This is a genomic window from Nonomuraea sp. PA05, assembly GCF_008086045.1.
GTDB lineage: Bacteria > Actinomycetota > Actinomycetes > Streptosporangiales > Streptosporangiaceae > Nonomuraea > Nonomuraea monospora.
In genome coordinates, this window is sequence record NZ_VSEY01000039.1 from 57,672 (window position 1) to 114,384 (window position 56,713).

At 71.9% G+C, this 56,713-nt stretch carries 52 protein-coding genes and 1 pseudogene (2 of these 53 only partly in view); 22 read left to right on the forward strand and 31 right to left on the reverse strand.

Annotated features, from left to right (window positions below):
• The 3 genes in view from FXF51_RS45055 to FXF51_RS45065 are tightly spaced (at most 12 nt apart) and all read left to right on the forward strand, a layout consistent with a single transcriptional unit that may run on beyond the window.
• Positions 1-999, forward strand: the 3' portion of a protein-coding gene (locus tag FXF51_RS45055) for an ABC transporter permease subunit (protein ID WP_148440943.1). Its footprint begins 807 nt before the window's first position; 999 of the gene's 1,806 nt are visible here — the last part of the coding sequence; its start codon lies off the left edge, out of view; the stop codon is at positions 997-999.
• Positions 996-1,697, forward strand: a complete 702-nt coding sequence (locus tag FXF51_RS45060) for an ABC transporter ATP-binding protein (RefSeq protein ID WP_148440944.1) — start codon at positions 996-998, stop codon at positions 1,695-1,697. Before FXF51_RS45055 ends, FXF51_RS45060 begins: the two co-directional genes overlap by 4 nt.
• A 12-nt stretch (positions 1,698-1,709) precedes the next feature.
• Positions 1,710-3,776 carry a PQQ-binding-like beta-propeller repeat protein gene (locus FXF51_RS45065; protein ID WP_148440945.1) on the forward strand — a complete coding sequence of 689 codons (2,067 nt, stop codon included), beginning with the start codon at positions 1,710-1,712 and terminating at the stop codon, positions 3,774-3,776.
• Here the strand turns inward: FXF51_RS45065 and FXF51_RS45070 are convergent.
• The 4 genes from FXF51_RS45070 to FXF51_RS45085 all read right to left on the reverse strand — a co-directional run bounded on the left by FXF51_RS45070 (position 3,766) and on the right by FXF51_RS45085 (position 8,528).
• Entirely contained in the window at positions 3,766-4,539 is a 774-nt protein-coding gene (locus FXF51_RS45070) for an N-acyl homoserine lactonase family protein (RefSeq protein WP_148440946.1), read from the reverse strand. The two genes, FXF51_RS45065 and FXF51_RS45070, sit on opposite strands and share 11 nt — an antisense overlap.
• Positions 4,536-5,858, reverse strand: coding sequence for an MFS transporter (locus FXF51_RS45075; protein WP_316247669.1), 1,323 nt, complete (start codon positions 5,856-5,858; stop codon positions 4,536-4,538). Before FXF51_RS45075 ends, FXF51_RS45070 begins: the two co-directional genes overlap by 4 nt.
• Before the next feature lie 76 nt (positions 5,859-5,934).
• Positions 5,935-7,671 carry a bifunctional sugar phosphate isomerase/epimerase/4-hydroxyphenylpyruvate dioxygenase family protein gene (locus tag FXF51_RS45080; protein WP_148440948.1) on the reverse strand — a complete coding sequence of 579 codons (1,737 nt, stop codon included), beginning with the start codon at positions 7,669-7,671 and terminating at the stop codon, positions 5,935-5,937.
• Between the two features lie 11 nt (positions 7,672-7,682).
• On the reverse strand, positions 7,683-8,528 hold the full coding sequence (locus FXF51_RS45085) for a shikimate dehydrogenase (protein WP_148440949.1): 846 nt from the start codon (positions 8,526-8,528) through the stop codon (positions 7,683-7,685).
• A 144-nt stretch (positions 8,529-8,672) separates the two neighbouring features.
• On the opposite strand from FXF51_RS45085, the gene FXF51_RS45090 reads away from it, so the two are divergent.
• Together FXF51_RS45090 and FXF51_RS45095 are read left to right on the forward strand one after the other, a co-directional pair.
• The gene (locus FXF51_RS45090) at positions 8,673-10,613 is read left to right on the forward strand and encodes an FAD-dependent oxidoreductase (protein WP_222871752.1); all 1,941 of its coding nucleotides are present in this window, start codon (positions 8,673-8,675) and stop codon (positions 10,611-10,613) included.
• A gap of 77 nt (positions 10,614-10,690) precedes the next feature.
• A complete protein-coding gene (locus tag FXF51_RS45095) occupies positions 10,691-12,145 on the forward strand; it encodes an alpha/beta hydrolase domain-containing protein (RefSeq protein WP_262380259.1) in 1,455 nt (484 codons plus the stop codon).
• 3 nt (positions 12,146-12,148) lie between these two features.
• On the opposite strand, the gene FXF51_RS45100 is transcribed toward FXF51_RS45095, so the two are convergent.
• The 6 genes from FXF51_RS45100 to FXF51_RS45125 form a co-directional block, all read right to left on the reverse strand.
• On the reverse strand, positions 12,149-12,523 hold the full coding sequence (locus FXF51_RS45100; protein ID WP_148440950.1) for a hypothetical protein: 375 nt from the start codon (positions 12,521-12,523) through the stop codon (positions 12,149-12,151).
• Positions 12,520-12,891 carry an SgcJ/EcaC family oxidoreductase gene (locus FXF51_RS45105; protein WP_148440951.1) on the reverse strand — a complete coding sequence of 124 codons (372 nt, stop codon included), beginning with the start codon at positions 12,889-12,891 and terminating at the stop codon, positions 12,520-12,522. Before FXF51_RS45105 ends, FXF51_RS45100 begins: the two co-directional genes overlap by 4 nt.
• 120 nt (positions 12,892-13,011) lie before the next feature.
• On the reverse strand, positions 13,012-13,614 hold the full coding sequence (locus FXF51_RS45110) for a PadR family transcriptional regulator (protein ID WP_148440952.1): 603 nt from the start codon (positions 13,612-13,614) through the stop codon (positions 13,012-13,014).
• 223 nt (positions 13,615-13,837) lie between these two features.
• Complete coding sequence (locus FXF51_RS45115) at positions 13,838-14,653, reverse strand: NYN domain-containing protein (RefSeq protein ID WP_148440953.1); 816 nt, start codon at positions 14,651-14,653, stop codon at positions 13,838-13,840.
• 212 nt (positions 14,654-14,865) lie between these two features.
• The gene (locus FXF51_RS45120) at positions 14,866-15,726 is read right to left on the reverse strand and encodes an NAD(P)H-binding protein (protein ID WP_148440954.1); all 861 of its coding nucleotides are present in this window, start codon (positions 15,724-15,726) and stop codon (positions 14,866-14,868) included.
• Positions 15,727-15,753: 27 nt separating this feature from the next.
• Entirely contained in the window at positions 15,754-16,629 is an 876-nt protein-coding gene (locus FXF51_RS45125; protein ID WP_148440955.1) for an NmrA family NAD(P)-binding protein, read from the reverse strand.
• Between the two features lie 264 nt (positions 16,630-16,893).
• On the opposite strand from FXF51_RS45125, the gene FXF51_RS45130 reads away from it, so the two are divergent.
• The 6 genes from FXF51_RS45130 to cobF all read left to right on the forward strand — a co-directional run bounded on the left by FXF51_RS45130 (position 16,894) and on the right by cobF (position 19,961).
• Complete coding sequence (locus FXF51_RS45130; RefSeq protein WP_148440956.1) at positions 16,894-17,667, forward strand: RNA polymerase sigma factor SigF; 774 nt, start codon at positions 16,894-16,896, stop codon at positions 17,665-17,667.
• A gap of 265 nt (positions 17,668-17,932) precedes the next feature.
• Complete coding sequence (locus FXF51_RS63130) at positions 17,933-18,067, forward strand: hypothetical protein (RefSeq protein WP_262380260.1); 135 nt, start codon at positions 17,933-17,935, stop codon at positions 18,065-18,067.
• On the forward strand, positions 18,064-18,267 hold the full coding sequence (locus FXF51_RS45135) for a hypothetical protein (protein WP_148440957.1): 204 nt from the start codon (positions 18,064-18,066) through the stop codon (positions 18,265-18,267). The genes FXF51_RS63130 and FXF51_RS45135 overlap by 4 nt, the downstream gene beginning before the upstream one ends.
• A complete protein-coding gene (locus tag FXF51_RS45140) occupies positions 18,264-18,725 on the forward strand; it encodes a hypothetical protein (RefSeq protein WP_148440958.1) in 462 nt (153 codons plus the stop codon). The genes FXF51_RS45135 and FXF51_RS45140 overlap by 4 nt, the downstream gene beginning before the upstream one ends.
• On the forward strand, positions 18,725-19,144 hold the full coding sequence (locus FXF51_RS45145) for a hypothetical protein (RefSeq protein ID WP_148440959.1): 420 nt from the start codon (positions 18,725-18,727) through the stop codon (positions 19,142-19,144). Before FXF51_RS45140 ends, FXF51_RS45145 begins: the two co-directional genes overlap by 1 nt.
• Before the next feature lie 37 nt (positions 19,145-19,181).
• Entirely contained in the window at positions 19,182-19,961 is a 780-nt protein-coding gene (gene cobF, locus FXF51_RS45150; protein WP_148440960.1) for a precorrin-6A synthase (deacetylating), read from the forward strand.
• Here the strand turns inward: cobF and FXF51_RS45155 are convergent.
• Positions 19,894-20,844, reverse strand: coding sequence for a serine hydrolase domain-containing protein (locus FXF51_RS45155; protein WP_187414933.1), 951 nt, complete (start codon positions 20,842-20,844; stop codon positions 19,894-19,896). The genes cobF and FXF51_RS45155 overlap by 68 nt on opposite strands.
• Positions 20,845-20,846: 2 nt before the next feature.
• Positions 20,847-21,341 carry a GbsR/MarR family transcriptional regulator gene (locus tag FXF51_RS45160; protein WP_222871754.1) on the reverse strand — a complete coding sequence of 165 codons (495 nt, stop codon included), beginning with the start codon at positions 21,339-21,341 and terminating at the stop codon, positions 20,847-20,849.
• 63 nt (positions 21,342-21,404) lie between these two features.
• Between FXF51_RS45160 and FXF51_RS45165 the strand changes: the two genes are divergently transcribed.
• Positions 21,405-22,247, forward strand: coding sequence for a class I SAM-dependent methyltransferase (locus FXF51_RS45165; RefSeq protein WP_148440963.1), 843 nt, complete (start codon positions 21,405-21,407; stop codon positions 22,245-22,247).
• On the opposite strand, the gene FXF51_RS45170 is transcribed toward FXF51_RS45165, so the two are convergent.
• The gene (locus FXF51_RS45170; protein ID WP_222871755.1) at positions 22,218-24,203 is read right to left on the reverse strand and encodes a tetratricopeptide repeat protein; all 1,986 of its coding nucleotides are present in this window, start codon (positions 24,201-24,203) and stop codon (positions 22,218-22,220) included. The genes FXF51_RS45165 and FXF51_RS45170 overlap by 30 nt on opposite strands.
• Before the next feature lie 117 nt (positions 24,204-24,320).
• Here FXF51_RS45170 and FXF51_RS45175 point away from each other — a divergent pair, with 117 nt between their 5' ends.
• Positions 24,321-25,196 (forward strand): hypothetical protein, encoded by an 876-nt coding sequence (locus FXF51_RS45175; RefSeq protein ID WP_148440964.1) that lies wholly within the window; start codon positions 24,321-24,323, stop codon positions 25,194-25,196.
• Positions 25,197-25,200: 4 nt separating this feature from the next.
• On the opposite strand, the gene FXF51_RS45180 is transcribed toward FXF51_RS45175, so the two are convergent.
• From FXF51_RS45180 to FXF51_RS45195, 4 genes are all read right to left on the reverse strand, one after another.
• Positions 25,201-26,946, reverse strand: coding sequence for an N-acyl-D-amino-acid deacylase family protein (locus FXF51_RS45180; protein ID WP_148440965.1), 1,746 nt, complete (start codon positions 26,944-26,946; stop codon positions 25,201-25,203).
• Positions 26,947-27,080: 134 nt separating this feature from the next.
• Positions 27,081-29,033, reverse strand: a complete 1,953-nt coding sequence (locus tag FXF51_RS45185; protein WP_316247670.1) for an ABC transporter ATP-binding protein — start codon at positions 29,031-29,033, stop codon at positions 27,081-27,083.
• Positions 29,030-30,766, reverse strand: a complete 1,737-nt coding sequence (locus tag FXF51_RS45190; RefSeq protein WP_187414934.1) for an ABC transporter ATP-binding protein — start codon at positions 30,764-30,766, stop codon at positions 29,030-29,032. Before FXF51_RS45190 ends, FXF51_RS45185 begins: the two co-directional genes overlap by 4 nt.
• Entirely contained in the window at positions 30,766-31,389 is a 624-nt protein-coding gene (locus FXF51_RS45195) for a TetR/AcrR family transcriptional regulator (protein WP_148440966.1), read from the reverse strand. Before FXF51_RS45195 ends, FXF51_RS45190 begins: the two co-directional genes overlap by 1 nt.
• 98 nt (positions 31,390-31,487) lie before the next feature.
• On the opposite strand from FXF51_RS45195, the gene FXF51_RS45200 reads away from it, so the two are divergent.
• Positions 31,488-34,115: a methyltransferase gene (locus FXF51_RS45200; protein WP_148440967.1), complete on the forward strand. Its 2,628-nt coding sequence runs from the start codon at positions 31,488-31,490 to the stop codon at positions 34,113-34,115.
• Position 34,116: 1 nt separating this feature from the next.
• On the opposite strand, the gene FXF51_RS45205 is transcribed toward FXF51_RS45200, so the two are convergent.
• Positions 34,117-34,323 carry an MbtH family protein gene (locus tag FXF51_RS45205; protein WP_148440968.1) on the reverse strand — a complete coding sequence of 69 codons (207 nt, stop codon included), beginning with the start codon at positions 34,321-34,323 and terminating at the stop codon, positions 34,117-34,119.
• A 133-nt stretch (positions 34,324-34,456) separates the two neighbouring features.
• Between FXF51_RS45205 and FXF51_RS45210 the strand changes: the two genes are divergently transcribed.
• Both FXF51_RS45210 and FXF51_RS45215 read left to right on the forward strand, forming a co-directional pair.
• Positions 34,457-35,182 carry a helix-turn-helix transcriptional regulator gene (locus FXF51_RS45210; protein ID WP_262380262.1) on the forward strand — a complete coding sequence of 242 codons (726 nt, stop codon included), beginning with the start codon at positions 34,457-34,459 and terminating at the stop codon, positions 35,180-35,182.
• Between the two features lie 79 nt (positions 35,183-35,261).
• Positions 35,262-35,909 (forward strand): hypothetical protein, encoded by a 648-nt coding sequence (locus tag FXF51_RS45215; protein WP_148440969.1) that lies wholly within the window; start codon positions 35,262-35,264, stop codon positions 35,907-35,909.
• A 7-nt stretch (positions 35,910-35,916) separates the two neighbouring features.
• On the opposite strand, the gene FXF51_RS45220 is transcribed toward FXF51_RS45215, so the two are convergent.
• The 10 genes and pseudogenes from FXF51_RS45220 to FXF51_RS45260 form a co-directional block, all read right to left on the reverse strand.
• The gene (locus FXF51_RS45220; RefSeq protein ID WP_148440970.1) at positions 35,917-36,318 is read right to left on the reverse strand and encodes a nuclear transport factor 2 family protein; all 402 of its coding nucleotides are present in this window, start codon (positions 36,316-36,318) and stop codon (positions 35,917-35,919) included.
• A gap of 49 nt (positions 36,319-36,367) precedes the next feature.
• A complete protein-coding gene (locus FXF51_RS45225; protein WP_148440971.1) occupies positions 36,368-36,814 on the reverse strand; it encodes an acyl-CoA thioesterase in 447 nt (148 codons plus the stop codon).
• A 2-nt stretch (positions 36,815-36,816) separates the two neighbouring features.
• Positions 36,817-37,449: a TetR/AcrR family transcriptional regulator gene (locus FXF51_RS45230; protein WP_148440972.1), complete on the reverse strand. Its 633-nt coding sequence runs from the start codon at positions 37,447-37,449 to the stop codon at positions 36,817-36,819.
• 40 nt (positions 37,450-37,489) lie between these two features.
• Complete coding sequence (locus FXF51_RS45235; protein ID WP_148440973.1) at positions 37,490-39,877, reverse strand: DUF4132 domain-containing protein; 2,388 nt, start codon at positions 39,875-39,877, stop codon at positions 37,490-37,492.
• 258 nt (positions 39,878-40,135) lie between these two features.
• A pseudogene (locus tag FXF51_RS62190) lies at positions 40,136-42,151 on the reverse strand (hypothetical protein); the annotation flags it as partial.
• 26 nt (positions 42,152-42,177) lie between these two features.
• Positions 42,178-42,555 carry a hypothetical protein gene (locus FXF51_RS61315; protein WP_187414935.1) on the reverse strand — a complete coding sequence of 126 codons (378 nt, stop codon included), beginning with the start codon at positions 42,553-42,555 and terminating at the stop codon, positions 42,178-42,180.
• Between the two features lie 24 nt (positions 42,556-42,579).
• Entirely contained in the window at positions 42,580-43,167 is a 588-nt protein-coding gene (locus FXF51_RS45245) for a peptide deformylase (RefSeq protein WP_148440974.1), read from the reverse strand.
• A 211-nt stretch (positions 43,168-43,378) separates the two neighbouring features.
• Entirely contained in the window at positions 43,379-43,834 is a 456-nt protein-coding gene (locus FXF51_RS45250) for a nuclear transport factor 2 family protein (RefSeq protein WP_148440975.1), read from the reverse strand.
• A gap of 81 nt (positions 43,835-43,915) precedes the next feature.
• A complete protein-coding gene (locus tag FXF51_RS45255) occupies positions 43,916-45,262 on the reverse strand; it encodes a DUF3500 domain-containing protein (protein ID WP_148440976.1) in 1,347 nt (448 codons plus the stop codon).
• A 167-nt stretch (positions 45,263-45,429) separates the two neighbouring features.
• Positions 45,430-45,783, reverse strand: a complete 354-nt coding sequence (locus tag FXF51_RS45260; protein WP_148440977.1) for a histone-like nucleoid-structuring protein Lsr2 — start codon at positions 45,781-45,783, stop codon at positions 45,430-45,432.
• A gap of 313 nt (positions 45,784-46,096) precedes the next feature.
• Here FXF51_RS45260 and FXF51_RS45265 point away from each other — a divergent pair, with 313 nt between their 5' ends.
• Positions 46,097-47,389, forward strand: a complete 1,293-nt coding sequence (locus FXF51_RS45265) for a vanadium-dependent haloperoxidase (RefSeq protein ID WP_148440978.1) — start codon at positions 46,097-46,099, stop codon at positions 47,387-47,389.
• A gap of 10 nt (positions 47,390-47,399) precedes the next feature.
• Here the strand turns inward: FXF51_RS45265 and FXF51_RS45270 are convergent, their stop codons facing one another.
• Together FXF51_RS45270 and FXF51_RS45275 are read right to left on the reverse strand one after the other, a co-directional pair.
• Positions 47,400-47,954, reverse strand: a complete 555-nt coding sequence (locus FXF51_RS45270; RefSeq protein ID WP_148440979.1) for an isochorismatase family protein — start codon at positions 47,952-47,954, stop codon at positions 47,400-47,402.
• A 95-nt stretch (positions 47,955-48,049) separates the two neighbouring features.
• On the reverse strand, positions 48,050-49,333 hold the full coding sequence (locus tag FXF51_RS45275; RefSeq protein ID WP_148440980.1) for a DUF6461 domain-containing protein: 1,284 nt from the start codon (positions 49,331-49,333) through the stop codon (positions 48,050-48,052).
• Positions 49,334-49,579: 246 nt separating this feature from the next.
• Between FXF51_RS45275 and FXF51_RS45280 the strand changes: the two genes are divergently transcribed.
• The gene (locus FXF51_RS45280) at positions 49,580-49,966 is read left to right on the forward strand and encodes an STAS domain-containing protein (protein WP_148440981.1); all 387 of its coding nucleotides are present in this window, start codon (positions 49,580-49,582) and stop codon (positions 49,964-49,966) included.
• 143 nt (positions 49,967-50,109) lie between these two features.
• On the forward strand, positions 50,110-50,658 hold the full coding sequence (locus FXF51_RS45285) for a hypothetical protein (RefSeq protein WP_148440982.1): 549 nt from the start codon (positions 50,110-50,112) through the stop codon (positions 50,656-50,658).
• A 127-nt stretch (positions 50,659-50,785) separates the two neighbouring features.
• Here the strand turns inward: FXF51_RS45285 and FXF51_RS45290 are convergent, their stop codons facing one another.
• Entirely contained in the window at positions 50,786-51,091 is a 306-nt protein-coding gene (locus FXF51_RS45290) for a hypothetical protein (RefSeq protein ID WP_148440983.1), read from the reverse strand.
• 114 nt (positions 51,092-51,205) lie between these two features.
• Between FXF51_RS45290 and FXF51_RS45295 the strand changes: the two genes are divergently transcribed.
• The 3 genes in view from FXF51_RS45295 to FXF51_RS45305 are tightly spaced (each overlapping or abutting the next) and all read left to right on the forward strand, a layout consistent with a single transcriptional unit that may run on beyond the window.
• Positions 51,206-51,583 carry a YbaB/EbfC family nucleoid-associated protein gene (locus FXF51_RS45295; protein WP_148440984.1) on the forward strand — a complete coding sequence of 126 codons (378 nt, stop codon included), beginning with the start codon at positions 51,206-51,208 and terminating at the stop codon, positions 51,581-51,583.
• On the forward strand, positions 51,584-56,323 hold the full coding sequence (locus FXF51_RS45300; protein WP_148440985.1) for a hypothetical protein: 4,740 nt from the start codon (positions 51,584-51,586) through the stop codon (positions 56,321-56,323). It begins immediately after the preceding gene.
• Positions 56,320-56,713, forward strand: partial view of a hypothetical protein gene (locus FXF51_RS45305; RefSeq protein ID WP_148440986.1) — the 5' portion only. 107 nt of this gene lie beyond the right edge of the window; the window shows 394 of its 501 coding nt (coding positions 1-394); it begins with the start codon at positions 56,320-56,322; its stop codon lies off the right edge, out of view. Before FXF51_RS45300 ends, FXF51_RS45305 begins: the two co-directional genes overlap by 4 nt.

Sequence of the window (56,713 nt, forward strand, 5' to 3'; positions counted from 1 at the left end):
CTGGACGCCTCCGGCTACGCGCAGCTCGGCTACGGCCTGGTGGTCGTGCTGGTCGTGGTGTTCGCGCCGAAGGGGCTGGCGGGCCTGCCCGGGCAGATCCGCGCCCTGCTGCGCAGGCGGACCGGCGGCTCGCGGGCCCAGCTCGGCGCGTTCCTGCCGTACGAGCCCGCGCCGGCCGCCTCAGGGGAGGTGGCGCTGGACGTCAGGGAGGTGACCAAGCGGTTCAAGGGCCTGGTGGCGCTGGACAAGGTGTCGCTCACCGTGCCCACGGGCCAGATCCGCGGCGTCGTCGGGCCGAACGGCTCCGGCAAGACGACCCTGTTCAACGTGGTCAGCGGCTTCTACGACCCCACCGAGGGGTCGGTGGAGCTGGCCGGGCGCGGGGCGACGGGGCTGGCGCCGTACCGGCTGTCGCTGCGCGGGGTGGCCCGCACGTTCCAGAACCTGCGCCTGTTCGAGGACCTCAGCGTGCGCGAGAACCTGCTGCTGGGGCTGGACCGCACCCGCACCACCTGGATCTGGCGGTACGCGGTCCTGCCGTGGAAGGTGCTGGGCTACGAGCGCACGCTGCACCGGCGGACGGCGGAGCTCATCGAGCGTTTCGGGCTGAGCGAGGTCGCCGACGCCGAGCCGCGCTCGCTGCCGTACGGCATCCAGCGGCGCATCGAGCTGGCCCGCGCGATGGCCATGTCGCCGAGCCTGCTGCTGCTCGACGAGCCCGCCGCCGGGCTGAACGGCGAGGAGGTGCGCCAGCTCGCCGACATCGTCCGCTCCATCAGGGACTCCGGCGTCACCGTGATCATCATCGAGCACAACATGGGGCTGGTCATGTCGCTGTGCGACCAGGTCACGGTGCTGTCCAGCGGCAGGGTGATCGCCGACGGCCCGCCGGCCGAGGTCGCCGTGCACCCGGACGTCGTCGCCGCCTACCTCGGCGACTCGATGGCCGCGCCGACCGAGGAGACCGCAGAAGCCGCCGTCGAGGAGGCCACCAGATGAGCACACTCAGCGTGGAAGGATTGTCGGTCCACTACGGCGGCGTGCGCGCCGCCCACGACGTGTCCTTCACCGTCGAGCCGGGCCAGTCGCTCGGCATCATCGGCGCGAACGGGGCGGGCAAGACCTCCACCCTCAAGGCCGTCATGGGCCTGGCCCCCCGCCAGGCCACCGCCATCCGGTTCGGCGAGCACGACCTGCTGCGCGCTCCCGCGCACACCCTGGTGCGGCACGGCATCGGCTACGTCCCCGAGGGCAGGCACGTCTTCCCGGGGCTCACCGTGGAGAAGAACCTGCTGCTCGGCGCGTACACCAGCAGCTGGAAGCGCACCCCGATCGACGAGGTGTACGAGCTGTTCCCGGTGCTGGGCGAGATGCGCGGCCGGCTGGCCGGCGCGCTGTCCGGCGGGCAGCAGCAGATGCTGGCGGTCGGGCGGGCGATGATGTGCCGGCCCAAGGTGATGTTGCTGGACGAGCCGTCGATGGGGCTGTCGCCCAAGCTCGTCGGCGACATCGCCGCCGCGCTGAAGAAGCTCAACGCCGACGGCCTGGCCATATTGCTCGTCGAGCAGAACGCCAAGCTCACCTTCGACGTCACCACCACCTGCCTGGTCATGGAGAACGGCGAGATCGCCGCCAGCGGCACCTCGGCGGAGCTGAGCGACGACCCTCAGGTCCGGCGCATCTATCTGGGTTTGTGAGAGAGGAAGGTCATGGTCCGTCGCAGAGAGTTACTCGCGGGCGCCGTCGCGGCCGTCGCGCTCGCCGGAGCGGGACAGAGCCCCGCCGTCGCCGCCACCGGGCGCGCCGACCGGAACTTCCCGAAGGTCGGCGGGAACCTGGCGAACCAGAACTACACCGCGCTGCGCGCCGTGCACCGCGGCAACGTGCGGCGGCTGCGGGCGGCGTGGACGAACCACATCGAGGGCGGGCTGATGGCGGGCAACAGCCAGAGCACCGCCGTGGCCGTGGACGGCGTCCTGTTCATCGAGTCGGCCCTGGGCAACGTCGTCGCCGTAGACGGCCGTACCGGCGCGACGATCTGGAAGTACGCGCAGACGCGCGGCGCGGTCACCCGCCGCGGCGTGGCGGTCGGCGCGGGCAAGGTCTTCACCTGCGCCAACGACAACTGGCTGATCGCCCTCGACCAGCGCACCGGCCAGGTCGTCTGGGAGCGGCAGCACAACGGGTACGGCAACCTGGAGAAGGTCGCCGTCACCTACCACGACGGCATGCTCTACTGCGGCACCAACGACGGGCCGCGCGGCGCGGCGCTCGCCTTCGACGCGGCGACGGGCGACCTGGTGTGGCACTTCTGGGGCACGGCCGCCCCCGGCGAGGTCGGCGGCGGCACCTGGGAGGGCGACTCCTGGCAGGTCGGCGGCGCGACGCCGTGGATGCACTGCGCGATCGACGCGGAGCTGGGGCTGGTCTACTGGACGTTCGGCAACGCCAGGGGCAGCAAGTCGTCGCAGGACGGCTCCGAGCGCGGCGGCCAGAACCTGTTCGCCAACTCGATCGTCGCCATGGACCTGAAGACGGGCGCCTACCGGTGGCACTTCCAGTCCATCCACCACGACATCTGGGACATGGACAACGTCATGGCCCCGGTGCTGGTGGACGCCCGCATCCGCGGCCGGACCCGCAAGCTGGTCGTGTACGGCAGCAAGACCGGCATGTACTACATCCTCGACCGGGCCGACGGCTCGGCCCCGCTGGGCATCGACGAGCTGCCCGTCCCGCAGGAGCCGCGGCAGAAGACGTGGCCGACGCAGCCGTTCCCGCGCCAGGGCGGCTGGACCGAGCATCGGCCCGTGTGGCAGCCGCTCGGCACCGAGGTGCCCGGCCTGCCGCACCGGGCGGTGCCCAACTACCGGATCGGGTCGCTGTACACGCCGCACTGGGACGAGCCGATCCTCACCATCCCCGGCCACGGCGGCGGCGCCGACTGGAACCACCAGTCCTACAGCCACAGCACCCGCCTGGTCTACACCGGGTTCGGCTACGTGGCGGCGGCCCACTCGCTGACCGAGTCGTCGAACGGGCTGCGCCCGCCCGGCGAGTACATGACGGGCGGCGTGGTGGCCGTGGACCCCTCGACCAACCGGGTGCGCTGGAAGCGGAACCTGCCGTACTCGCTGGCGCACGGCAACGGCATCCTCACCACCGCGTCCGACCTGCTGTTCATCGGCCAGCCCGACGGCAACCTGCTCTGCCTGGACGCCCGTGACGGGCGCGAGCTGTGGCGCTGGCAGACGGGGGCCGCGGTCAGCAGCAGCCCCATCTCCTACGAGATCGACGGCGAGCAGTACCTCGCGGTCTACGCCGGCGGCACCGGCATCCCGTACGGGAACTCGGCGCCGCGCGGCGACCACCTGTGGGCGTTCAAGCTCGGCGGCTCCGTGCCGCCCGCCGCCACGCCGCCCCCGCCCGTGGTGCGCCGCCCGGTGTCGGGCCAGCCGGTGGACGGCGCCGTCGTGAACAACACGGTGGTGCTGGCCCGCGTCTACGAGGGCGGGCAGGTCGGCGCGGTGGAGTCCACGGCGGTCAACGCCATGGCCCCCACCCACCTGCGGGTGCCGGTGGGCACCACGGTCACCTTCGTCAACCCCGCGGACAACGTCAACGTCCACGGGGCCACCCAGTTCTTCGAGGGACTGTTCGACGTCAGGCTGAAGCCGGGCGAGTCGTTCCAGTACACCTTCACCGAGCCGGGCGAGTACTTCTTCAACGACTCCTACAGCCCGCGGCCCACCGGCAAGATCGAGGTCACGGGCTGATCACCGCGACGTCGGGGGTGTGCGGCGGGAACCGTTCGAGCACCAGCGGGTCATGGCCGGCGACCACCAGCCCGGGGTCGTCGGCCAGCTCCCTGATGCGGTCGAAGGCGCCGTACATGCCGGGCATGCTGTGCAGGATCGGGAACGGGCGGTCGCTCTCGATGTTCTCGTAGAAGTGGCTGGCGTCGGAGGCCAGCACGACGTGGCCACGGGCCGTCTCCACCCGTACCACCTGCATGCCCGCCGTGTGCCCGCCCACCAGGTGCACGCTCAGGCCAGGCACGACGAACGCGTCCCCGTCCACCACCAGCGCCCGGCCGTCCTTGCGGGCCTCGCGCAGGTGGGCGAGGTCGTCGTCGTCGAGCAGCCAGCGCTCGCGGGCGATCCGCTCGGCCCACGGGCCGCTCCAGTAGTCCAGCTCGGCCTGCTGGACGACGTAGCGGGCGCGCGGGAAGTCGCGGGCGGTGCCGGTGTGGTCGTAGTGCAGGTGGGTGAGCACCACGTGGCCGACCGACTCGGCGTCGATGCCCAGCTCGGCCAGGGCCTCGACGGGTGAACAACGGTAGTCGAGGCCCTCGACGCGGGCCGCCCGCCCGGGGGCGATGCCGGTGTCGATCACCACCGTGTGCTCGTCGGAGACGGCCGCCCAGACGTAGTAGGACGTCGGGTGCGAGCTGTCGCCGCCGCTCTCGTAGCCGTGGAAGTGCTCGCCACGCCGGGCGTCGCGCTGGGCGTAGCGGACGGCGTACACGCGGTAGGTCATGCCTTGACCCGCTCGGGGAGCTTGAGTCCGAGCTGCTCGGTCGGCACCTGGTAGGTCTCCCTGCCGGTGGCGACGGCGGCCACGTTGATCAGGCAGACGACCGCGGTGATGACCGAGACGCCGAGCCAGCTCTCGGGCCCCGTGCCGGCGATCGCGGTGGCCACCGTGGGCGCGAACCCGGCGATGGCGAAGCCGATCTGGGTGCCGATCGCCATGCCGGACAGGCGGACCCTGGTGGTGAACATCTCGCCGTAGAAGGACGGCCAGACGGCGCTGGTGGCGCTGTGCACGACGCCGAACATGAGGATGCCGGCCAGGAAGATCAGCACGTAGTTGCTCACGGAGATCGACCACAGGTAGGCGAACATCAGCACCGCGCAGCCGAGCGAGCCGCCGATGAAGACCGGCTTGCGGCCGATCCGGTCCGACAGCCTGCCCCATAGCGGGATCGTGATGACCGCGGCGACGTTGGCCAGCACGCCGACCCAGAGCATCGGGCTGCGTTCCAGGCCCATCGTGTTGACCGCGTACGACAGGGCGTGCACGGTGAAGATCGTGCTGACCGAGGCGATGACCGCGGCGACGACCACGCGCAGCACGTCGCGCCACTGCTCGCGGAAGAGCACCGCGATCGGCATCTTGGCCACGGTGTTGGTGGCGACCTCCTGCTCGAAGGCGGGCGTCTCCTCCAGCGTGCGGCGGATGACGACGCCGACGACGGCCACGATGACGCTCAGCCAGAACGGCACCCGCCAGCCCCAGCTCAGCAACTGCTCCTCGGGGAGCGCGGCGATCGGCAGGAAGATCGCGGTGGCGATGATCTGGCCGGCCTGGGTGCCGTTGAGGGTGAAGCTGGTGTAGTACGCGCGCCGCCCCTCGGGGGCGTGCTCCAGCGTCATCGAGTTGGCGCCCGCCTGCTCGCCCGAGACGGAGAAGCCCTGCAGCAGGCGCAGCACCACGAGCAGGATGGGCGCGAGCACGCCGACCTGGTCGTAGGTGGGCAGGCAGCCGACCAGGAAGGTGGAGCCGCCCATCAGCAGCAGCGTGGTGACCAGCACCCGCTTGCGGCCGAACTTGTCACCGATGTGCCCGAGCACGAACGCGCCCACGGGCCTGGCCAGATAGCCGACCCCGAAGGTGGCCAGCGCGAGCAACGTCCCCGTGGCGGGCGAGGAGGACGGGAAGAAAATCTTGTTGAAGACCAGCGCGGCGGCCGTGCCGTAGATGAAGAAGTCGTAATACTCCAAGGCGCTGCCGATCCATGCAGCAACGGCCGCTTTGCGAGGTTTGCCCTGCACCGTCACAATTTTGCTCCTCACGGTGACGTCGGGGGGTAGTGCGGTGACAGGAAAACTAACTCACCGGTTCGTACATTACAAGGGTGTTGCCGCAGGATTAAGCACCCGCGTGCTGCACGGCGAGCCGGATGGGGGCGTTGCCGGCCCCGTAACCCTGGTACCCGCCGATCCGCTGCACGAGCTCGAAGAACACCCGGCCGGCGGTCACCGTGTACAGGTGCAGGAACTCGCCGCCCCGGCCGTCGCGGTCGTAGAGCACGCCGAGACGGCGCAGCTCGGGATCGACCTCGTAGCGGGCCTCCAGGTCGTCGTAGTAGTTGTCCGGGATGGGCAACAGCAGGTCCGGGTGCTCCGCCCGCAGCCTGCGGGCCGTCGCCACCACGTCGTCGCAGGCCAGCGCGATGTGCTGCCACGGGTGGTGGCCGGCGCCGACCTGCGCGATGTTCACCACCATGCGGACCGCGCCGTCGGGGCTCGACATGGCCTTGCTGCGCAGCAGGCCGTACGGGTCGGGCAGCTCCAGGCTCTCCTGCGGGCGCAGGCCGAGCACGCCGCGGTAGAACAGGGCGGCCTCGTCGAAGTAGTGCAGCGGCTGGGTGAGTGCCACGTGGTCGATACGGGTGATGCCGCCCTCGACGAGCGCTCCCTCGCCGAAGTCGGCGAGCCAGGCGTTGTCGCAGAAGAAGATCTCGGTGCCGTCGGGGGCGGCGATCGCGTCCAGCGGGGCGTCCTCGGGGGCGCGCTCGCGGGGCAGCACCGGGGACAGCAGGGAGCCCGCGTGCTTGACGGCGCCGCCGGGGTCGGGGCTGTCCAGGCCGATCGCCACCAGCGCCGGGCCGTCATGGGACTCCTGATCGCGGGAGTTGAGCAGGAGCCGCGCCTCGCCCTGCGACCACAGCTCGACCGGCTTGCTCGCGTGCGCCCCCGTACGGGCGAAGCCGAGCGCGCTCAGCAGCCCGCCGAGGGTGCCGTCGTCGGCCAGCTCGGCGAAGGCGAACCCGGCGGGCACGGCCGGATGCGCAACCCCGTCCAGGCTCTGCTCCAGCGCGATCAGCGACCGCATCCCGTCCAGCGCGGTGCGCTCCGCCGACGCCTGCCGGAAGACGTCGTTGAACACCTCCAGCGACAGCGGCCCCGCGTACCCGGCCCGCAGCACGCTCGCGGTCAGCCCCGTGAGGTCGAAGTTGCCCTGCCCGGGGAAGCAGCGGTAGTGGCGGCTCCACTGCAGCACGTCCATGGCCAGCAGCGGCGCGTCGGCGAGCTGCAGGAAGAAGATCTTCTCCCCCGGGATGGCCTCGATGCCGATCGGGTCGGAGCCGCGCGACAGGATGTGGAAGCTGTCCAGGCAGGTGCCCAGGTTCGGATGGTCGGCCATCCGGACGACGCGCCAGGCGTGCAGGTACTCGTTGACGTGCCGCCCCCAGGCCAGCGCCTCGTAGGCGATGCGGACGCCGTGCTCGGCGGCCCGCTCGGCCAGCAGCCTGAGCTGCTCGGCGGCCAGCTCGTCGTCGCCGATCGCGTCCGGCGAGACGTTCGAGCAGACCAGCAGCAGGTCGGCGCCGAGCCGCTCCATCACCCTGAACTTGCGCTCGGCCCGCCGCAGGTTGCCCGCCAGCACGTCGGCCGGCACCGACTCGAAGTCGCGGAAGGGCTGGTAGAGGTCGATGCCGAGGCCCAGGTCCGCGGCTCTGGAGCGGACCTCCTCGGGGGAGAGCGGGCAGGCCAGCAGGTCGTTCTCGAAGATCTCCACACCGTCGAACCCGGCGGCGGCGATGGCCTCCAGCTTCTCGGGGAGAGTGCCGCTCACCGACACGGTGGCGATGGACTTGCGCACGGTTCCTCCTGCTAAACGGCGATGAGATCGGTCAGGTGGGCGAACATCCGCTCGGCGTCCGGCTCGCGGCCGGTGAACAGCCGGAAGGCGTGCACGGCCTGGAAGACGACCATGCCGCCGCCGTCCAGGGTCCGGCAGCCGATCGCGCGCGCCTGCTTGAGCAGCTCGGTCTCCAGCGGCCGGTAGACGATGTCGGCCACCCACAGGCCCGGATGCAGCAGCTCGGCTGGCAGCGGCAGGCCCGGATGGTGGGCCATGCCGGTCGGGGTGGCGTGCACCAGCCCCTCGGCCCCGGCCAGCAGCTCCGGCAGCTCGCCGGTGCTCGCGGGGCGGGCCCGGCCCGCGCCGAAGCGGGCGGCCAGCTCGCCGGCGAGCGCGGTGGCCCGCGCCGGGTCCGCGTCCACCAGAGTGATCCGGTCGGCGCCCATGGTGAGCAGCGCGTGCGCCACCGCTGCGCCCGCGCCGCCGGCGCCGAGCTGCACGATCCTGCGGGTGGGCACGTCCGGCAGGCCGCGGGCGAACGACTCGGCGAAGCCCGTCCAGTCGGTGTTGTGGCCGACGGCCCGCTCGCCGTCGAACACCACGGTGTTGACCGCGCCGAGCATGCGGGCGTCCGGGGACAGCTCGTCCAGGTGCGGGATGACGGCCTGCTTGCAGGGATGGGTGATGTTGAGCCCGTCGTAGCCGAACCTGCGGGCGGTGCGGACCAGCTCGCCCACCTCGCCGCCGACCCGGTCGGTGTCCAGCAGCCGGTAGACGTAGTGCAAGCCGTGGTGCACGGCCTCCTGCTCGTGCAGTGGCGGGCTCCAGGAGGGGCCGATGCCCGAGCCGATCAACCCGACCAGGAATGAGTCCATCACTTCTTCCTCTCAAGCAGGGTGCTGCGGTTTTCTTAATGTACGTACTAGTGAGTTAGCTGACTAGACGTGGCTCTTGACTTGGTGGGGACGGGGTTGGAGCCTAGTGGACTATCTAGTCCGTACTCTCAGGACGGAGCCCGCGTGCCTCCCCCTCCCGGACCGGCCGCAGGCCGCCCCCTCGCCTTGGGTCCCGTACGCCTGCGCAACCGCTTCGTCGCGGCCCCCATGGAGCGCAACTACTGCGAGCCCGACGGCACCGCCACCGGCCGGTACGCCGCCTACCTCGCCCGCCGGGCGCACGGCGGCGCCGCGCTGGTGTTCGCCGAGGCCGCCTACGTGCGCGCCGACGGCAAGGGGCGGGCACGGCAACTCGGCGCGGACACCGACGCGCGCGTCCCCGGCCTGGCCCGGCTGGCCGAGGCGGTGCACGCCGGTGGCGCGCTGTTCGGGGTCGAGCTCAACCACGGCGGGCGCACCGCGCAGAGCGCCGTCAGCGGGTTCCGGCCCGTCGCGCCCTCCCCCGTACCCTGCCTGCCCGCGGGCGGCGAGTTGCCCAGGCAGGCCTCGACCGGCGAGGTGTACGAGCTGGCCGAGGCGTACGCGGAGGGCGCACGCCGCTGCCGGGAGGCGGGCGTGGACGTGATCATGATTCACGGGGCGCACGGCTACCTCGTCCACCAGTTCCTCTCCCCCGCCTTCAACCTGCGCGAAGACGAGTTCGCCGACCCCCTCCGCTTCCTCGGCCTGGTCGTCGAGGCCGTGCGCGAACAGGCCGGGCGCGAGGTGGCCGTCGGGCTGCGGGTGTCCGCGCACGAGGGGTTCGAGGGCGGGCTGACGGCGGAGCGCACGTTCGAGCTGATCTCGCGAACCCGGCTCGACCTGCTGGACTTCCTGGACGTCTCGGCCGGCTCCTACGAGGCCGGGCAGTGGATCATCCAGCCCGCCGAGTTCGAGCGCGGCCTGCTCGCCCCGTACGCCGGGCGCTACCGCGCGCTGGGGCTGCCGGTGGGCGTCGCCGGGCGGATCAGCACCCCGGACAGCGCCGAGGCGATCGTGGCAGGAGGCAGCGCCGACTTCGTGTCCCTGGCCCGCACCCTGCACGCCGACCCCGACTTCCCGCGCCACGCCCTCGCCGGACGGCCCCACCGGCCGTGCATCGCCTGCAACCACTGCATCGACCGGCTCGGCACCGGCGAGCCCATCCCGTGCACGGTCAACGCCCGCGTCGGCCGCGAGCACCTGCCCACGGCGCAGGCGTCCGCGACCGGGCTCTCCGTGCTGGTGGTCGGCGCAGGCCCGGCCGGGCTGGAGGTGGCGCGGCTGCTGGCCGAGCAGGGGCAGCACGTCCAGGTGCTGGAGCGCGAGGAGCACGTCGGCGGCCGGGTGGCGCTCGCCGGGCGGCTGCGCGCCTACCCCGAGCACCACCGCCTCGTGCGGTGGTGCGCCGGCGAGCTGGAGCGGCTCGGCGTGAGCGTGCGCACCGGCGTCGAGGTGACCCGCGAGGAGCTGGCCCGGCACCGGGCGGACGTCGTCGTGCTGGCCACCGGTGGCGCGGGGCGGGTGCCCTCCGGCGTTCCCGGCGTCGGGCTGCCGCACGTCATCGACGTGCGTGACTGGCTCGCGCTCGGCCGGGACGTGCCCCGCGCCTGCGTCGTGTGGGGGGCCGATCGGGAAGGTGTCGCCGTCGCCGACCACCTGGCCTCCGGCGGGGCGGAGGTGCTGCTCATCGGCTCGCAGGCGAGTCTCGCGCCGGAGGTCGGGCGGCGGGCCAAGATCCTCATGGTGCCGCGGCTGACCGGGAACCCGAAGGTGCGGGTGCTGCTGGAGTCCACGGTCCTGGCCGTCGAGCCCGATCGGCTGCTCGTCCGGTCCTCCGATGAGACGCAGTGGGTGCCCGTGTCGGGGCCGTTGCTGGTTTCGCAGGGGGTCGTTCCGCGTACCGGGCTGCTCACGGAGTGCGCGGCGCCGCTCGGGGTGCACGTGATCGGGGACGCGGCCGGGGGCGGCTCGTTGCACCGGTGCTTCGTGGACGCGGAGGAGGTGGCCGGGGTCATCGGCTCCGGGCGGGTTCAGCACTGGTGATTTCCCTGATGCCGGGGGTGGGGGCGGGGCGGAGACTGTCGTCGTCGCGCTCCGGACCCGCGAGGAGGAAGCTCACCATGTTCTTACGCTCCCGGATGGTGTGGTGCTTACTGGCACCCGCCGTCGCCCTCTCAGCACCCGCGCCCGCCGTCGCCCTGCCCGCGCCCGCTGCTCCCGTCGCGCTGTCGGCGCCCGCTGCTCCCGTCGCGCTGTCGGCGCTCGGGCCGGCCGTCGCCGAGGTTCCGGCCGGGGCGGGGAACGGCCGTCCGGTCGGGGCCACCGTGGCCGACCTCGCCGCCCGCGGTTACCAGGAGCGGGAGTTCCTGATGACCGGGCGCGCCGAAACGTACCAGAAGGTCGGCGTCTGGACCGGCGGCGGCCAGTGGGGCGCCCGCGCCACCGGGACCACACAGAGCTACACCACCCGCCTCCTGGTGGAACGCCCCGCCGACCCCGCCAGGTTCAACGGCACCGTCGTCGTGGAGTGGCTGAACGTCAGCTTCGGCGTGGACATCGGCGTCGAGTGGTCCCAGTCCTACGAGCACTTCACCCGCGCCGGGTACGCCTACGTCGGCGTCACCACCCAGAAGGTCGGCGCCGACAAGCTCAGGAGCCTCGACCCCGCCCGCTACGGCCAGGTGTCGCTGGCGTCGGACGCGCTGTCGTACTCGATCTTCGCCCAGGCGGCGGAGGCGGTGCGGGCGAACGCGCCGGCGCTCCTCGGCACGGGCGCGCCCGCCAAGGTGCTGGCGGCGGGGCACTCCCAGTCGGCGGGGCGGCTGGCCACGTTCGCCAACGCGATCCAGCCGATCGTGCCCACCTACGACGGCATCCTGATCCACGGCCGGGGCGCCGGGGCCGCGCCCATCGGCGACGGGCTGATCTCGCTGCCCCTCACGGCGCGGATCCGTACCGACACCGCCGTGCCCGTCCTCCAGATCGAGTCCGAGACCGACATCCGGACGTTCTCCGACGCCCGGCAGGCCGACAGCGCGCGGGTGCGCACGTGGGAGGTGGCCGGCACGTCGCACGCGGACGCGTACGGGCTGGCGCAGTACAACGCGCAGAACGCGCGCGACCGCGCGATCAACGACGGCCGGCCGATCTCCTGCGACCGGCCCGTCAACGCCATGACCTGGCGGTACGCCTCCAACGCCGCCTACCACCACCTCGACCGGTGGAGCCGCGGCCTGGGCGCGCCGCCCGCCGGGCCACAGATCAGCCTGCTGCTGGGCAGCGTCCGCCGCGACGGGGACGGCAACGCGCTGGGCGGGGTGCGGCTGCCCGACCTGGACGCGCCGCTGGCCGCGTACGCGCCGACGAACTCCGGGGGCGAGGTGGCGGGGGCGTGCCTGCTGCTGGGCGCCACCACGGGGCTGAGCAGCGCGCGGATCCGCCAGCTCTACCCGGCGCAGCAGGACTACGTGGCCGCCTTCACCCGGGCCGCCGACCGGGCGCTCGCGGCGGGACACCTGCTGCCCGCCGACCACGCCGAGGCGGTCGCGCGGGCCCGCGCCACCCCGCTCCCCTGACGCTCAGACCGGACGGGCCGGGGCTTGCGCGCGGCGCCCCACGTTCGCGAGCAGCTCACCGAACGCCTGCCGCGTCGTCTCGGCGAACCCGGCGAACATCCGGTTGGCCAGGGGCACCGCCCACCTCATCCACTCCGCCACGTTGAACACCCGATGCACGACAAGCGCCCCCTGGGGATGCGGCTCGACGCTCCACTCCCCCCGGTACCACCACCCGCCCTGCACGGAGATGGTGTGACCGGCCACCTCGACGGTGGGGGCGTCCTCGACGGCGGAGCGCCGGTCGCCGGGCAGCAGCTCGGCGGCCAGCGCCGCCCACACCCGGCCGGCGGGCGCCTCGACGATGCCCGCCACCTCGGTGATCAGCTTCTTGTTCATCGTGCCGCCACCCGGGTGTTCTGGAAGGAGGCGAAGCGCCAGCCCTCGGGCGTCCGGACGGCGGTGAAGGTGACGACGGAGGGACGGTGCCGCCCGTCCACCGCGGTGCCCCCACCGGCGATCACCAGCGCGGCCCCGTCGGCGAGCGGCTTGACCGTGGCGTCGCCGACCCCGGACATGGTGGAGCCCTTGAGCGGCCCGTCGAAGAGCCACCGGTGCGAGGACTCGATGGCCTCCCGGCCGCGCAGGTGGGTGCCGTCGAAGGTGACGTAGTCGGCGTCGTCGGTGAAGACGGCCGCGTAGGCGGCGGCGTCGCCCCTGTTCCAGGCCTCGACGAGGCCGTCCAGCAGCTTGGTGAGATCGGACATGACGCAACTCCTCGTGGTCGCGGCGCCTATCCTGAGGTTGCGACTCCAGGCAGGGCAGGCGCCTTGTTCCGGATGTCCGGCCGCCGGGGTGTTGGCGCACCCCGGCGGCCGATCTTTCTGTCACGACTCGCCGAGCACCTGTCCCAGGAGCTCCCGCCTGACGGTGCTCGGCCAGTCGAGCTCGCCCGACTCCAGCCGGGCGATGAGCTCGCGCAGCCAGGTCAGCTCCGCCTCGCTGACCGCACGTTCGTAGTCGACCTCGATCATCAGGACGTCGGGCAGGCCGCTGTCGCGCATGGCCTTGAGATGACCGCTCATCGCGGCCAGCGCCCCTTCGATCGTCGCGGCCCTGGTGCGCAGGGCGCGCAGCGCGTCGGGGACCGGCAGGACGCCGATCAGGGAGACGGCGGCGGTGAACGTGCGGCGCTCGGCCCCCGGGCTCTCCAGCAGCGCCCGGAGCCTGGTCGCCAGCTCGCGGCGGCCCTCGTCGGTGATCTCGTAGACCGTGCGCTCCGGCCGGCGGCCCTCCCTGCTGGTCTCGACCGGCACGATCAGCTCCTCGCCGGCGAGCCGCTCGACCGCGTGGTAGAGGCTTCTGGGCAGCCCCGTCACGTAGTCCTTGTGCGCGTCGACGATGAAGCGGTGCAGCTCGTACGGGTGGCTGGCGCGGACCGACAGCATGGCCAGCACGGTCAGGCCGACCAGGTCGGGGCGTCGCGCCATGTTTCTCCCTTCCATATTGCAATTTGCACTATACGCTACCCGGCGCCGAACGCGAGGTCCGCGTCGCTGAAGATCGGGTGCGGCGGGTTCACGTCCGTCTCGCCGCCTCCGCCGTCGCAGCGGCGGTCGGGGGCGGTGAGATCGCGCCGGCGCCCGGCATGCGGCTCACCGGCGTCCGCCTCACGGGCGCGCCGGTCGCGACGCCGGGAGGACGGTGAAAGTTTCAGCTCTGGCCGCGACCGGCCCCGTCCGGCGGGAACGGCTGTCTCGGCTTGGGCCCCGGGTCGCGGTGGCGCTTGTCACGGATGTAGATGACGGCCGGCTTCCCGTCGCCGAGCGGCCGCCGATCCAGGTCGAACAGCGTCGTGGCGGCGACGAGATCGCTCAGCTTGGCGTGCCCGTAGCTGCGCGAGTCGAAGTCCGGGCTCTGCTTGATGAGGATGTGCCCCACGGACGCCAGCCCCGCCCAGCCGTCGTCGTCGGAGGACGCCTCGACGGCGTTGCGGAGCAGGTTCACCAGTGTGGTGTCCGCCCTGAGCCGCGCGGCCGGACGCGGCGGCGGCGAGACGGCGTCCGTGAGCGGGGCGCCTGTCGGGGCGTAGGTCAGGTTCTCGATGTAGATGAACTTGTCGCAGGCCGCGACGAACGGCTTGGGCGTCTTGCGCTCGCCGAAGCCGTACACCGTCAGGCCCGACTCCCGGATGCGCTGCGCCAGTCTGGTGAAGTCGCTGTCGCTGGAGACGATGCAGAACCCGTCGAAGCGCCCGGAGTACAGCAGGTCCATCGCGTCGATGACGAGGGCCGCGTCGGTGGCGTTCTTGCCGGTGGTGTAGGCGAACTGCTGGATCGGCTGGATGGACTGGGCGAGCAGGTGTTCCTTCCAGCCCTTCAGGCCCGCTCCCGTCCAGTCGCCGTAGGCGCGTTTGACGTGGGCGGTGCCGTACTTCGCGACCTCGGCCAGCAGGCCTGTGACGGCTCCTGGCTGAGCGTTGTCGGCGTCGATGAGCACCGCTAGCTTGGTGGCGATCTCCTCGGCCATGCCGTTTCTCCGGATCGGAAGCTGGGTGGGGGGTCCAGGCCAGGCCCATGACGAACATCGCGGCCTTCACCACCGTCAGCGCCGTCGCGGGACCTGCTCCCGCCCGTCATCATGCCCGTCGATCAAGATCCAGAAGCTGGACGCCCGGACCAGGACGCAGTCGGTGGAGATCGCCGAACGGAAGAGCCGGCTGGTCCGGGTGATCCAGGAGGTCAGCCGTTGCTGAAGGCGGCGGCGTGGTCGGCCACCCACTCGGCGTAGGTGCGCGCGGGCCGCCCGAGCGCCTTGTCCACCTCGTCCGTCACCACCTGCCGCCCCTGGCGGAGGTAGTGCGCGTACCTGGCCATCAGGGCGCGCGCCCACGGCTCAGGCAGCCCGTTGGCCACCAGGTGGGCGGCGACGGCCTCGGCCGGGACCTCCTCGAAACGCAGCGGCCTGCCGAGCTCCGCCGCGATCACGGCCACCATCTCCTCGTGCGACAGGGAGCGCGGCCCGGTCAGCTCCAGCTTGCGGCCGTCCAACTCGTCGGTGAGCAGCGCGCGGGCGGCGACGTCGGCCAGGTCGCGCTCGTCGAGCACCGGCTCACGGAAGGCGGCGTAGGCGTAGCGGACGACGTCGCCGGCGCGGAGCTGGCCGCCCCACGCCTGGGCGGAGTTGCCGGCGAAGCTGCTCGCCCGCAGGCTGGTCCAGGTCAGGCCGCTGGCCATGGCGTCCTGTTCGGCCTCCTTGTTCCTGTCGCCGCGCCAGCGGGAGGGCTGCAGCTCATCCGGGTCGTCGACGTTGATCGCCGACAGCGCCACCACCTTGCGCGCGCCCCGTTCCGCGGCCACCGCCAGCAGCCGCCGCGCGGAGTCGCCGAACGCGCGCGGGTGCAGGAAGACGGTCTCCGCGCCGTCGAAGCACCCGGCCGTGGTCTCGGGCTTGGAGGGGTCGCCGTGGACGAGCTCCACCTCCCCGGGCAGCCCGGCCTGTTCCGGCGAGCGGGTCACGGCGCGTACGCGGGCGCCGGCGGCCACGAGCCGCTCGACGACGAGCCGTCCGAAGGCGCCGGTGGCGCCGGTCATGACGATCATGGGTCTCTCGCTTTCCGGTGGCAGGTGTCAGGGCAGGAAGTGGTGGGCGTGCTCGGCGGCCCACTCGGCGAACGTGCGCGGCGGCCGGCCGGTGATCCGCTCGACCTCGCCGGTCAGCGTCGTGGCGAGCTCGTTCGGCGTGCCGTACATCCGCAGCAGCATCTCCACCAGGTCGGCGTCGCCGACGCCGTCCACCTCGGAGAACGCGCGGAACAGCGACAGCTGCGGCCTGCGGCCCTCCGTGACCCACTCGCGGCGCACCTGGTCGGGGGTGAGCTCCTCGAAACGCAGGTCGCGGCCGGTCGCCTCGCCGATGATCGCGACCATCCCGCGGGCCGTGAGCACCTGGGGGCCGGTGAGGAGATAGGACCGGCCGCCGTGGCCGCCGTCCTCGGTCAGCACCGTCGCGGCGACGGCGCCGATGTCGTACTCGTCGATGGGCGGGCTCTTGCGGTCGCCGTGCGGCTCGCGCACCCGGCCGGTGGTGCGCAGCGGCTCGCCCCAGTCGGTGCGGAAGTTGGCCATGAACTGCAGCGGCTGCAGGAACGTCCACTCCATCCCACTGGCCCGGACGGCCGGTTCCAGCGTGCCCTCCTGCCAGCCGCCCAGCACCGTGACCTTGCGGACGCCGGCGCGCTCCGCCAGCTTCACCAGGTGCGGCCCGTTGGCCAGCGGCCGGTAGTCGCCGCCGAAGTTGATCAGGTGGGCGGCGGTGACGCCGTCGAAGGCCGCTTCCAGCCCGGCGGCGTCGGTGAGGTCGCCGCCGGCCACCTCGACGCCCGCCGGCAGGCCGGCGCGGGCGGGGTCGCGGGTGAGTGCGCGCACCTGCTGCCCTCGGTCGAGCAGGTTCCGGACGACCTGCCGCCCGACGGTGCCGGTCGCCCCGGTGACGAGAACGGTCATGTTGTGCCTCCCTTGGTCATGCCTCCTGAGAGGAACGGCCGGAGGGGGAACGTGACGCGGCGCCGCCGGATGTGGCGGAGGTCTCACCCGGGCAGTTGTAATCCTTTCGTGACCCACAAGAGGTGATAGATCGCAATTTACGGGCATTTTGGATCTCGAAGTCCAGCAGAGGGCTTCGTCTCACGCGAATCACCGGAGCGTGCCTCTGCCTGGGCTCTTTGTGTCTTGGGCAGGGTCGCTGGCACATTTTCTTGGAGCAGCAACATGCCTGTCCTGAACATCGCATTCGAGCAGCTCACCGCCGAAGAGCTGCTGGCCGAGCTGGCCGACCCGCAGGTCTCGGAGATGCATGCCGTCCGCATTCGCGAGCGTCTGGTGGAGATGCACGAAGGACTGGTCAACGAGGTCACCCGCCGTTACCGGTTCCGAGGCGAGCCCATGGAGGATCTGCGCCAGGCCGCGTACGTCGGGCTGATGAAGGCCGTCAACGGCTTCGACCCCGAGCTCGGGCACGAGTTCAGGGGCTACGCCATGATCACCATGATGGGCGAGGTCAAGCGGCACTTCCGCGACCGCACCTGGGCCATCCGGGTGCCGCGCGTCTACCAGGAACGCCGCATCGAGCTCAACAAGGCCACCGCCGAGCTCACCCAGAAGCTGGGCCACTCCCCCACCGTGGCCGAACTGGCCGAGAAGATGGGCATCTCCGAGGAGGACGTCCTGCTCGCCCTGGAGGCCTCCACCGCGTACAGCACGCTGTCGCTGGACGCCCCCGTCAGCAGCGGTGACGACGACGCCGCCGAGCTGAGCGACTTCGTGGCCGACCAGGACGCCTCGCTCGACACGCTGGTCGACCGGCACGCGGTCAAGCCCCTCATCGACGCCCTCCCGGCGCGGGAGAAGAACATCCTGCTGATGCGGTTCTACGGCAACATGACGCAGTCGGAGATCGCCCAGGAGTTCGGCATCTCGCAGATGCACGTCTCCCGCATCCTGCGCTCGGTCCTCACCAAGCTGCGCACGGCCCTGTCGGAGTGACCGATCGCGAGAGTGCGGCCGACGGGCGATACCGTCGGCCGCACCGTCCGGCACCACGGAAGTCACATATCGTGTCGGGTAAGAGACGCTCCCATCATTGACCGATCATCGCGTGTGGATCACATTCCGAATGATCGTCCTTATCTCTGCTTCAGGTGGCTGACCGTCTCTTTCCCGGGGTCTGCGTCAGCGTGCAGCAATGCGCAGACGTCGTGTACGGGCACGGTTATCGGCCCTTGTGATCGGTCTTGTGGCCATGGTGTCAATGTCCGCTCTGGGAGTTCCGGATCAGCTGATCGAGCCGGCGGCGGCCGCGTCCGATCCCGAGCAGTCGGTGGACGCTCGGCCGGTGCAGGAGAAGAAGGCCGCCAAGGGGGCGGAGGAATCCGCCCCGAGGTGACACGGAAACGGCCGGTCTGGCCCGCGCCGGGCAAGGCCGAGGTGTCCATGCCCGAGGCGGGCGGTCTGGCGGAGGCCGGGGCGTTGCCGGTGCGGCTGGCCAGGATCCAAGGAGCCGGACCCGACAAGGTGGCAGTGGAGACGCTGGCACCGGAGACCGCTCGTGTGACGCCTATGGCGGCCAGTTCGTCAGCCGGTTGAAGGTGGTGCGGCTGCCCGCCTGCGCGCTGCGGGAGCCGCGTCCGCGCTCGTGCGTCGTGCGGCCGACGGTGGTGCCATCGGTCAACGACATCAAGGCCGGGACGCTGACCGCCGAGGTGCAGGCCGCTCCCGCGGGCGCCGCCCAGGCAGAGGTGCGAGTACCGGCGGCAGGCGGGGACCGCAAGCCGGACCTGGCCAAGGCGGCGCAGGCGGCGCTGGCGGCGCAACTGGCGGCCGGCTCGGTGTTTCTGCTGGCCAGCGAGCTGCTGAACGACGGATTCACCCAAGGGCTGACCAAGAACAAGAAGGGCTACCTGTTCCGGAACGCTGCCGGCGAAGAGGTGCGCATCATGCGCCGCAACGGGGCATGGGACATCAGGATCCGCAACTATCTGGCTGAGAACGGCGACGTCGCGCCGCCCAACTCGGCCCATCAGATCACGGCAAAATCCTATTGATGATCACAGAGGCCGAGGAGATTGAGCTCGCCCTGACCGGCCACAGGCACTTCGAGGAGTGCCTGTTGGTCGATGTCAGATGGCGGCACTACGGCACCACCATTGACTTCTTCTTCAATTACATCTGGGAGGACGACCGGATCCGGCCGCAGATCCTGGATCGGCCCCAGCTGGTGACGGTGCGGGCCTACCTGGTGCAGGAGCTCAAACTGGCCAACGCGATCACCGAGACCATGGCCCGCGAACCGGAATCCCTCAACTGGGGGTTCTCGGAGGTGGCGATGGTCAGGCTCGTCGCGGACAGCCCGCTCCTGGCGCCCTATCGCCATCACGGCACGACGTACCACCATCTCGCCATCCTGTGGGAGGGAGACAGGAGGATCGACATGGTCTTCCGCGGCCTCGACATCAGCACCTGATCCGAGGGGAATGTCCGTCTCTGGCACACTTTGGCGGGTGAAGCGGCTACTCCTCATCGGCATCGGCGCCGGCGACCCCGACCATCTCACCCTGCAGGCGGTCAAGGCGATCGCCGCCGCGGACGTGTTCTTCATCGTGGACAAGGGCGAGGTCAAGCACGACCTCGTCCAGCTCCGGCTGGACATGATCGCCGAGCACGGGCGGCAGCCGTACCGGATCGCCGAGGCGCGCGACCCGGAGCGGGACCGCGACGCCGCCGCCTACACCGCCGCCGTGGACGACTGGCGCTCGCGGCGCGGGCGCGCCGTCGAGACGCTGATCCGCGATGAGCTGGGCGACGGCGAGACGGGCGCGTTCCTGGTGTGGGGCGACCCGGGCGTGTACGACAGCACGCTGGCCATCGTCGAGGAGATCCTCGAGCGCGGGGACGTGACCTTCGACTACGCGGTCGTCCCCGGCATCAGCAGCGTGTCCGCGCTCACGGCCGCCTGCCGCACCAGCCTGACCCAGGTCGGGCGGCCGGTGCACCTGACGACGGGGCGGCGGCTGGCCGAGGGCGGCCCGACGGCCGACGACGTGGTGGTGATGCTGGACGCGCACTGCTCGTTCGCCGGGCTGGACGACTACGCCATCCACTGGGGCGCCTACGTGGGCACGGCCGACGAGATCCTCGTGTCGGGGCCGGTGGCCGAGGTGGGCGAGCGCATCCGGCGGGTGCGGGCCGAGGCGCGGGCACGCAAGGGGTGGATCATGGACACGTACCTGCTGCGGCGGCTGCCCCCTCGTCCAGAAGAAGCTCGTCCAGAAGAAGCCTGATCAGCTCGACGCGCCGCTCGGTGTCGTCGGCGGTGGCGAGCAGCACGATGCTCCAGCCCGAATCAGGCAAGCGGGCGTGCAGGGCGCGCAGGCCCGGCCAGCCGCCGCCGTGCCGGTGCACGCGGTGGCCGGCATGCGAGCGGAGGCCGACGCCCCACGCGTAGTCGGTACGGGTGCCGTCAGCCAGGCGGCCGGGGGTGTGCAGGAGCTCCGAGACGCCGAGTTCGTCGGCGTTCAGCGCCTGGCCCCAGCGCAACAGGTCGGCGGCGGTGCTCCACACGCCACCGTCGCCGAGCGACAGCGGCGCCGGGTGCCGGGGGCTCAGCGGCGTCGCGCCGGGCGGGGTGGCGGCGGGGCCGGGCCAGAAGCGGGTGCCGGGCATGGACAGCGGGGTGAACAGCCTGTCCTGGGCCAGCTCGGGCAGCGGCCGGCCCGCCGCCCGTTCGGCCGCCGCGGCGAGGCAGACGTAGCCGGCGTTGGAGTAGGCGTAGGCGGTGCCGGGGACGCCGGGCAGGGCGGCGAAGCCGGCGAGGGAGCGGAGGACGCCCCGGCTGGTGCGGTCGCCGGTCAGCGCGGCGTCGACGAGGGAGTCGGCGGGCAGGGCGGCGAGGTGGTGCAGCAGGTGCCGCAGGCTGACGCCGCCGGCCCACGCGGGGAACTCGGGAAGATGCTCGCGGAGCGGGCCGTCCACGTCGAGGACGCCGTCCCGGGCGAGCAGCGCGATCAGCGCGGCGGTCATCTGCTTGGAGAGCGAGGCCGCGTAGACGGGCGTCGCGGGCGTGAGCCCCTGCGCGTGGAAGATCGGCGGCTCGCGGTCGTGCTGGAGGCCGACGACGAGCGGCTCGTCACCGCCGTAACCGGCCTGCCGCACCAGCCGTTCCACGGTCAGCCCCTGCCCTGGGACGCGCGCAGCGCCGCGAGCCGGGCCTGCCATTTGTCCACCAGAACTGGGATCTCCTCTCGCATGAGCTGCAGGAACTCCCACGTCTCGGCCAGCCGCGCCGCCGCCGGGCTGCCCTCGCCGACCGCCTCCATGCCCTCACTCAGGGTGCGCTCCCACTGCGTGAACAGCGCGTCCTGCTGGAGGATGGCCTGCGACCACTGGTCCTCGGTGACCCGGTAGTGGTCGCGGCGCGCGCCGGGTTCGCGTTCGCGCGTGACCAGCGCCACCTGCGTCAGATACCGTACGGCGCCCGACACCGCAGCCGGGCTCACCTGCAAGAACTCCGCCAGCTCAGCGGCGGTGCCCCGGCCCTCCTCGGCGACCAGGAGGGCGGCGTAGATCCGGGCGGGCATCCGCGGGATGCCGGTGGCTACCAGGTCGAGGGCGAGACGCTCCACGAAGCGGCGCACCGCCTCCTCGTCGATCTTCCTCTGCACCCAGCACATCCTACGGTATTCAGAACTTTCACGAACTTGTGAAAAGTGTGTACCCTCTTGGGCATGGAACGCGAGAAGGTCGCACTCACCACCGTTCAGGGGACGATGCTCGCCACCCTGTACGCCCGAGCCCTCGACAGCCGCACCCCCCACCCCATCCTCGGCGACCACACCGCCGACGAGGTGGTCAGACGCGTCGACCACGACTGGTCCAAGACCGGCACCCGGGTGCCCTGGGACGCGGCCACCCTCGCCCTGCGGGGGCGGGAGCTGGACCGGTGGACCACCGAGTTCCTGCACGCCCATCCCGGCGAGGTCACCGTCCTGCACCTCGCCTGCGGCCTGGACACCCGCGTGCACCGGCTCGCGCCACCCCCGTCGGTGCGGTGGGTCGACGTCGACTACCCCGACGTCATCGACCTGCGGCGACGGCTGCTGCCGGAGCCCGGCGGCGACTACCGGATGGCCGGGGCGTCGGTGACCGACGAGGGATGGCTGGAGGAGGTGCCCGCCGACCGGCCCGTCGTGGTCGTGGCCGAAGGGCTGACGATGTACCTGCACGAGGAGGAGGGGCGGCGGCTGATCCAGCGGATCTGCGGGCACTTCCCGAGCGGGGAGCTGCTGTTCGACTGCTTCAGCAAGCGGCTGGTGCGGATGGCGCGCAGGATGAGCTGGATGGGGATGGGGATCGTGCCCCGGGCCGTGCTGGAGAGCTGGCACTGGGGGATCGACGATCCGCGGGAGCTGGCGGGGTGGTGCGACGGGCTGGAGTTCACGGACGAGCTGTACGTGATGGACGTGCCCGACCTGGACAGGCTGCCCGCGGCGGCGCGGATCGGGATCCGGGTGGGGAAGCGGCTGCCGGGCGGGCGGGACTCAGGACGGCTGCTGCGATTCCGGTTCTGACCCGTCCTCTCCCATGACGAAGGCGAGGTTCTCCCGTACGAGGCGAGTCGTCGGATGATGAGGGCCGAGCACCCGATCACACGCCCTGACGGTCTCCGCATACATGGCGATGGCCCGGTCCACCGCTCCCATCGCGTTATAGGCGTAGGCCAGGTTGTTACGCGATTGCAGGGTATCGGGGTGATCCGTCCCCAGCACCCGTACCCGGTCGGCCAGCGTCGCCTCGTACAGCGGGATGGCCCTGCTCAGGTTTCCCGCCGACTCGTAGGCTCCGGCGAGGCCGTTGCGCGCGTACAACGTCCAGGGGTGATCGGAGCCCAGCACCCGCTCGCAGACGGCCAGCGTCGGCTCCAGCAACGAGATCGACCGGCGGTGGTCCCCCACCGAATCGTAGGCGGCGGAGAGGTTGAGGCGTGAGTTCAAGGTGCTGGGGTGCTCCGGACCCAGCACCCGCTCGCGGTCGGCCAGCGTCGCCTCGTACAGCGAGATCGACCGGGAAAGATCCCCCGTCGCGTGATGAACGGCGGCAAGGCTGTTACGGGCGATCAGGGTGGCGGAATGGTCCGCGCCGCGCAGCCGCTCGTAGGCCAGGAGTGCGCGTTCGCAGTAACCGAGAGCGCGGCCCGTCGCCCCCTGGCCGTTCAGGAAGAGACCCGCGTCGTTGAGCAGCCGGGCAGTGATCACGGTGTCGGTCTCAGGAGGCGCCCAGTCGAACAGAGCGGTGATGTGCGGCATCAGCACTCGCCACTGGGGCCACTCGGCAGGGTCTCCCGCGCTTTCGGGAGTGGCGGCGGCGAGCAGGGCAGCCGCCCAGCCGCGGGCGTCGTCGATGTCCTCGGCCGGACGGTGCGGGTCTTCGGGATCGGCGGTGCGTGCGACGGCCTGGACGAGGCGATGCACCGTGATGCTCGTCTCATCCAAGGCGATCATGTTGAAGGCGGCCAGCTCGCCCATGGCGTGGTCCGCATCGGGCCCCCAGCGGCCGAACAGGTTCCGGGGGATGGGGTCGGTACCGTACCAGGCCAGAACGCGTAACAGATGCCCGGCCAGCGGGGTGTCGGCCAGACGGTCCAGGGTGAGCCGCCAGATGCGGGCGACGGTGCGCTCGGCCTGCGACCCCCGGGCGGCGCGGCCGTACATAACCGCGGGCTGCTCGCGAAGCTGCCGCAGGTAGGCGCGAGGGGTCAACCGGGTCTGGTGCAGGTATCCGCCCGCCTGCTCGACTGCCAGTGGCAGGCATCCCAGCTCCCGCGCCAGCTCCAGCGCACCGTCCGGCTCCACTGGCCCCGCGAGCCGGGTGAGCAGGTCCACGGCGTCCTCTTCGCTCAGCACCCCAAGCGAGATCACCTCCGCGTCCAGCCGGTGCCAGCCGTACCCGAGCCGGCTGGTCACCAGCACTCGCCCTCGCAACGTCCGCCGTAGCAACGGCTCGACGTCGGCCGGGTCGGTGACGTCGTCCAGCACCACGAGCCACCCCTCGTGCGCGGCCAGCCACGCGCTCGCCCGCTCGGCCAACGCTTCCAGCGGCAACGTCGCGGCCAGCTCCGGTTGCAGCCCGGCAGCCAGCGTGGCCAGCCCCGCCCGTACCGCGGCGGAGCTGTCGGCGGTGATCCACCACACCGGATTGCACGTCCCGGACAAGGCCTGGGCCCGGGCATACCGGGCGGCCAGGGTGGACTTGCCGATGCCGCCCAGCCCGTGCACCGCCGCCACGACCACACCGCCAGAGACCCGCAGCGCCGTGTCCAGCTCGGCCAGCTCCTGCTCGCGCCCCACGAACACCTGCTCGTGCCAGGGCACGCACACCGTCGCGGGCGGCGCCGCCACCTCGGTGATCGGCCTCAGCGTCTCGGCGGGCAGCACCGTCTGGCTGATGACCTGGTCACCGCCCGCCTGGAACAGGCTCGCCTGCCCGGAGGCGGTGCCCTTCATCCGGAGCCGCTCTTCGGCTGACATGCCTCCAGAGTGCTACAGACCCGGTGCCGCCGAGCCTGTCAGTGACAAACGTGTTACACACCTCCTGTTCGCTAAGGTGAGGCGTTCGAATCCGATCTTGACCCCCCGGGAAGTGAAGTGCCCCGCCATCACCGATTAGGCGTCCCCGCCCTGCTCGTCACCGCCCTCTACGTCGCCGCCCTCCTGATCACCGCCGCGCTCGCCCTGACCACCGGCGACCTCGCCCCCCTGTGGCGGCTGACGGTGTTCGCGCAGGTGGAGGAGGTCGTCGAGGCGACGCCGCAGAACGTGGCCACCATGCTGCTGATCGGCGCGCCCTGGGCCTGCGCGCTGTGGGTCTGCCTGCGCGGCCCGCGCGCGGGCACGCCGCCCGAACCGACCGCGCAGGCACAGCGGCTGCGCGTGGCGCTGTACGCCGCCGCGGCGGCCTGGCTGCTCTACCCGATCGCGCCCGGCTGGCCCTGGTGGGCGGTGGCGCTGGACTCGCTGCTGATGCTCGCGGTCGTGCTGCTGTTTCCTCCGGTGCTGGGCGACGGCCTGGAGTACGCGGGCGTGGCGCGCGTCGCCGGGGTGCTCGCGTACGGAGGCGGCGTCGTCGTCGCGTTGACCGACGAGCTCGGCGTGGACCTCGGCCTGTTCTCCCTGCTCTGCGCGCTGGGCCAGCTCGTGTGGATGGTGCTGGTGCTGCGGGCGCAGCGGTGGGACGGCCGCTGGCCGTTCGTCACGTACCTGTACGGGATCACGTCCCTGGTGCTGCCGATGCTCGTGCTGGCGGTGGGCTGGATGCTGGTGGACGCCGGCAGCCTCTACTACAGCCTCGCGGCGGCGGCCGGGGTGCTGATGGCGACCTGGCTGGCCCGGTCGGCGCATGACCTCGCCGACCCGCGCAACCGGCCGGTCACGCCCGTACCGCTGCCCACGGAGCCCGCCGCGTCCGCTGGGCCCGCGCAGCCTGATGAGCCCGCAGGGCCCGCGGAGCCGGCGACCCCGTGAGGGGTCACGCGCATCTGTGGTCGGCGCCCAGGAACGTGCCGGTGCGCCGCGCGCTCCCGTAACCGGCGGCGAACGCGCCGTCCTCGAAGACCGGCTCGCCCGCCACGCACACCGCCCTGACGGCGGCGTCGCTGCGGTTCACCATCCGCCGCACGCCGCCGAAGTCCGGCATGGGCGCCTCGTGGTAGCCGGACAGCCGGTCGTCGAGCCCCGCCGGATCCACCACGACCAGGTCCGCCCGGTCGCCGGTGCGCAGCGTGCCCGCCCGCAGCCCGAACCAGTCGGCCAGCTCGCCGGTCAGCCGGCGCACCGCCTCCTCCACCGTCATGAACGGCCGGCCCGCCGCCTGCGCGGACACGACGCGTTGCAGCAGCCGCAGCGGCACGTTGTAGTGCGCCATGTTGCGCAGGTGCGCCCCCGTCTCGGCGAACCCCGGGTGCACCGCCGGATGGCGGGCCAGCCGGTCCAGGACGTGCGGCCGGTGGTTGGCGATCGTGGTGCGCCAGCGCAGCCGCGACCCGTGCGCCACCACGAGGTCGAGGAACGTCTCGGCCGGGTGCCGCCCGCGCTCGCCCGCCACCTCGCCGAACGACCGGCCCACCACCGCCTCGTCGGGGCAGGAGACGATGGCGGCGTCGTACAGGTGCCGGAAACGGCTGTCGTAGTCGCGGCGGAACCACCGCCGGTAGGCGCGCCGCGACAGCAGCCGCGCCCGCTCCGCCTCCTGCCGCAGGTGCAGCGCGGCGGCGGTGGCGCCGAAGTCCTCGAAGATGGCCAGGTCGATGCCGTCGGCGTACAGCTCGTACGGCACCGGCAGGTGCTGCCAGCGCACCTCCGCCCCCAGCAGCCGGTTGGCCGGCGCGGTCGCGCGCGTCAGCACGGCGGGCAGCACGGTCGGCAGCACCGGCGCGGCCCTCGGGTCGAGCGCCGCCAGCAGCGACGTCTTCAGCCGGGGCCGCACCCCCAGCCCCGCGCTGGCCAGCAGGAACAGCAGGCTGCTCCACGGCCTGGCGGTGTCGGGGGCGCTCTGCAGGACCCGGCCGCGCGCCCGCAGCACCCGATGCAGCGCGCGGTACTCGCGCCAGCCCGCGAACGTGGACGGCGGCCGAGCCGACCGGAACCGTTCGCCGTCGAGACGGCAGTGCGTGCTGCTCACCGTGGACAGCCCGAGAAACCCGGCGTCCAGGGCGCGGTCCAGCAGCGCCGCCATCCGGTCGAGATCCTCGCCCGTGGCCGGGTCGGCGCCGACCGCGCGGCCCAGCCCCATGACGTACGCCCGCAGGTCGGAGTGGCCGAGGAAGGCGGCCACGTTCGGGCCCAGCGGGCGGGCCAGCAGCGCCCGCACGTACTCGTCGGCGCCCGACCAGCGGCGGTGCCGCTTCAGGGCGTCGAGGACGGCGGCGTGCGGCAGCGCCTCGACCCGGCTGAACAGGTCCGCCGCGTCGTCGGCCGCGCAGTAGACGGCCGACAGCGAGCAGTTGCCCAGCACGACGGTGGTGACGCCGTGCCGTACGGACTCGGGCAGCCCGGGAGACAGCAGCACCTCGATGTCGTAGTGGGTGTGCACGTCCAGGAAGCCCGGCAGCACCCAGCAGCCGCCCGCGTCGAGCACCTTCGGGCAGCCCGCCCGCGGCAGCGGCTCGGCCGACACGGCCGCCACCCGCCCGGCCCGCACCCCCAGGTCGCGGACCGCGGAGGGGCTCCCCGTGCCGTCGAACCAGCGGCCCCCCTTGATGATCAAGTCGAACATCGCGTCCTTCGGCTGTCGCGTACGGTGAGCGATCGTTCGAACACCCTACGACATGGAGCGGCGGCCGGACCGCGTCCACAGCACGCGTGTCCGGCCGCCACCCCGCTCAGTCGACCTCCAGGCCGCCACCCCGCTCAGTCGACCTCCACCACCGCCTGCGCGAACTGCGCCGAGTACAGCCGGGCGTAGGCGCCGCCCGCCGCCAGCAGCGACTCGTGCGTCCCCTGCTCGACGATCCGCCCGTCCTCCATCACCAGGATCAGGCTGGCGTCGCGGATCGTGGACAGCCGGTGCGCGATCACGAAGCTCGTCCTGCCCTCCCGCAGCGAGCTCATCGCCCGCTGGATGAGCACCTCCGTCCGGGTGTCGACCGAGCTGGTCGCCTCGTCCAGGATGAGGATGGCCGGCTCCGACAGGAACGCCCGCGCGATCGTGATGAGCTGCTTCTCGCCCGCGCTGACCGCCGCGCCCTCCTCGTCGATCATCGTGTCGTAGCCGTCGGGCAGCGTGTGCGCGATGCGGTCCACGTGGGCGGCCTCGGCGGCGGCCTCGATCCGCGCGCGCGTGGCGTCCTCCGCGCCGTAGCCGATGTTCTCCGCGATGGTGCCGCCGAACAGCCAGGTGTCCTGCAGCACCATGCCGATGTTCGCGCGCAGTTCCTCGCGCGGCATCTCGGCGATGTCGACGCCGTCGAGCGTGATCCGGCCGCCCGTCACCTCGTAGAAGCGCATGACGAGGTTGACCAGCGTCGTCTTGCCCGCGCCCGTCGGGCCGACGATGGCGACCGTCTGGCCCGGCTCCACGGTCAGCGACAGGTTCTCGATCAGCGGCCGGTCCTCGGCGTACCTGAAGGACACGTTCTCGAACGCCACCCGCCCCCTGACCCGCTCCGGCGCCGCCCGCCCGGCCGGTTCGGCGGACTGCTCGGGCGCCTCCAGCAGCTCGAAGACCCGCTCGGCCGAGGCGACACCCGACTGCACGAGGCTCGCCATGCCGGCCACCTGGGTCAGCGGCTGGCTGAACTGCCGCGAGTACTGCACGAACGCCTGCACGTCGCCCAGCGAGATCGAGCCCGACGCCACCTTCAGCCCGCCCACCACGGCGACCAGCACGTAGTTGAGGTTGCCGATGAACATCATGGCCGGCTGGATGACGCCGGAGATGAACTGGGCGCGGAAGCTGGAGACGAACAGGGCCTGGTTGTGCTCCTCGAAGGTCTCGGCGGCCTCCTTCTGCCTGCCGAACACCTTGACCAGCGTGTGCCCGCCGTACATCTCCTCGATGTGCCCGTTCAGCTTGCCCGTCGAGGACCACTGCTTGATGAACTGCGGCTGCGCCCGCTTACCGATGACGGCGGTCACGTACACCGACACCGGCACCGTCACCAGCGCGATCAGCGCCAGCACCGGCGAGATCCAGAACATCACCACCAGCACCCCCACGACCGTCAGCACCGACGAGATGAGCTGGCTCATCGTCTGCTGCAACGTCTGCGCGATGTTGTCGGTGTCGTTCGTGGCGCGGCTGAGGATCTCGCCGCGCGGCTGCCCGTCGAAGTAGCTCAGCGGCAGCCGGGCCAGCTTGCCCTCGATCCGCTCGCGCAGCCGCGCCGCCGCCCGCTGCACCACCACGGTCGTCAGCCGGAACTGCACGATGCCCAGCAGCGCCGCCACCACGTACAGCGCCAGCACCCAGCCCAGCACGTGCGCCAGGGCAGTGAAGTCGATGCCGCGGCCCGGCACGACGTTCATCGAGGCGACCATGTCGGCGAACGTGTCCTGCCCGCCGGCCCGCAGCCCCGCCACGGCCTGCTCCTTGGTGGCCCCCGCCGGGAGCCGCTCACCGATGATGCCGGTGAAGATGAGGTCCGTGGCCTGGCCGAGGATCTTGGGCCCCGTCACCGTCAGCGCCACGCTGGCCGCGCCGAGCACCAGGATGACGATCAGCAGCGCCCGCTCCGGGCGCAGCAGCGTCGTCAGCTTGCGCAGCGTGCCACCGAAGTCCAGCGCCTTCTCCGCCGGTCCGCCCATCATCCGGCCCGGGCCGAACCCGGGCTGCGGGCGCCGCGCCGGCGCCTGAGTCGTCACGCTGCCGCCTCCTGTTCCGTGAGCTGCGACAGCACGATCTCCCTGTACGTCGGGCAGCCGTCCATCAGCTCGGCATGGGTGCCGCTGCCGGCCACGCGCCCGTCCTCCAGGACGATGATGCGGTCGGCGTCGCGGATCGTGCTCACCCGCTGGGCCACGATCACGATCGTCGCGTCGGCGATCTCCTCGGCCAGCGCGGCCCGCAGCCGCGCGTCGGTGGCATAGTCGAGCGCCGAGAACGAGTCGTCGAACAGGTAGATCTCCGGCCGGTGCACCAGCGTCCGCGCGATCGCCAGGCGCTGCCGCTGCCCGCCCGACACGTTCGTGCCGCCCTGCGAGATCGGCTCGTCCAGCCCGCCGGGCATCGCCTCCACGAACGCGCGGGCCTGCGCCACCTCCAGTGCCCGCCACAACTCCTCGTCGGTCGCGTCCGGCTTGCCGTAACGCAAGTTGGAGGCGACCGTGCCGGTGAACAGGTACGGCGACTGCGGCACCAGCCCGACCGCCCCGGCCAGCGCCGCCTGGTCGAGGTCGCGCACGTTGACGCCGTCCACCAGCACCTCGCCGGCGGTCGCGTCGAACAGCCGCGGGATAAGGTTGAGCAGCGTCGTCTTGCCGCTGCCCGTACTGCCGATGATCGCCGTGGTACGTCCAGGCCGCGCCGCGAAGCTCACCTCGCACAGCACCGGCTCCTCCGCGCCCGGGTAGCGGAAGTCCACCGACCGCAGCTCCAGCTCACCGGCGTGGCGCTCCCGCGTGACGGCGGCCGCCGGCGGGTGCACGGTCGGCTCGGTCGCCAGCACCTCCTCGACCCGCTCGGCGCACACCTCGGCGCGCGGGATCATCATGAACATGAACATCGCCATCATCACCGACATGAGGATCTGCATGAGGTAGGAGATGACGGCGGTCAGCGCGCCCACCTCCATGGCCCCGTCGGCGATGCGGTGGCCGCCGAACCACACCACGGCGACGCTGGAGACGTTCACCACCAGCATGACCGTGGGGAACATCAGCGCCATCAGCCGCCCGACCCGCAACGACACCTCGGTCAGGCGGTCGTTGTCATCGGCGAAGCGGTCGCGCTCGTACTGGTCGCGGACGAAGGCCCTGATGACCCGGATGCCGGTGATCTGCTCGCGCAGCACCTGGTTGATCCGGTCGATGCGCTCCTGCATCGTACGGAAGAGCGGGCGCATCCGCACCACGATGACCGCCACGATGACGATCATCACCGGCAGCGCGACGAGCAGCAGCGACGACAGCGTCACGTCCTGCCGCAACGCCAGCACGATCCCGCCGACGCACATGATCGGCGCGGCCACCATCATGGTGAACGCCATCAGCACCAGCAACTGGATCTGCTGCACGTCGTTGGTCGTCCGGGTGATCAGCGACGGCGCGCCGAACCTGCCGACCTCCTGCGCCGAGAAGTGCTGCACCCGGTGGAAGATCGCGCCCCGCAGGTCGCGGCCCAGGGCCATCGAGGTCCTGGCGCCGTAGTAGACCGCCACGGTCGCGCAGATGATCTGGACGAGCGTCACACCGAGCATCACCAGCCCGATGCGCATGATGTAACCGGTGTCGCCCTTGACGACGCCGTCGTCGATGATGTCGGCGTTCAGAGTGGGGAGATAGAGGGTGGCCAGCGTCTGCACGAACTGGAAGAGCACGACGAGCGTGATCTCTCTCCGGTACGGCCTGAGCTGGACCCGCAACAGTCGGAACAGCATCAACAGGGACTTTCTGGGTCGGGGGTATGGGAGGGCCTGACGAGCAACCCGTCGAGCAGCACGGAGACGATCTCCTCGTCCGCCATGTCCGCGAGGCCGCCGCCCGCGTCGATGCCGGGATGCACCGACACCGCGACCAGCATCAGCAGCATCTGCGCCGCCGCCTCGGGCGAGCGCCGCAACCGGTCACGATCGGGCTCCATCAGGGCGGCCAGCGCCCCCTGGATCCGGCGACGGCCGTCGATCATGTGCTGGCGGAACTCGGCGTCCTCGGCCATCAGCTCGCGGGGGAACGCCATCAGATTCGCATTGGCCCTCATCCCCGCCCGTAACGTCGCGACCGCCTCGCACAACCGCTCACGCAGCCCGGGCCGCCCGCCGATGGCCGCGAGCGCGTCCGTGGCCTGACGCCGGTCGAACGCGCACATCAGCGCCGCCCGCAGCAGCGTCGCCTTGTCAGGAAAGACACCGAAGATCGTGCCCTCGGCGACGCCCGCCGCCTCGGCGATCTGACGGGTGCTCACCGCCGCGCCGTGCTCCCGCAACAGCGGGACGGTGGCGGCGATCAGCGCGGCCCGGCGGTCTTCCGGCGCCATGGCGGGCACCCTCCGCCTCTTGTTCATGCCGCGAAGCGTAATGAGCGAGTACTCACTCATTCAAGTGGTTTTATGGCGAGGACAGCGGACGGGAATGCGACCCTTCAGGCACGCACAGTAGTCATATGCGATGCGAACTCGATGCCGGGCAGCAGCTTCCGACGATCGCCCTGCGCCGCGCCGCCCCGCATCCACCCGGCGAGGGCGAGACGTGCTGGCTGCCCATGCCCGGCGTGATCCTCGCCAGAGCCGGCGAGCAGATCGAACAGGTTCGCGCGGCCTGGCGCGCCTGCCGCTACGAACGCTTCCTTCCCGAGGCCACCCGTGCCCTCCTGCACCGCCACGCCGACGCCCTCACCCGCCTCCTCCCCACCGCCACCCCGTTCACCATGGACGATCTCATCGCCGCCGGTCTGCTCCCCCGCCACCGCCGCCTCGTCACCTTCCTCCTCCACCTGCTGCGCGAACACGGCCTCGCGACCCGCCTCCCCCCGGACGGCCGGTGGCGCCTCGCCGTCCCCGCCGACCCCGCCGAGCTCACCCGCGGCCTCCTCCTGCGGCATCCCGCGTTCGTCACCGAGGTGGCCCTGGCCGCCCGCATGGGACGCCACCTCCCCGCCGTGCTCCGCGGCGAGCACGACCTCGCGGAGCTGGCGCGCCAGTATCCGCACGACGTCACGCCCGTTTCCCGCTTCACCGAACGGCTGGTGCGCGCCCTCCTCGGCCAGATCGTCGCCGCCTGGCCGGGCGACCGTCCCCTCCGCGTACTGGAGATCGGCGGCGGCACCGGAGCCACCACCGCCGCCCTCCTCCCCCTCCTGCCACCCCGGCTCACCCGCTACACCTTCACCGACCCCGACCCGTCCGCCCTCACCGCCGCCCGCCACCGCTTCTCCGGCTCCGGCCTCCTCGACCACCAGCGGCTCGACCTCGACACCGACCCCACGTCCCAGGGCCTGGCCACCGGCGCCTTCGACGTGGTCATCGCCGCCGACACCCTGCACACCGCCCGCGACCTGCCCGCCGCGCTCGACCGCGTCCGCAGCCTGCTCGCACCCGGCGGGCACCTGCTGGCCGTCGAGACCCACCACCCGGGCCTGCTGCTGGCCGGCCCCGGTGCGCTGTCGCACGCTTGGCCCGCCGAGAACGATCCGCTGCGGCCACGTACGTCGCTGCTGCGGCGCGAGCAGTGGGCGCCGTTGCTGCGGGAGTGCGGCTTCACGCACGTCGTCCAGACCAGCGACGACGCCCTGCCCGCCCGGGACGCCTTCTCCGTGCTGCTCGCCGCCCGCCCCCGCGCCCGCGCGCGGGCGCGTGACCTGCCGGCCGCCGCGCCCGAGACCCGGTGGATCATCGTGGCGGAAGGCGAGGACGGGCTGCCGCTGGCCGGGGCGGTCGCGGAGCTACTGGTCGCGCCGGACGCGAGCGCGTCGGGCGGCTCTGCGAGCAAGGGGGCTGTCGCGGTGCTCGCCGCTCAGGAGCCGGACCGCTGGCGAGAGCTCATGTCCGGCCGCCCCTCCGACAAGAGGGTCGCCGTCACGTTCGTCCCCTCGTCCGGACACCGGCCCCACCCCGGCGCCGAACCACCTCACACCCGCGCCCTGCGAACCATCGCCCGCGCCATCACCGGCCTCCCCACCTCCATCAACCGCTCCCTCTACGTCGTCACCCGCCCCTCTCCACCGGACACGACCCTCCACGAGACCGCCAGATCCATCGCCCGCGAACACCCCGGCCTGCACCTCCCCCGCATCAACCTGCACCCCGGCGGCAATCTCGCCACCGACGCCCGCAGGCTGGCCCACGAGCTCCTGGCCACCCCGACCGACCACGAGATCGTCCTGACCCCGAGAGGCCGCTTCGTCATCCACGAACAGCCGCCCACCCCCCTCACCCCCTGCGCGCTCGACGCCACCGCACCGGCATGGACCCGCACCAGCCCGCCTCCGCCACCCGGCCCCGGCATGGTGACCATCGAGGTGCACGCCGCCACCCTGCACGGTCGACCCGGGTCCGGGCCCGGCTGGTGGGCCTGCGCCGGCCGGGTCACCGCCGTGGGCACGAACGTGACGGGCGTCAGGCCGGGCGACCGCGTGTCCGGCCTCGCCTCCGGCACGCCCGCCTCCCACACCCTCGCCTCGGCCCGCCTCCTCACCCGCACCCCGCCGGGGACGAGCGACGCCGAGGCAGCCACCGTCCCGCTGCCGCACCTGCACGCCCATCTCGCCCTGACCGTCCAGGCCAAGCTGTCGCCGGACGAAACCCTGCTCCTGCACGACGACGCCACGGGTCCCGGCCTTGCGGCGCTGCGGCACGCCCTTCACTGCGGCGCCCGGGTCATCGCCGCCGCCCGCACCCCGGCCCAGCGCGACCTCCTGCTGACGCTCGGCGCGTGGCGCGTCCTCGACGCCCTCGCCCCGGACGCGCCCCGCCAGGTTCTGCGGCTGACGGACGGGCGCGGCGCCGACGTCATGGCGGGGCCCGCGCCGTCCGGCTGGGAGCGCGCGCTGAACCCGGACGGCCGCTACGTCCACCTCGGCGCCGCGGACCCGTCCGATCCGGACGTGTTCGCCGAGGTCATGTCGGGCAGTGCGACAGCCCGGGACGGCGGGTGCCTGCCGCTACCGTTCAGCGCCTATCCCGCGGCGCGGGTGCGGGATGCGCTGGCGGCGGCGCGGGAGGGCTCGGCCCTGGGCGAGATCGTGCTCTGCTTCGACCCGTTGGACGACCCTCCCGCGCCCTTTACAAAGTAGATCAGCTCGTGGCGCGCTGGAGGCTGAGCGGCCGCATGTCGGTCCAGTGCTCCTCGACGTACTGGAGGGCGTCGGCACGCGGACCCGGGCCGAAGGCGACCCGCCAGCCCGCGGGCACGTCGGCGAAGTCGGGCCAGAGCGAGTGCTGACCCTCGTCGTTGACGAGGACGAGGAAGATGCCGTTCTCGTCGTCGAAGGGATTCGTCACAGAACCTCCACAGGGTGATCCGGCTGCACATGGTTAGGTTAGGCATACCTAATTTTGTTGGCAAGTGCACGGAGACGCCCCTTTTCCGGCGGTCTGTCTAACATGGGCCGAGTTCTTGGGAGAAGGGAGGCTTGTGGAAGAGAGCATGCCGCTGGGCCAGCTCGCCCGCCGGCTCGAAGAGGTGGTCAGCGAGCTGCGGGGCCTGCCCGTGGACGTCGAACGGCTGGAGGACGGCGAACTCGTCCGGCAGCGGATCCTGGAGGCGGCGGCCACGGCCCGCGAGGTGCGCGCCATGCAGCCGGTGGGGCCGGCCGAGACGGAGCGGCACGAGGGCATCAGCCGGCGCGAGAACCTCGACGCCCTGGCGCGCGGCTTGAGGATGCGCACGATCGTGCACGCCGACGTGCTCGACGAGCCACGCAAGGTGTCCAGAATCAGGCAACTGCACGCCGCCGGCGATCTGCACCGGGTGGTGGACCAGCCCATCCAGCAATTGATCATCTTCGACCGCGCGGTGGCGTTCCTCCAGTTCACGCCCGTCGCCTACTCGCCCGGAGCGCTCGCGATCAGGCAGCAGAGCCTGATCACCGCGCTGATCGACCTGTTCGAGCAGACGTGGGAGCGGGCCCGCGAGGTCACCGAGCCGACCCGCCAGCTCAGCTCGCGCGAGCGGGAGGTGCTCGCGCTGATCGCCGAGGGACGGTCCAACAGCGCGGTCGCGCGGGCGCTGTCGATCACCGAGGCGGCCGTGGGCAAGCATGTGGCCGGCCTGTTCACGAAGCTGGAGATCCCGGCCACGGCCGATGACAACCGGCGGGTGCTGGCGGTGCTCGCCTACCTTCGGGGGGCGGTCAGGTAGGGCCAGCCCGACCTCGTACTCGGCTCAGGGCCCGCGCGGGGATGGGCCGGCAGGCTGTTGGATGATCAGCATGCAACGCATGACCGGACTGCTCATCGGCGCCGTCTTCGGTGCCGTCTTCGTCTTCGTGAACACGCACGACCCGCTGAGCGGCACGGCGGTGCTCGTGCTGCGGGTGATCGCGGGCCTGGCCGCCGTCGCCGTCCTCGCCCTGTGGTTCACCGCCGCCCGCAGAGAGCGGACCGGCGGCGCCCCACAGGAACCTCGCGCACAGCCTGCTCCGCAGGAGGCCCGCACGCCGACCGTTCCGCAGGGGGCCCGCACGCTGCCCGTTCCGCAGGAGGCCCGCACGCAGCGGGACGGCGGCGGCGCTCCCCGGGGAGGCATGTTCGGGCGGGGCTATGTCGCCGTCGTGGTCGTGGAGGCGATCATGCTGTTCGGCGGCCTGCGGGTGCTCGCCGCGCTGGAAGCCCCCGAGCAGGCCAACGTGGCGTGGGTGGCGCTGGTGGTGGGCGTACACTTCGTCGTCCTGGCCCCCATCTGGAAGAGCTGGGACATCGCCGTCCCCGGCGCGGTGCTCACCCTGCTCGGCATCGCGGGCCTCGTCCTCGCGCCGACGTCCGTCGCGGCCTGGGTGCCCATCCTCAGCGGCGTGCTGTCGGGGATCGTCCTGCTGGCGGGCACCGTGACCGTGAGCTGGCGAAGCGTCGCGGGCCGCACGCCGTGATCACCGCTTACGGACGCCAGAAGGCATCGTGCGCTCGCTGGTCAGCCACATACTCCCAGCGTTCCGTGACCAGCCCTCGCTCCATGTGGAAGACGTTGAAGTTGTCCATGGCGATCCGCTTCCCTCGACGCTCCGCCGTCCAGCGATGGAGGGTGACCGCATAGGAGTCGTTGCCCTCCGCGGAAAGCAGCCGGGTCTTGAAGGTGCCGTTCGTTTCCGCGAGCGCGAGCCGGCCAAGCTCGATGATCGCCTCCTTACCGCGATGCTCGCCTGCCACAATGCTGTTCCCACCGACGTGAAAAACGGCGTCATCGGCGATCAGATCGAGATAACCGTTGATATCGCCATTCTCGATCAACTCGTAGAGGCAGCGGGCGAGCTCGGCGTTCGGGTGCGGATCCGGCCCCATGGGGCCACCATGCCACACACCTCATGATTGACAAGCCGTACACCGGACCTCAGCACGCCGCCGCCCGTTGCAACAATGGCTCGGTGGCGGTGCGGAGTTCGTCACTGAAGGGCGTGGGACGCAAAGTGGCCGGGTCGAGATTCACATTCACCCGGTAACCGTCGGCGTGCACCACTTCCCGCTCAGGCGACACCACGCGAAATCCGTACACACCGCTGGTCCGCCCCAACCGCTCGATCCAGAAATGCACCAGCGGCTGGCCCGCCCCCACGATCGGCGCGTGATAAGTCACCTTGAACTCCCGCACCGCCAGGAACACGTCCTTGAACGCCGACCGCGCCGCGTCAGGCGACCACCCCAGCCGTTGCCAATAGGCTCCGATCGCCCGCTCCACCAGCAGCGCGTACCGGGAATTGTGCAACAGCCCCATGGCGTCGAGGTCGTCGAAATGCACCTGGACCGGCTCGTACACGCCGTTGTCGGCCACCATCGTCATGATCAGTCCTCCGGGAGAAGTGCGGGGTCGGGGCAGAGCGCGCGCAGGCGCTGCAGGACGGCGCGGCGGGCATGCGTGAGGGCGGCGGGCCCGTCGTGCAGGCGCGAGTGGATGATCACCATCTCACCGAGCGCGTCGATCTCGTACGCGAGCTGCGCCGGATCCGCCCCGTCCACCAGCTCGCCCAGTTCCCTGGCCTCGGCCACCAGCCGCTGGATGAACTCCTGCCACTCGCGCATGGCCCGCGCCACCCGATCGTGCACGGCCCCAGGCCGGTCGTCGAACTCGGCCTGGACGGTGAAGAAGAAGCACCCTCCGGGCAGCACGCCGTCGCCGTAGAACCGCAGCCGCGCCTCGTGCAGCGCGAACAGCCGCCGCACGCCGGCGGGAGCGCCCATGGCGGGTGCGACGACGTGCTCGCGCCACTGGCGGGTGGCCCACTCCACGGCGTCGAGCTGCAGCTCCTCCTTGTCACGCCAATGCGCGAAGAACCCGGACTTGCTGGTGCCGGTGGCCGTCGCCAGCCGTCCCAGCGAGAGGCCGTCCAGCCCTTCGACGGAGGCCAGCCCCACCGTCCGCTCGAGAATCGCCTCCCGGCTGCGCAACCCGCGCAGCCGTCGGCCGTCCTGTGTCATGCCGCCCAAACTATATGAACGACCGGTCGGTTGTATAGTTCTAGGAGCCGCCCTCCTTGATCTGCCCGAGTATGGTCTCGTCGGTGATCTCCGTGTCCCTGGCCAGGAGGAAGGCCTTGCTGAGGATCAGCGCCAGGCGGTCGTCCTCCTCGAACGGCAGGAACAGCCGATCGACGCGCCGCCGCTCGGGCACGATGCACAGGTAGACGTCGCCGGGGTCCATGAGGATGTTCGCGCTGCCCAGGTGGATCTTGTACGTGCGCAGGTCGCCGCGCACCACCAGGAACCGGTCGGTGAGCGTGCAGCGCCCGCCGATGGCCGTACGGGGCAGGATGCGGGCCAGGGCGTCGCGCCGCACCTCGCCCGACGGCTGCAGGGCGCCGACGGAGGTGTCGCGCCAGTAGGTCCGGTGGCGGTCGTCACCACGGTCGGTCCAGCTCGGGTCGGCCGCGATCGACGTCACGGCCACGAACAGGTCCACGTCCCGCATGGCCTCGCCGAACACCAGCGGCGGCACCTCCGCCAGCGGCGCCTCCAGCCAGGCGCCCTGCTCGTCACGCCGGTGGAAGCGCACCTGGTCAGTGGTGGCGCACTCGCCTGGCCCGTCGTAGAGGTAGTCGTGGTGGAACGCCACCCGCCAGCGGCCCTCCGCCAGCACCCGGGTGGCGGCGTCGGTGCCGCCGCCGTCCCACGGGCCCAGCATCTTGGAGTCCCAGTTCCTGGCTCGGAACATCGCGTAGAGGCGGCGGTAGTCGACGACGTGGGCGGCGAAGCGGTTGGAGTAGACGGCGGTCTGCTCCTCGGCCGGGGTCAGGGGATAGACCTCGCGGAAGGCCTGCTTGAACGGCTGCCTGACCCGCCCCTCGGTCACAGCCTCCCGCCAACGGGCCGTCTCGCCGGCTTCGGCCCGCGCCGGATGCCACAACCGCACCCGTGCCTGTCCTGCTTCCGGCGGGATGTCCGCCGTGCGTGGCTGCGGCGCGAAGACGGGTGATGGGGTCCGCTGCTCCGGCGCGAAGGCGGGCGGGAGGGTGCGCCACTCGCCCGGGGCGACCTCCACCTCCCAGATCAACCGGTCCGCCACCGTACCCGCGATCGGATGCCCTGCGACCCTCTCGCGCCACACCCCGTACGGCCAGGACATCTCCCCCGCGAACCCGCCCTCAAGAGCCCGGCACAGCGTCGTCACCTGCCGCCGCACCTGCTTGACCAGCTCGCGCAGCCGCTTGACCTCCTCGGCGTGCTCCCTGCGCACCGCCGCCGGCACGCTCTTCAGCGCCTTGCCACCCTGGCGGAAGCCCAGCTCGAACTCGCCGCCCGAGCCGGGCGCGACCACCGCCGTGTACTCCCCCAGCGGCACCTCCAGCCGCCCTCCCGCCGAGAACCCCAGGTCCGGCATGCGGAAGGCCACCTCGACCCGATCGGCCAGCCCCGGCTCCGCCTTCTTGATCATGCGGTCGAGCTGCTTGGTCACCCCGGCGTGCCGCGTCGCCGCCCGCGCCGCGCGCAGCGCCGTGATCGCCTCAGGAGTCGGGAACCGCCCGACCGCCCGGCCGATCTCGAACAGCAGCGCCTGCGACGGCAACGTCTTGGCCGCCGTCGGCGCGACCGCCACGCGGGCCAGCAGGCTGTCGAGCAGCTCGGGCAGCCATGGCGCGTCGCAGTGCAGCGCCAGGCGGGCGGCGCGGCCGAGCGCCGCCACCTCGGCCGCGCTGAACGCCTTGTCGGCACGGTACGGAAGCTCGCCCGCGTGGATGGCGGCCAGTCTCGTATCAGCGGCCTCAAGCGCGGAACGGGCGAAGTCCGCGTACGGCGTCAGGGCGGCCAGCCGATCCCACACGCCCGGCAGTTCGGGCGGCGAGCCGTATGAGCGGGGCCCGATCTCGGCCACCAGCGCCCTGTCGGCGGGGCCGAGCCCCAGCACCACGTCACGTTCGGCCACCGCCAGCGACCCCTGCGGCTCGTCCATCGGCTTGCCCGCCCCTTCGATCCCGGCCACCGCGAGCAGTGCGTACGGCTGCTCCAAGCGCGCGTTCGCCACCATGAACTCGGTCAGCACCCGAGCAAGCCCGGCCAGCGCGGCCGTCGGCGCCCCGCCGGGGCAGCGCAGCAGCGCGCCGGCCGCCAGGCACACGTCGGCCCACTTGCGTCTGTCCAGGCCTTCGACCAGCGCCTCGTACAGGGCCAGGCAGGATTCGGGGGTGAACTCCGGTTGCCGCTGCCTGACCTCGTCCTCGACGGCGAACCGCATCGACATGGCGGGGCCGCCGCCGCCTGTGGTGCGGTAGGCGAGCGGCAGGAGGTGGCCCAGGTCGAGGGCCGTCAGCCGGGACATGTCGGGCCACGGGGCGGGGTAGCCCATGCCGGGCTCGGTGAGGTGGCGGTGGAGCTGGCGGGCCTCGGGGGAGAGCTGGTCGGTCACGTTCACGAGTCAGCAGGTTGCCGTAAGCCACCGACAAAATGCGATCAGGTGGCGAGCTGAGTGAGGAGCGAGGGAAGTCGGCGAAGTGAGTGAGGTAGGGCGAGCGGGCCTGGGCGGGGGCCGAGCGGGGCTGGGCAACGCGCGGCGTGCGGGGCCTGGGCGAGTCCGAGGGTGGGCAACGCGCGGCGCGCGGGGCTGGGCGAGTCCGGGGTGCGGGGCGCGGGCGCTCAAGCCCTCGCCGCAAGCTGCCCCTCCTCCAGCCACTCACTCGCGATGAACGACCTTCTTCGCAGACCGCCCGGGATACACAACGATCAGGTGCTCCTCAGAGCCAGCCGTCTCCTGCTCCCCCACACGCGCGTAAACCCGCATCCGATACCGCCCAGCACCATCGATGGCCAAGTCCGGCAGCGGCCCGAGCGCCCCGCTGTCACCCCCCTCCGGGTACGCCGGCACGCCGATGTGCCCGCCCCGGCTGACGATGCCCACCTCCACCACCTGATCCCAGCCCTTGAGCCGCAACGGCGGAGCACTGCGAAAGGCCTTCACAGTGAGACACATGGGCTGGTTCTCACCAAAGGTCACGACCGCGGCGCTACTCCCGGCAGCATGGATGAACCCGTCGTCGATCGCCTCGAACACGTCTGCGCCGGGCCCTCCCTCTGTGTCGTCAAGGTCGTCGTAGACGTAGTACCCGCCCCCTTCGAAGAGCTGGTAAGCGGCCGTCCCCTGCCTCACGGCACGCACCTGAGGCCACGGGTCGGCGCAGTGGGCGTTGGCCTCTGCGAGCCTGGCCCGCCACGCGGCCTCCTCCTGCGCACGTCGCCGCTGCGCGTGTGCCGCCTGCGCCCGGTGCCGGGCCGCGGCGCCGGGGCACAGGTACTCCAGCGCGTCACCGACCAGGGTCGTGTCCGCCGGCTCCGCGCCCAGGCGCCGCAGTGACGCATGCCGTTCTTGGACGTCCGGAATCGCGCACAGCCGTCTGCCGTGGGCCACGACCTGCTGGTCCGGCAGGTCGGAGGGGAACATCGGCGTCCCGGCGGAGCCGTCCCTGGCTAGGCAGAGGAAGGTGGCGCGCCGGTCCTGCGGGCGGGTGCCGGCGTAGGGGCGGAGCCGCCCGGCGCAGTCCTGCTCGGTGCCGGTGAAGCTGTGCCGGGCGTCTTCCTCCGCGCCGACCGCGAGCAGCGGCAGCAGCAGCGCGACGGGCAGGAGCGACCGCGTCTTCCAGAACCGCCGCCGGTGGACGGCTTGTCCTGGCTGGGCGAGCTCGTGTGCGGTGCGTGCCAGCCAGACCGTGGAGAGCGCATCCAGCGTGTCCGACACGACTCCGAGGCCCCTGGGCAGGGCGATCAGGAGCAGCGGTGCGACGAGGGCGACCCACCCGATGGTGACCGTGGCGTCGCTCCACCGCCCGTCGCGGCGCTGCCCGACGAGGATCATCACCGTGAACGCGATGCTCGCCGGCGCCAGCACCCACAGCACGGCAGGCGTCAGCTGGAAGAACGACACGAGCGGCAGCGAGCCGATCAGGCCGAGCGCGAGGGCGATCGCCCGGAACCGTGCCCCGACCCCTGACAGCACGCGCACCCACAGGACCATCGTGGCGGCCCACACGATCCGGCTCACGACGATGTCCGCGACGTCGGACAGCTCCTCCACCAGCTCCCAGAGCAGCAGATCACCGGCGATGCCCAGGTAGAGCAGGCGCCGCAGCCAGACCACACCACCCGGTAAGCCCGCGACGCGCGGCAGCGCGGGACCGCGCAGCACCTGCCACACCATCCACGCGTTCAGCGAGCCGATCGCGACGAGCATCGGCCCCACCCAGGACCCTCGCAGAATGACGGGCCACGCCTTCATGCCCGTCGCGGCGATCGACAGCGCCACCAGGTCGCGGGACACGACGGCGTAACCGGTGGCGGCGGCCACGGCCGTCAGGTAGAGCGCGGCGACGACGGCGGCCGGGCGCCCGAAGCGGTAGCGGCCGGCGGCGGCCCAGAGGCGAGTGACGATGCGGAAGATCATAATGGCGGGCGAGGCCGGCGGGTTGAGGCCGTGACCGAGCGGGAACAGCGGGTTCTCCGTGTCGCCCGGCACGTCCGATCTGCTGCGGCGGACCTCGTCCATGCTGCTGGGCAGCTCGAACGGCAACCGCCCGACCGGCTCGGCACGACCGAAGAGCACGTCCAGCACGGCCTGGTCGCTCGCCCCGTACTCACCGATCAGAGCGGCGGCGCGGGCGGCGATCTCCGGGACGACCGCCGGGCGCTCCAGGCGGAGGACGACGACGGTGAGGCATGCTGGAGCTACGCGAGCACCTCGACTCGCAGCGCCTGCCGGCCGAGAGCCGCACGTTGCCGCGCCTGGAGCACATCGTCCAGCTCGCCGAGTACAACGCCACCAGGCCGGGCGTGGCGCAGGCGTTCACGGTGCTGCCGGCCGAGAGCGTCACCGAGGGGCACCCGGTGCATCACGACTTCGTGCGGCGCCACGCCCGGATGCGCGAGCTGACCGCGACGGCGCTCGCCGCCGAGCCGGGCGAGGACCTGCCGGGCGGCCTCACCCCCGCCCAGGCCGCGGCGCTTCTGCTGGCCGCGCAGGACGGCGTCCAGCTCCAGTGGCTGCTGGATCCCGCCGAGGTGGGATCTGCCGGCCCTGGTGGCGGCGTTCGCCCGGCTATTCATAACGAGACGATGACAAGGCTCGATCTACTTCATGAAGGCCCAGAAGCGCTCGTAGTTCCCGGTGGTCGACAACGTGCGCGGCTCGGCCCTGTCCAGGTACAGGACGCCGTTGAGGTGGTCGGTCTCGTGCTGCGCGATGCGCGCCGGCCAGCCCGACAGCTCCGTCTCGTACGGGCGCCCGTCGCCGTCGGACGCCGACAACCGCACCCGCGCGTGGCGCGCGACGACCGCGGTCAGCCCCTCGACGCTCAGGCAGCCCTCGTAGAAGGCGTGGTAGCGCGACCCGACAGGGGTGACGACGGGGTTGACGAGCTCCAGCCTCGGCTGCGGCTCCCGCTCCCGCTCGGCGGCGATCTCCGCCGGGACTTCGGCCGGATCCTCGATGACGGCCAGCGCCAGCGGGATGCCGACCTGCGGCGCGGCGATCCCCACCCCGACGCCCGGCAGGTGCGCGAACATCGCGTCGAGCAGCTCGCGCAGCAGGGCGCCGGGCAGTTGCCCGTCGTACCGCTCGGCCGGGCCGCGCAGCACCGGGTCGCCGATCTGCGTGACGGACCACGGCCTGGGCGCCGCCAGCAGGGCCTGCACCTGCTCGATCAGCTTGTCGCTCATCGGGCGCCTGCCGTGGTCGCCGGGCGGGTGCTGCCGGTGGGGGTGGGCTCGGGTGCCATGGGCGGCGGGGTCCTCTCGTTCGGCGGTCGCTGAGCAGACGGTAGAGCATCCGCCCGCCGAAGCGCAGCACCGGCCCTGCGGGTGAGCAGCCGTGGCCGGGGCGGGCGAGCCGGTCAGCGGCGTGGAAACGCGGTTCGGGCGAGTGAGCCCGTCATGGGCGTGGAGCCGCGGCCTGGGCGGGCGAGCCCGTCAGCGGTGTCGAGTCGTGGTAGCGCACCTCGTACACCCGCTCGGTGAACTTCCACCCGTCCCCGGTCCGCCTGTACTGATCGTGGTAGATCGCGAAGTTGAACTCCGAGCGCCCGTCCACCAGCCGCCCGACCTCCTGCATGTACGCGCGCCCGTGGGCGGTGTCCCCCTCGATCCTGATCACCCCGGGGTGCGTCGTCTGCACCAGGAACTCCACGAACCCGGGCACCCGCCTGCCCCACGTGCGGATCTCCTCCGGCCCGGCCAGCTCGGCCGGGATGTTCGGCATGCGCAGCACGCCGTCCGGCGTGAACAGCGACGCCAGGCGGTCGTAGTCCCGCATCATCGCCGCGTCGGTGAACTCGCCGCGCAGCGCCTCGATCTCGACCCGGTCGGCGATGGCCTGGAAGTCGTTCATCGGTCCTGTCTCCTGCTTGTCGGTTTCTCCTCAGGGGTACGACGAGACGACCGGCCGGAATGTGAGGCGCGCGCGGCGAGCTCAGTGGTCGGTCGCCAGGTGCAGTTTGAGCAGGTCCACGCCGTAGTCGTTGCCGTTCGGGGTGCGGATGATCGTGTGGATGTGCTGCTGCGTGGGGTCCCCGCCCATCGGCCCGTCCGGCATGCCGCCGCCGGGAGAGCCCGTCGGGCGGGCTTCCGGGGTGCCGCTCTGCCGGGTCACCGCCTTCTCGCCGTACGCGAGCGGGGACTGCGCGTCGTACTCGATGAGCACGACCGGGCTGTGCACCCGGTAGTAGAACGCGGAGTCGTCGCCGGTCTCGCCGATCCAGTAGAAGTAGGTCTTCGCCACGTGCTCGCGCACCTCCTTCATCTTCACCTCGGCGTGCGCGTCGTCCAGGTAGCCGACGTAGACGCGGACCAGGTCGAGCAGCTTCTGCCGCTGCGCGGCGGTCATCTCGGAGCCGGGCAGCCCCTGGTAGGGCAGCTCCAGGTTGTCCGCGCCCGCGCCGGCCTTCATGTTCACGCCGCTCTTCTGCTCCGACGCGGAGACGGCCTTGGCGCGCTGCTCGCCGGTGAGCGCGCGCAGCATGGCCAGCCCCGCCCGCGTCTCCTTCTCGAACGTGGTGATCTGCTCGCCCTGGTAGGTGGCCGAGGTCGGCTCCGAGCCCATGAACGTCGGGGTCATGACGACCTGGTCGCCGAGGACGAAGTAGTTGATGGCGAGGTGGTGGCCCTCGTACTGGAAGCCCCACGGGCCGGTGGCGGACGGCGTGCCCATGAACGTGAAGAAGTAGTGGCCCTCGGTGAGGGTCTCCTTGCCGCCGCCGTTGTAGTCGCCGAGGAACGCGTTCAGCTTCATGATGTTGCGGCTCAGGGTGAGCCCCTCGGCGGACAGGGCCGCGCCGAGCAGCGCGTAACCCAGCTCGCGCTGCGCCTCTGTCAGGTCGCCCATGCGGACGCCCTTGCGGTCGTACCCGTCGACGTTGCTCCAGGCCAGCCACTCGTCGGCCCGCACGTCGAACAGCGTCTCGCCGCGCTGCTCGGCGGAGAGCCCGGCCAGGAACGCCTGGGCGGCCTTGACGATCGCGGCGGTGGAGACGCCCGTGGAGTGGACGGCGTAGAGGTCCTCGACGACCTTGCCGTCGGTGGTGACGCCGACGAAGTCCTGGTACTTCACCTCGCTCGCGCCCGGGCCCATCCCGCCGCCACCGGGCGGGCCGCCGGTCGGCCCGCCGGTCGCGGCGCCGGTGGGGGACGTGGTGGTCTCTCCGGCTGCGCAGCCGGTCATGGTCGCCACAGCGGCGACGCCGCCGAGAAGCAGCGCCCTGTTCAGGAACCAGCGGCGGCTGCGCTCCGCTTCTGGGGTACGAGGTGCGTGTCCGTGCATGTCCTCAATGTCGGGGGCCAAGATGAGGAACGCCTGAAGGGACCCTTTGAAATGGCTTGCCCGGGCAACTGCGCGCTTTATGCTCGCCGTATGCGCGGGCCGCTAATCGGCCGTGGCGCGGGCAAGAGGAAAGGCCCCCTATTCCAGAGGGCCTTTCGCGGGCGAATCTAGTGCGCGGCCTCGTACTTCTGGATCACCGACGAGGCGATGCGGCCCCGCTCACTGACCGGCAACCCGTGCGCCTTCGCCCACTGCCGGATCTCCTGGCTCTTCTCCTTGCTCATGGCCCGCGTCGCGCCGCCGGTGGGGCGGCGGCCGCGGGGCCGCGACGTGGCAACCGGTTCGTCGCGGCGCGCCTTGGCGATGAAGGGCGCCAGGGCCGCGCGCAGCCTGTCCTCGTTCTCGGGCTTCAGATCCATCACGAAGCGGTCGCCCTTGATGCTGAAGGAGACCGGGTTCTCGTCCTCCATCGGGGAGCCGTCGAAGTCGTCCGTGATCGTTTCAATCAACCTCTTGGCCATGCTGGCACTCCAATTCAGCCCCAGGTTGTGCGGTACTGTAGCGCGTCGCGCGATGCCGTCAAGCCGTATCGAGATTTACCGGAAATTTTCTGTGCGCGGAGTGGCGGATCAGCATGAGTTCGCCTCGGTCATTCTACCTAAATTAATCTCCGCACCGGAAGATTCCATCATCCAGGGCGGCGCATTGAGCGGTCACCCGTTTCTCCGGAACCCGCCCTGCGGCGGGCTCCCGGACCCTTTCGGATATGTCATTATGGACGTTTCGACCACTCGGCTGCTGTGATGAATGCGGCTGGGGAAGTAATTTGCTGCCATGCCGAGGTCATGGGGCGCAGGTGCCGTCCTCCCGCGCAAGACCGCTCGCCTTTCCGTCGCCGTCGCCGTCATCCTGGGAAGCTGGGCCGGCGCCCCGGCCGCCGCCTTCGACGACGCGATCACCGCAACCGATCCCATCATCGTCTGGGACAGGCACGCCCAGACCGCCATCTACGAGATCGCCCGCCAGCCGCCACAGGTCACCTCACGCGGCTTCGCGATGGTGCACGGGGCCGTCTACGACGCGGTCAACGCGATCGCGGGCACCCCGTACCAGCCGTACCTGGTCGCGCCGCGCGCCACCGGGCGCGAGTCGGCGAGCGCGGCCGTCGCCACCGCCGCGCACCTCGTCCTGGACGCCCTCTTCCCCGCCCAGCACGACCGCCTGGCCGCCGAGTACGACGAGGCGCTGGCGCAGATCCCCGACGGCGCCGCCAAGCAGCAGGGCATCGCCATCGGCACGCGGACGGCCACCGCCATGATCGCCGCCCGCCGGAACGACGGCGCGTTCGGCGACCAGACCTGGCCCGTCGGCACCCAGCCCGGCCAGTGGCGGCCCACGCCTCCCGCCTTCGCCTCCGACGGCGCCTGGGTCGGGCAGCTGAAGCCGTTCGTCATCCCCGGCGCGGCCATGTTCCGCACCTCGGGGCCGCCCGCGCTCACCAGCCGCCGCTACGCCCGCGACCTGAACGAGGTCAAGACCATCGGCTCAGCCGCCAGCACCACCCGCACCGCCGACCAGACGCAGGCCGCGATCTGGTGGCACGACCGCCGGCTGGCCGAATGGGAGATCAAACGGCAGCTCGCCACGTCCCAGCGGCTGGACACGCTGCGGACGGCGCGCATGTTCGCCATGACGAACCTGGCGGAGGCCGACGCCACCATCGCCTGCTTCAACGAGAAGGCGGCCTGGGCGTCCTGGCGGCCCATCACCGCGATCCGGCTCGCCGACACCGACGGCAACCCGGCCACGTCCGCCGACCCGGAGTGGACGCCGCTGCTCGTCACCCCGCCGCATCCCGACTACACCTCCGGGCACGCCTGCTTCACGGCGGCGAGCATGGCGGCGCTGGCCCGGTTCTACGGGCGCGACGACATCCCGTTCAGCGGCTACAGCGCCGACTCCGGGACCACGCGGCACTTCCGGAGCTTCTCCCAGGCTCTTGACGAGGTGATCGAGGCGCGGGTCTGGGGCGGGATCCACACGCGGGCGGCGGACGTGGCGGGGGCGGGCATCGGGAAGAACGTCACGGCTTACGTGGCCGCGCACGCCTTCCGCCCGAGGCACTGACGCGAGGAAGTCACCGGCTGAAGTCGACGTCCTTCGTCTCGACCGTGCCACCCGTGCGGCCGGGCGCCGTCTGGTGCTTCCAGTACAGGTTCGTGTGCGCGATGACCTGGTCCGGCGGCGGCGCTCCCCACGTCGACATGTCCTCCGTCGTGTGCGCGTCGCTGACGAGGATCGCGTCGTACCCCCTGACGAGCGCACCGTGCAGCGTCGAACGGATGCAGGCGTCGGTCTGTGCCCCGGCCACGACCAGCCGCCCCACCTCCAGCCCCGCCAGCACGCTCTCCAGCGTGGTGTCCTCGAAGGAGTCGAGGTAGGTCTTCTCGACCAGCGGCTCGTCCTCGCCCCTGGACAGCTCAGAGACGATCTGCCAGCCGTCGCTCTCGCGCGGCATGCCCTCGTCGTTGTGCTGCACCCAGACGACGGGGACCTGCTCGACCCGCGCCTTGTCGACGAGGCTCGCCACGTTCGCCACCACGGCGTCGCGGGCGTGGGCCTCGCCTACTGTGCCGTTCTGTACGTCGATGACGAGGAGCGCGGTCTTCGGCCGGTTCTCCAATGTGGTCACGTCTGTCCCCTTTGTGCTTGTCGTGGAGAGACCGTACACCTGTCACGGTCTTCCTGGTAGGTGGCGATTGTGCAGGTAGCGGGCTTGTGATCGCGTCAGGCTGGGCCGGCGCGCAGCATCGCGGCGACGTCCGCCACTCGTTCGGGAGCGGTCAGGACCTCAGCGCCGTAGATCAGGGCGGTGTGGGTGTTGTAGGCGGCCCTCCTGGCGTCGGGTAACAGGGCGTGCCGTACGGAGATCGCCGCCTGCCAGCGCGGCCGGACCGCCTCCCGCTCCGCCTCGCCCGGCCGGTGATGCCACGTGCAGCTCGGGCAGGCGGGCATGCCAGTCGCGTTCTCGGTGGAGAAGATGTTGCGGCCACTGGCCGGGGGGCGGTGCGGATCGGCGGGCGGGCCGGTCATCCACTCGCCGGTGGCCGCGTCGATCGGATGGCCGGTCAGCTCCGACTCGTAGTCGCGAATGAGCGCGGCAAGCGGAGAGTCGCACCCGACCGGACTCACCTCGCCCCACTCAGCCTCACCCCGCTCGACCTCACCCCGCTCGACCTCATCCTGCTCGACCTCACCCCGTTCGACCGCGCCTCGCTCAGCCTCGGCCAGGGCGGCGGTCAGCACCGGGTGGGAGGCCACGCCGGCCACCTCGCACTGGCGGCGGGCCTCGGCGACCGCGGCCCGCCGCTGGAGGCCGGGCGGGGCGTCGTCGATGGCCTGGGCGAGCTCAGGGCGGAAGGCCCGCAGGGCGCTGCGGGCGAAGGGGTCGCCTTCCCGGGGATCGGCGGGGGCGGCGTCGGTGATGACCCCGCCCAGCAGCGGCATGTCCAGCAGTGCGGGGGTGAACAGCACGCCGGAGATGCGGGAGGCCAGGGCGAGGGCCGCGGGAACGGTGCCGGGAAGGTACTGGAGCTCCTCGTCCGGTTCGGGTTCCAGGCCCAGCTCGCGCAGGTCTTCGTTCAGCGCGTCAGGGCGGGTGCCCCAGCGCTCCTGGGGCAGCTGCGGGCGGAACGCCGTCCGGATCCGGCCGTCCACGGCGTGCTCGAAGTCGTGGGACGCCGCGTAGTCGTGGCGCATCACGGAGACGGCCTCGCCGCCGTCGCGGGTCAGCTCGCGCAGGGTCTCGGCGCGGGTGCCCTCCCAGCCTCCGTACTCGAAGGCGATCGTCCAGCCGCAGGCCCGGGTGACCAGCACCAGGTCGCAGCAGCCTCCGGTCACCTCCATGCGCTCCACGACCTCCTCGTCCTCCACGGGGTGGATGTTCTGGTCGGCCACGCCGAACCGGCGGAGCGTCTCGCGCTCGTCCAGGCCGCGGACGAAGGTGACGGTGAAGATCTCCTCCGCCCAGTCGCGCACCCACGCGTAGTCGGAGGGCATGACCTTGCTCATCGGGCTCCCTTTTTCATGGTCGCGGCGAGTATGGCAGGCGGGTCCGACAAGTTGGCCGTGTCGTCGTGGCGGCGGCGCTCGCCGCCCCGCCAGCCGCGAGAACTTTCTGCGTGAAGCCGGGTGAGCTGGACATTTTTCGGCCCGAAGTCCTCCTCAGGGGTAGCGGGCAGACCAGGTGGTGGGCATAGGCTGACAGTGCCCCGACACGTGCCCGTCCCCCCTGGGCTCTGATGGAGGTCCGCTGCTGTGCCGTCGCTGACGTTCAGTTCCCAGTACCTGCCCGGCGTGACCGTCATCGCGGTGGCCGGACGGGCGGACATCACCACCGCCTACCTCCTGGACGACTACATCGGCCGCACCCGCCGCCACCCCGGCGACCACCTCGTGCTCGACCTGAGCGAAGTGCCCTACCTGGGCGAGTCGGCGCTGCACGTCCTGCTGCGCGCCCACACCGTCGCCCGCCACCACGGCGCCGGCCTGCACCTCGCGGCGTTGCAGCGAGGGCCGGCGCACCTGCTGCACGCCACCGAGGCCGCGGGCGGGCTGAACGTGCATGACACCTTGGAGGGGGCCATCCGTGCCGCGCTCCGGGCGGCGCAGCCCGTCCCTGTCAGCGGCCAGGCCGCCGGTTGAGGCTTTGACCGGATTCGCCGTGGTGTGAGACCGGGACCCGTCCCGGAACATGGGCCGTCCTTGACCAAGTGCTGGGTGATCGGCCGCCCGCTGCGCGATCCTTGGCAGAGAGAACGCTGAAGACCGAGTGCGATGGCGGATCCGTGGAACAGCTCGAATACCGAAAGCTCATCAGGGTGCTGGAGCAGGTCGCCACGGCTCGGCAGGGGGCGCTGTATCCGGTGCTCGCCGACTCGCTGGCCGTCCATCTCGGCTGGAAGGACGCGTTCGTGGCCGAGAACCCCGCGTACCTGACGCTGGGCGGCGGCGGCGAGGAGCAGTACCGCACCATGTTCCGGCCGGACTTCGTGGAGGAGTACGCCGAGCGCTGGCGGTTGAACAACCCGTTCGCCTCGCGTGACGGGGTCGCCTGCCTGACCCGTCACGGGGTGGCGACCCTCGGGCAGTTGCGTCTGCGGGCGACCGGTCCTGAGCGGGACTTCGCGGACACGTTCCTGCGCCGTAACGGCATCGACGACATGCTGAAGATCGTCGTCAGGTCGCCTGCCACGGGTGCGGTCAGCACGTTGGGGGTGCCGTTCGACGGTGCGCGGCGTGCCATCGAGCCGGGAGATCGGCTGATGGCGGCCACGCTGGGGCCGTTGCTCAGCCCGTACTTCTACGCGGCTCTCGCGCCGCCCCGCCCCCAGTAGCCGCCGCGGGGAGGGTGGCGCCTGCGCGCGGTGGTCTCAGGCCTCCGCCCGGTACGCCTGCGCGCGGTCCCAGGCCCCGTCCCGTACGCCGTCGTCCCGTCAAGACCTCCCGCGAGCGGCGGGCGCGTCAGGTTCGCATCGTCGAGGCGTCGTCACCGGCGTTGTACGTGCGCAGCGCGCGCAGCAGCCGCGTCTCCTGCCGGCCGAGCGCGTCGGCCAGCAGGTTCAGCCCGGCCCCGATGTTGCCGAGCTGCGTCCCGCGCGCCTGCCAGTAGGCGCGGCCGTAGTCGTCGTCGCCCAGGGCCGTGCGGGCCACGCTCGCCGACGTCTCGAACCGGGTGTCGGTGCCGGACACGAGACCGGCCACGTCGCTCGCCCCGCGCGCCAACCGGCGCAGCTCGCTCCTGCTGTAGACGACTCCGTCGAACTCCACGAGTCGGCAGCGTAGCCGTCATCGCCCGCCAAATGTGGATCTATGTCGCATACGTAGGAGAAGATGAGACGCAAGAGGCCGTTGAGGCCGAAGTGGCAGACGTGGGGACGGCGAATGGCGTCGGATGAGCAGTGGCGGCTGCTGGAGCAGCTCGTCCAGGAGGTCGACCAGCAGACCGAGCAGCTCAGACAGATGCAGGAGAGGATGCGGGAGCTGGCGGCGACGGCCACTTCCAAGGACGGCATGGTGACCGTCACCGTCGGCCCTCGTGGTGAGGTGCGGACGATCGACCTCGATCCGAGGGTCTACCGCAAGCTGACGCCGTCGGAGCTGTCCGACACGATCGTCGCACAGATCAGGGACGCCACCCGGCAGGTCTCCGGCGAGATGAAGGAGCTGATGGAGCCCTTCGTCCCGGACCTGCCCTTCGAGGACCTGTTCGGGGAGAAGACGAACTTCGAGTCCTTCCTCCCCCGGCCCGGAACGTCCTAGATGCCGCTTGACCTCAGCCTGGTGCCCGAGGTGGTCCGGCCGATCGCGCAACCGTTGACCGGCGGGGCGCTGCCCGCGGCCGACGTCGGCGGGATCATCGCCGAGGCGCAGACCATGGAGGAACTGGCCGACGCCCTGGCCGAGATCAAGGCCGGCGACGCGGGCGCGGTCATGCGGCAGCTGCGCGACGGGCTCTGGAAGGGCGCGGCCAAGGAGACGTTCGAGCAGGTCTTCGCCGCCCTCAGCGGACACGACGGGCCCGGCTCCCCCGAGGCGCTGCTCGACCTGCTGGAACAGGCGCTCCGGGACGAGGCGCGGTCGTTGCGCGAGCACGGCGTGCGGATGCAGCACACCGAATGGATGATCTACGCGTCGCTGGCGCTGCTCGGCGCGATGATCATCAGGTTGCTGGTGTGGATCTACGTGAACGGCCCCGCCGTGCTCGGGATGATCCAGCACAACACGCTGCTGACCAAGGTGAACATCCAGACGCTGAAACGGCTCGTCCTGATCAACATGCTGAAGTTCGGCGGCATCGTGGGCGGCCTGGACCTCGGCGTGCAGATCGGTCAGCAGATCTGGGGCGATCGTGAGGCCGGCGACTTCGACTACGCGTCACTGGCCATGTCGGCGGGCAGCGGGGCGCTGACCGGCGCGCTGTTCGCCGGCGCGAACGCGGGGCTGTCGCGGCTGCTGAGCCGGGAGATGGTGTACGTCGCCTCCAAGGCCGAGCTGGCGGTACGCGACAAGTTCGTGGCGATCGGGCAGAGCATGTACGGGCAGGCGCTGCTGGGCGGGGTGACGGGGACCGCCGGGGCGGTTCCGGGGCTCGCGCTCAGCGGGCAGCTCGATGCCGCGCACCTGGGGTACACGTTCATCTCGGGGGTCGCGGGGGGCTTGGATGTGCCGGCTTCGGCCAGGGTGAGTTACGGGCCGATGCAGGCCGTCGCCGAGCTGGGCGGCCGGTCCGGCGACGGCCCGTCTTCCGGGCAGTCTCTCGGACAGCGCGATGGTCCGTTCCCTGAGCGGCACGACAGCTCGTCTCCTGGACGGCACAGCGTCACGGCGCTCGCACAGCACGGGCAGTACGGGCAATACGGGCAGCACGGGCAGGCCTTGCAGGAGGCGCAGGCCGGGCAGCCTGGGCAGGCCTCGCACCCTGGGCAGCACGCGCAGGGCACGCAAGCCGGGCAGGGCGCGCAAGCCGGGCAGGGCACGCAAGCCGGGCAGGGCACGCAAGCCGGGCAGGGCACGCAAGCCGGGCAGGGCACGCAAGCTGGGCGGGGCGCGCAGCATGGGCAGGCCACGCAGCAGACGCAGGCCGCGCAGCATGGGCAGGCGCAGGCCGGGCAGCACGTGCGAGCCGCGTCGCATGCGCAGGACACGCAGGGCGGGCAGGGCGGGCAGGGCGGGCAGCACGGGTCGCTTGAGCGTCAGGGCGGTATCGGCCCAATAGGGGATCGCTCGTCGTCGCCTCCGGCCGAAGCGCGGGGTGGTGTGCTTCCGGCGCATCGGGGCGAGACGATCGTGGGCGAGGTCGTCCGGCGGCACGACACGCCGCTGCCCGCTGGACCGGCGCACGCGGCGGACGGGTCAGCCGGGCAGGGGGGAGCCGTCGCCGAGCGGGGTCCGGTGGGCGGGGTCGCGCCGGTGCGTACCGACGCCGCGCAACCCGGCGAGCTGCCTCGCGGCTCGGCGCTGCCCGCCACGGTCCCGGCCGTCAACGCGGCCCACCACGTCGAGGAGACCGACGCGCAGGACACGACCGAGCGGGAGGCGGCGAGGGATGCCGGGGACGGGGGCTCACGACCGGCGCCGCACGTGCAGCCGGACAGCGGCACCCATCCCGTGGCGGACCAGCACACGTCCACGGCCTCCCGGACGCCCGCGGACCGGACGGAGCTGCCTGAGAACCGGACGGAGCTGCCCGCGCCCCACGCCGCGCCGCCCCCGGCCGCCCGCACGGGCCCAGGTGAGCGTCAGGCCGACGGGCACACCCCCATCGCGGACCCACGGCCGCGCAACTTCGCCGAGGCCGCGGCGATCGTCCACCGCTGGACGCCCGGCGACGGCGCGCCGAACCGCATCGAACGGCTGCTCAACGGCCAGAACACGAACGGCCGCGCACCGGACGGCACCCCACTGGACGGCACCCCACCGAACGGCCGCCCATCGGACGGCGACCCACCCGACAACGGCCTGCCGGACGAGCAGCTTCTGGAACACGGCCGGTACATCATGCGGAACCTCCCCGTCCAGAACCAGACCGACGCCACCGCCGCAGCCCTGGCCGCGCTGAGCACGAGCCTTCGCGCCGAGAACCCGAGAAGAGCCATCGACGACCTGTCGACACGCCTGTTCGGCGCCCGCCGCGACATCGACGCCCTGGTGGAGCTCCACCACGAGGCAGAACGCCAGGGCATGGCACCCGCGGCCGCACGCGGTGACGCCGAGGTGGCCGACGTGCTGGGCAGGACCATGGAGCAGGACCGTCACCGCTGGCTCGGCTACCTGCACCGTTCCCTGCTGCCCGCCACGACCGTGGAGGACACGCGCGCTGCCGGGATCATCGCGGAGGCGATGGGGCCCCTGGTCACGCCGAGCACCCTCAGCACGTTCACCCGGCCCCTGATGCAGACCGCGGGTGTGCAGACGGTCCGGCAGCTGTACCCGCTGGTGCGGGCGGCGCACGAGCGGGGGCTGCTGCCGCCGGCGTCGGCCGGGGGCCACGCCTTCCAGGAGGCGGTGCGGGAGTTCCTGCTGAACGACCCGCAGTTGTGGAACGGCTTGCGGGTGGCCGAGAACTACAACGTGGCCGGACTCGGCGACGACAGCGTCCGGCTGCTCGCGTCGCTGAACGACGTCGTCAGGCACCCGGAGACGGGCATGGGGCGGCGGGTCGTCCTGCCGCTGGAGCGCCTGGCCGGGGAGGTCGGCCAGGCGGGCTCGGTCGAGCAGCTCATCCGCCTGGCCGGGGACGCGCGGGTGCACGGCGCCGATCCGGCGCACGCGTCCGGCGTGCGGGAGCTCGCCGATCTGCTGACCGCGCACCGGTCGCGGGACCCGTACCTGTGGGACGGGCTGCGGCTCGCGACCGAGTACGGCGTCCCTCGGGTGGCCGATGCCGAGGCGCGTGCGCTGGCCCGGCTCTCGGAGTTGACCGCCGCGCAGCCGCCGTCCCGGATCTGGGTGTTCGACCCGCTGCGCCGCCTGGCCGACGAGGCGGGGCTCGGCCATTCGGTGGAGGGGCTGGCCCGGCGGGCGGCCGAAGCCGGGCAGAACGGCCTCGACCTCTTCGGCCCGGTCGACCGGCAGCAGGTGCTGGACGCGCTGCGACCGCCCCGGCTCGCGGGCGAACCCCCCGGCGTGCTGCGACCGCCCCGGCTCGCGGGCGAACCCCCTGGCGCACCGCAGCCGCCCCGGCTCGCGGGCGAACCCTCCGGCGAGAGCGGAAGCAGGGCGGTGAACCTCTGGGGAAGCGCCGAGAGCCTGCATGATCTGCCCGCTTCGTCCGTACGGGAGGCCAGGGAGCTGGCGAGCGGGCACCACGCGCACGCCGAGCAGGAGCACAACACGAACCGGTCGCGGCTGCGCCGCGCCTCGGCGCAAGCCTTCGGCACGGACCCGCGGATCATCGCGGAGCGGCGGTGGGTCGCCTCGCTGGAGGCCCGCGAGCGGGCGTGGCAGCGCTGGCCGGAGGCCCCAGAGGTGTCGTTCACCCGCGACTTCGAGGCCTTCACCAGGGCTTACGACCAGGCGGTGGCGCGCGGCCTCCGAGGCGAGGCGGTGATCCCCTACCTGTACGAGAACGCCACCGCGTCCCTGGGCGCCCGCGACGGCGGGCGCGGCTTCGGCCTGGAGATCGAGTACGACGCGCCGCCCGGCGCCACGAACGACCTCATCCTGGCCATCCCCCGCGCCCTGCACGAGGCGGGCCTGACGGCCGACGCCACCGCGCACTCTTACCACACCTCGAAGGACAGGGGCTACCGTTCGGGCCGTCCCGGCGGGCGTGGTCTGTGGCTGCTGGAGAAGGACGGCACGGTCATGGGCGAGCTGGTCTCGCCGATCCTGTACGACGAGCCGGAGACGTGGGAGAACCTGCGCCTGGCCTGCGAGATCATCCGCGCGCACGGCGGCGTCGCCACGGTCAGGACCGGCGGGCACATCCACGTGAGCACGCACGACTACGACCACATCGTGGCGAACTACACGAGTGTGCTGGACTACGCGGGCCGGCACACCGACACGCTCTACCGGCTCGGGCACAATCCAGAGCACGAGGGTCATCGCGGGCAGAAGTGGTGCGTCCCGTACGCGCTGCCGTCCGAGGGCTACACCTCGATCAAGGAGGTGCGCGACCTGCACACGCGCGAGTCGGCGGTGAACACGTTCGGGGTGGCGGGCAAGCCGACGGACCACATCGAGTTCCGCATGTGGGACGGCTCGCTCGATCCCGCCGTGATCCAGTCGCAGGTGAAGGTGTCGCTCGCGCTGGTCGAGGCCGCGTTCCGCAACGCGATCCTGGACCTGCCGCCGAACGGCGGCCGGCACGACGCGCTGGGCGCCCACGCCGGGCTGCGCGACCTCGGCTCGGTGGCGGACATCTCGCGGGAGGGCAGCCTGTCCTTCCGGCGGCTGATGGACGAGCTGTTCTGGCGGGCCGCCGACAAGGAGCAGCTCACCGCCCTGTACGCGATCACCCGCTGGGCCGATGCCCAGGAGGAGGCACGGCCATGACCGTGATCGTCCGTAACGTCCCCGACGCCGGGCCGCCGGTCAACGCGGAGGGCCGGCCGTACCGCTACGAGATGATCCACGCGGACGGCGCGCTGCGGGGCTACGCGGACGATCCGGCCGGCCTCGTCGGCATGCTCGTGCCCGGCTACCTCGCGCTGCCCGCTGACGGCGACCGGGCGCGGGCGCGGCTCGGCCTGGCCCTGGACGTCCAGGTCAGGCTGCAGGCCCGGCTCGCGGCCGGACGGCTCGGCGCGTGCGGCGAGGCGGAGCGCGCCGTGCTGCTCGGCCCCCGGCACGAGCCGCCGTCCCCCGCTCACTGGACGGCTCCGGTCCCGCTGGTCCTGGTGGCGTCCTTCTATGCGCCCGCCGGAGCGCTGCCGAGGCCGTCGG

Bases quoted from the DNA above. Each gene is read 5' to 3' on its own strand.
- FXF51_RS45060 (WP_148440944.1), top strand. From the start codon at position 996: ATGAGCACACTCAGCGTGGAAGGATTGTCGGTCCACTACGGCGGCGTG.
- FXF51_RS45065 (WP_148440945.1), top strand. From the start codon at position 1,710: ATGGTCCGTCGCAGAGAGTTACTCGCGGGCGCCGTCGCGGCCGTCGCG.
- FXF51_RS45070 (WP_148440946.1), bottom strand. From the start codon at position 4,539: ATGACCTACCGCGTGTACGCCGTCCGCTACGCCCAGCGCGACGCCCGG.
- FXF51_RS45085 (WP_148440949.1), bottom strand. From the start codon at position 8,528: ATGGACTCATTCCTGGTCGGGTTGATCGGCTCGGGCATCGGCCCCTCC.
- FXF51_RS45095 (WP_262380259.1), top strand. From the start codon at position 10,691: ATGTTCTTACGCTCCCGGATGGTGTGGTGCTTACTGGCACCCGCCGTC.
- FXF51_RS45100 (WP_148440950.1), bottom strand. From the start codon at position 12,523: ATGAACAAGAAGCTGATCACCGAGGTGGCGGGCATCGTCGAGGCGCCC.
- FXF51_RS45105 (WP_148440951.1), bottom strand. From the start codon at position 12,891: ATGTCCGATCTCACCAAGCTGCTGGACGGCCTCGTCGAGGCCTGGAAC.
- FXF51_RS45110 (WP_148440952.1), bottom strand. From the start codon at position 13,614: ATGGCGCGACGCCCCGACCTGGTCGGCCTGACCGTGCTGGCCATGCTG.
- FXF51_RS45115 (WP_148440953.1), bottom strand. From the start codon at position 14,653: ATGGCCGAGGAGATCGCCACCAAGCTAGCGGTGCTCATCGACGCCGAC.
- FXF51_RS45120 (WP_148440954.1), bottom strand. From the start codon at position 15,726: ATGATCGTCATGACCGGCGCCACCGGCGCCTTCGGACGGCTCGTCGTC.
- FXF51_RS45125 (WP_148440955.1), bottom strand. From the start codon at position 16,629: ATGACCGTTCTCGTCACCGGGGCGACCGGCACCGTCGGGCGGCAGGTC.
- FXF51_RS45130 (WP_148440956.1), top strand. From the start codon at position 16,894: ATGCCTGTCCTGAACATCGCATTCGAGCAGCTCACCGCCGAAGAGCTG.
- FXF51_RS63130 (WP_262380260.1), top strand. From the start codon at position 17,933: ATGTCCGCTCTGGGAGTTCCGGATCAGCTGATCGAGCCGGCGGCGGCC.
- FXF51_RS45145 (WP_148440959.1), top strand. From the start codon at position 18,725: ATGATCACAGAGGCCGAGGAGATTGAGCTCGCCCTGACCGGCCACAGG.
- FXF51_RS45165 (WP_148440963.1), top strand. From the start codon at position 21,405: ATGGAACGCGAGAAGGTCGCACTCACCACCGTTCAGGGGACGATGCTC.
- FXF51_RS45170 (WP_222871755.1), bottom strand. From the start codon at position 24,203: ATGTCAGCCGAAGAGCGGCTCCGGATGAAGGGCACCGCCTCCGGGCAG.
- FXF51_RS45180 (WP_148440965.1), bottom strand. From the start codon at position 26,946: ATGTTCGACTTGATCATCAAGGGGGGCCGCTGGTTCGACGGCACGGGG.
- FXF51_RS45190 (WP_187414934.1), bottom strand. From the start codon at position 30,766: ATGCTGTTCCGACTGTTGCGGGTCCAGCTCAGGCCGTACCGGAGAGAG.
- FXF51_RS45195 (WP_148440966.1), bottom strand. From the start codon at position 31,389: ATGAACAAGAGGCGGAGGGTGCCCGCCATGGCGCCGGAAGACCGCCGG.
- FXF51_RS45200 (WP_148440967.1), top strand. From the start codon at position 31,488: ATGCGATGCGAACTCGATGCCGGGCAGCAGCTTCCGACGATCGCCCTG.
- FXF51_RS45215 (WP_148440969.1), top strand. From the start codon at position 35,262: ATGACCGGACTGCTCATCGGCGCCGTCTTCGGTGCCGTCTTCGTCTTC.
- FXF51_RS45220 (WP_148440970.1), bottom strand. From the start codon at position 36,318: ATGGGGCCGGATCCGCACCCGAACGCCGAGCTCGCCCGCTGCCTCTAC.
- FXF51_RS45225 (WP_148440971.1), bottom strand. From the start codon at position 36,814: ATGACGATGGTGGCCGACAACGGCGTGTACGAGCCGGTCCAGGTGCAT.
- FXF51_RS45230 (WP_148440972.1), bottom strand. From the start codon at position 37,449: ATGACACAGGACGGCCGACGGCTGCGCGGGTTGCGCAGCCGGGAGGCG.
- FXF51_RS61315 (WP_187414935.1), bottom strand. From the start codon at position 42,555: ATGAATAGCCGGGCGAACGCCGCCACCAGGGCCGGCAGATCCCACCTC.
- FXF51_RS45245 (WP_148440974.1), bottom strand. From the start codon at position 43,167: ATGAGCGACAAGCTGATCGAGCAGGTGCAGGCCCTGCTGGCGGCGCCC.
- FXF51_RS45250 (WP_148440975.1), bottom strand. From the start codon at position 43,834: ATGAACGACTTCCAGGCCATCGCCGACCGGGTCGAGATCGAGGCGCTG.
- FXF51_RS45255 (WP_148440976.1), bottom strand. From the start codon at position 45,262: ATGCACGGACACGCACCTCGTACCCCAGAAGCGGAGCGCAGCCGCCGC.
- FXF51_RS45260 (WP_148440977.1), bottom strand. From the start codon at position 45,783: ATGGCCAAGAGGTTGATTGAAACGATCACGGACGACTTCGACGGCTCC.
- FXF51_RS45265 (WP_148440978.1), top strand. From the start codon at position 46,097: ATGCCGAGGTCATGGGGCGCAGGTGCCGTCCTCCCGCGCAAGACCGCT.
- FXF51_RS45275 (WP_148440980.1), bottom strand. From the start codon at position 49,333: ATGAGCAAGGTCATGCCCTCCGACTACGCGTGGGTGCGCGACTGGGCG.
- FXF51_RS45295 (WP_148440984.1), top strand. From the start codon at position 51,206: ATGGCGTCGGATGAGCAGTGGCGGCTGCTGGAGCAGCTCGTCCAGGAG.
- FXF51_RS45300 (WP_148440985.1), top strand. From the start codon at position 51,584: ATGCCGCTTGACCTCAGCCTGGTGCCCGAGGTGGTCCGGCCGATCGCG.